The following is a 57,671-nucleotide window of genomic DNA, read 5'->3' as shown; positions in this document are numbered from 1 at the left end:
CGTAGCCTTGACACTCGAACACGGATGCAAAAGCATCGCCTACACTTACAACGAACCGGTGGTCTTTTTCGAATATACCTACGACACTGCTAAGCTCGCCCATGAAGTGGGATTGAAAAATATCTACGTTACCAGCGGTTATGAGACCCACAAAGCGATTGATACGATAGCACCTTATTTGGACGGGATGAATATCGATATAAAAGGGCACACACAATCGTTTTACAAAGATATCTGCGGCGCATCCCTCAAACCCGTTTTAGACACCATCGAATATGCCCATAAAAAAGGGATATGGATTGAGACGACGACCCTCCTTATTCCGGGATTGAACGATTCGGACGACGAAATACGTGCCATTGCCAAATTTCAAGCTGATTTTGATCCCTCGATGCCGTGGCATATCAGCGGATTTCATCCGATGTATAAGATGTTGGATACTCCCCGAACCCCTGCTTCAACTCTAGCGCGTGCCTATGAGATCGGTAAAGAAGCGGGGTTAAAATACGTTTATGTCGGAAACATTGACGATGCGTCGCGCGAATCGACCTATTGTCCGAGCTGTCAAAAAATAGTTATTGAGCGTCACGGTAATATCGGACAATACGTTACCAACCATTTGGTAGAGGCAAATCACTGTCCCACCTGTGGGACGGAAATCGAAGGGGTGTGGCAGTAATATATGAAAACGATGACACTTTCTGAGCTATTTGTAACATTCGATTCTTCTGCAGAGGGGTTAAGTGATGCGGACGTTAAACAGCGACATCTTCAACACGGTTTCAATCTCCTCTCACAAATTCCTACTAGACCGTGGTATCTTAAATTAACGGCTCAATTTACCCATTTTTTCGCCCTTTTGCTGTGGCTTGCCGCGGGTATCAGCTTTACTATTGCGTGGATTGACCCACCATCTCATATGCTCTCCATCGGTTGGGCGATCGTTATCGTGATTGTTTTGAACGGAGTATTCGGCTTTTATCAGGAGTATCGCACCGAAAAAAGTTTGCAAGCCTTGCGAAATATGCTCCCGCTAAAAGTGAGAGTACGACGTCAAGGCTCTGAGGGTGAGGTATTGGCAAGCGACCTTGTCCCCGGTGATATCGTACTCCTGAGCGAGGGGGATAAAGTTCCTGCCGATCTGTATCTGATTGTGGCATCGGATGTGTGGGTGAATGAGAGTACCCTCAGCGGAGAGAGTGAACTCGTCTCCGCCGACGCTGTAGGGAGCGATCATAGTAAAAATATCCTCTATTCGGGAACGTATGTCGTCAAAGGGGAGGCGCAGGGGCTGGTATATGCGACCGGAAAGGAGAGCCGCTACGGAACGATTGCCGTATTGACCCAGAGTGTCGATTCGGGTGTTAGCCATCTGCAAAAAGAGATAGCCCATATCTCGAAACTCATTGCATTGACATCGGTGGTGATTGCCGGGAGTTTGATCCTCCTCTCAGGATTCGGAGACAACGAGCTATGGAAAACGTTTTTGTTTTCGCTCGGTGTTTTGGTTGCGCTGATTCCTGAGGGGTTGCTGCCGACGGTGACACTGGCATTGGCATTTGGCGCACAGCGGATGGCATCCAAGGGATTTTTAGTCAACGGTCTCTCGGTGATCGAGAATCTGGGAGCCGTAACGGTGATTGCGACAGATAAAACGGGGACGATAACCCAAAACAAGATGGAAGTGGCGGCATGGGATGAGGATGAGAAACACCCACCCTCACAAGAGCTTTTGAATGCCGCTCTTTTGTGCAACCGCTCGGATGGCTCAAACGGCGATCCGGTGGAGCAGGCTCTCTATACTTTTGCCCTCACTTATACCGATGTTGCACAGCGACGGAGTGAATACCCGATTGTCTCTGAATATCCGTTTGATTATCATCTAAAGCGGATGTCTACCGTCCACTCTTTCAACGGAGGATTTTCGATTTTTTCCAAAGGGGCACCCGAAGTTATATTGGGGTTATGCGATGAGGTGATTACCGCAGAGGGTAAAAAGCCGATCAATGAGAGTGAACACCAAAAACTGATCGATAAACATGACGCTCTAGCGGCATTGGGCTATCGGGTTATCGGTTTTGCTTCGCGTGAATGCACCACGCTCCCGACATCACGAGAAGAGGCTGAAGAGGGATTGAGCTTTATCGGATTTATCGCGATGGTGGATCCGTTGCGGGATGATATTTTAGAATCGGTCGGGTTATGTCATAAAGCCGGTATACGGGTTGTGATGATTACGGGGGATCACCCTTTGACCGCCGGAGCAATCGGGATGAGTGCGGGGATCATTACTCTGATCACGGAGGTAACGACGGGCGAACAGCTCGATGCACTCCCCCCTGCCGCCATCAAGCGGCTGTTGCATAAAAACCATGTATTTGCCCGTGTATCACCCGAACAGAAGCTCACGCTTATTACGTTGCTCAAAGAGATGGGAGAGACGGTAGCGGTAACAGGGGATGGTGTCAACGATGCACCTGCGCTGAAACGTGCCGATGTCGGTATCGCTATGGGTTCGGGTACCGATGTGGCGAAACAATCGGCAGATGCCGTGCTGATGGATGATCATTTTGCCACCATCGTCAAAGGGATCGAAGAGGGGAGAGCCGTTTATGAAAACATACGCCGCTTTATCACCTATATGCTCGCCAGTAATCTCCCTGAGGCGGTACCGTATGTTCTCTTTTTTGCGTTTGGGCTCCCTTTGGCACTTCCCGTTCCTCTGGTGCTGGCGATCGATTTGGGGACGGACATCATACCGGGGATGGCTCTGGGGGCGGAATTGCCTAATAAGGGGCTGATGAATCTGCCTCCCCGAAATCGTAAAGATCATATTTTGACGTTGGGAGTTTATGGGAGAGCTTTCGGTTTTTTAGGACTTTTAAGTGCCGCGATGTCTATGGGGCTTTTTTGGTTCTATCTCACCGCCCACGGCTGGAGAGGAGAAAGCCTCTCCTTGGATAATCCTCTTTATCTTGAAGCGGTCACGTTGACCTTTGCCGCCATTGTCTTTGCTCAGATCGGCAACGGCCTCTCATGCCGCTCTCAAAGAGACTCTTTGTTTACCATCGGATTTTGGAGCAACCGATACTACTGGGGCGGGGTTGTTTTTGAGATTGGATTGTTAGTAGTTCTTATTTTTGTGACTCCGCTCAGTAGTGTTTTCGGTACCCATCCGTTTGACCCCATCTATTGGTGGGCCGTTGTCGCGGTGATGGTTATCATATTGGCTGCGGAAGAGATTCGTAAAGGGATTATCCGTTTTATCAGACGATAAGGGACAATGGGTATTATACGTTTACGACGGTTCGTGCCGAGGGATATACCCTCAAACGTTCCACAGGAATGGGCTTTCCGGTCTTTTCACAAATACCGTACGTTCCCAGAGCAATCCGATTTAGCGCGGCATTGATCTCTTCGACTTCTGCTTCCAGTTTTTCGAGTAGGGTATGGTCGGTAGAATTTTCGATTTCAATTTCGGCCATATCTATTATTTCATCAAGTTCACCATCTATTCCGATACTGTTGAGTTCCACTTTGATAAGCTCGATATTTTTATCGATTTTTGTTTTTTCTGATAGGAGGATTGCTTCGAATGATGTGAGATTCAGATCGTTTCGTGCGTTCATAATAAGCCCCTTTTTACAAAAAATTAATCCTTATTAATGATAACTCAAAAATGGTAACAAGGTATGAAATAAACTCACGCTCACTTTTGACTTCTGTTAGCCGTTTTGGATACACTAAAGAACTTTAACAAGACGGAACACAACGAATGAAACAAATGATGCAGATATACCGTGAAAACCGTGAATCGGTAGAGGGTTTTTTACTGAGTACGATCAGCGATAATCCTCATCACGATTTCGATGATGAGCAAGTGAAACAATTTTTTAAACGGCTCCCCTGTCTCACCGATATGTATCTGATGGATGAAAAAGGGGAACAGATCACCCCGACATGGCGCAGAAGCGGCCATGATATGAGTTTAAAAGGTACCGATAGAGCCTATTTCATCAACCGTATCCAGTTTGATGATAAAGGCAACTACATCTCAAACCCCTACATCTGTGCCAATAGCGGTCAGCCGAAAGTCTCGGTCGCTCGCAAATACTCCGATGGCAAAATCGCCGTATTTGATCTTGATCTTGTTGCGGTATTGGGGAAAATGCACCTTATCGAGAGTACTCGTCTCATCTCTAAACTCTCCGTATGGGTTTACGGCTTGCTAGGGGGAGGGTTGGTATTGCTTTCACTGTTTTTGGGCGGGTATGGGTTGCTTGGATTTGTCAAAGCACTTATGAGTTCCGGTGATGAAACGCTCCAGTATGTCTTTAAATCGATCATCGGTATTACCCTCGCAATAGCAATTTACGATTTGGCAAAAACGATCTTGGAGCAGGAGGTATTCTACCGCTCCCTAACCCTCGAAGAAGGTAACGAATACAAAACCCTGACGAAGTTTTTGACCTCTATCATTATCGCCCTCTCGATCGAATCGCTGATGGTCGTCTTTAAAGTCGCTATCAACGATATCACTAATATGCATTTTGCCTTTTATCTGATTAGCGGAGTCGGTATTTTGATCATCTCTATGGCAGTATTAAATTATGTCAGCCATAAAAATAAATCCCTTATTTAGAAGTGGGAAAGCAATTCTTCTACGGGACATTTGACGAGATCGGCATCTATGTTTTTTGCCAAAGCTTTTTGTCCTCGAGTAGAGAGGGCTGATATCAACTCTTTGTGATGCTTAGCAGGAAACGCAAGGTAGCAAGAATTCGGCTGTGCGTTTGAGAGAAGTGTCGAGATATCATCTGCGATTTGGTGAACTAAACGCTGTTCGCTTTCATGTTCACTACCGTGATCATCTCCTGATTTGTGCCCGAATCTACCCCGATCATCACTAAGTGTTTCACCCATGTTCTGACGACCCTCTATATAATCAATATCGCTTTGTAATTCCAGATGGTAGCGGTTTGTTTCAGTAATCATTCGTACTTTATAACTTTTCAGTTCACCCATATCTGCCACAATAATTAGTTTGCCGTTATGTTCCATCGGAGTCTCCTTTTGTTGCGAAGAGTTTTAAATAATTCAAATTTATGATACTACTGTTATCTTAAATAAAAGATTATGGCATTGATATAAAATTGCTCTATAATAACGGCAATAAAGAACACCCCTAATCAGGAGCCGTTTATGGACCAAGAATTAGCCTATTTGAATCAGTTTTATCTCAAAGTGATCGATTTTTTAGCCAACTACAGTTTTCAGATTATCGGTGCTTTGATCATCGTCATAATCGGCTGGTTCTTTTCGAAATACGTTTTTAACGTGATGATGAAATTTTTAGAGCAGCACGATTTTGATCCGACCCTTAGCAAATTTGTCGCTAACGGTGTTCGTGTATTGATTTTCGGGGCGATGCTGGTGGTTGCTATCGGTAAACTGGGGATATCGATCGCCCCCTTTATCGCCGCTGTGGGTGCAATTTTTTTAACGGCCGGATTGGCGATTCAGGGGAGTGTTGCCAACTATGCCGCCGGAATCTCATTAATCATTACCCGCCCTTTTAAAATCGGGGATACGATCTTGATCAATAAAGTATACGGGGAAGTCGAAGAGATACGCCTCGCCTATACGACGCTCCGCACGGAGGATGAAGAGCTGATTACCGTTCCGAATAAACATATGATCGGCGAAGTGATTGTTAACTCGTTTAATTACCGTGTTGTCGAATCGAGTGTGGGCATTTCGTATGATGCCGATGCCGAAAAAGCGATTGCCCTTATTCGAGAAGCCATTGAAGGATTTGAAAGTGTCTCTACCGAGACAAAAGCGATTGTCGGAATCGAAAAATTCGGTGAGAGTGCCGTAGAGATCGGTATTCGCTATTGGGTGCCGACCCGCAACTATTTCAAGACACAGTTTGAGGTCAATATGACGATTTATAAAGCGTTGAAAACAGCGAATATTACGATTCCCTACCCGCAACGAGAGATTCGAATACACCATACCAATGAGGGGTGAGAATGAGTGAGCGTTTTAATCAAGCCGCACAGGAGTGGGACAAAGGGGATATGCGCCAAAACATCGCCCACGCTGTTTTTCAAATGATAGCGAGCCGTATTTCGTTATTAAATCATATGAATATTATGGATTTCGGCGCGGGGACGGGGCTACTCAGTTTTAAAATAGCCCCTTTGGTAAAAAGTGTCGTCGGTGTCGATCTCTCCGAAAAGATGCTCGAACAGCTGGCATCAAAAAATAGCTCCACGCTTGAGGTAACCCCCCTCTATCATGATATTTTGAATGAGCCTCTGAATCAACAGTTTCACGGAATCGTCAGTTCGATGGCAATGCACCACGTCGAAGATACGGCAGAGCTTTTTAAAGCTTTTCATGACCATTTAAAACGGGATGGATTTATTGCCATCGCCGATCTCGAAGCAGAAGACGGAACATTCCATTCGCATGGTAACGAAGGGGTACACCATTTCGGATTTGAGAGGGAGGCACTGCGAACAACAATCGAAAACGGAGGGTTTAAGCATGTCCGTTTTCATAACGCCTACACTGTTGAAAAAGAGAACGGAACGTATCCTATTTTCCTTGTAACCGCCACTAAAAAGGGCTAAAACTCTCATCTCGCACGCTTCTTGCATTATCATAGATACTTCACCTTTAGGAGTATCCTATGGTCAGCCGCGCAAAAATCAAAGAACTCATGAACGAGAGCGCATGTTCTCACAGCAAAGACAAAAAACCGGGAGAGGGATGCGATAAGCCCAAACCGGGACTTGCGGCGGGGGGATGTGCCTTTGACGGTGCCCAAATCTCCCTTTTCCCCTACGCCGATGCCGTACATCTCGTTCACGGCCCTCAAACGTGTTTGGGGGCGTCATGGGAGACCCGTGAGACAAAAACGTCCTACACGGGACGTGATCATACTCAGATGGGGTTTACGACGGGGATAAATACTAATGATGTCATCTTCGGCGGGGATAAACGGCTGGACGCGTCGATTGACTACATTATGGAGAACTACCGTCCCGAAGCAATTTTCGTCTATTCGACCTGCGTGACGGCGTTGGTGGGGGATGATATCGATATGACCTGTAAGAAAGCGTCTGAAAAACACGCCATTCCGATCGTCCCCGTCCATGCCGCAGGATTTGTGGGGAGTAAAAACCTCGGTTCACGTCTCGCGGGAGAAGCGGTGTTAGAGCATCTCATCGGCACCAAAGAGCCTGAATTCACTACACCCTATGATATCAACCTGATCGGCGATTACAACGTCACGGGGGATATGTGGCAGTATCTTCCTATCTTCGAGAAGATCGGACTTCGAGTACTGAGTTCGATGAGCGGTGATGGTCGGGTTGGGGATATCCGCACCGCCCACCGTGCCAAACTCAACGTCATCGTGTGTGCTAAATCGCTCATCACCTTGACCCGCAAGATGCAAGAGCAGTACGGTATTCCGTGGATTTCGGTCTCGTTTTACGGTAAGCGCGATACGACGTTCGCGATCCGCGAAATTGTGAGCGCGTTGGGAGATCCTGCACTGATAGAGCGTGCCGAGGTGGTGATTGCGGAGGAAGAGGCGGCGTTGGAAGAAAAAATCGCCCCGTATAAAGCTCTTTTCGCGGGTAAAAAAGCGGTGCTCAACACGGGAGGAAATAAAGCGTGGTCGATTGCTTCAGGATTACAGGATTTAGGGATTGAAGTGGTCGCCACGAGTATCGCCAAATCGACCCAAGACGACATCGACAAAGCGCGAGAATATTTAGGTGAAAACGGCGTTTTAATGACGAAGCCCGCTGCCGAGCAGGGAAAAATTATCGACTCTACAGGTGCGCATATCCTCCTCGCGGGGGGGCGAAGTCTCTACACCGCGATCAAGAAAAAAATCTCTTTTATCGATGTCAATCAAGAGAAAAAAACGAGCTACGGCGGATACGGCGGACTCCTAAATCTCGCCGAAGATTTGAAATACGCACTTCGTAATCCCGTATTTGCCAATGTCGGAAAACCCGCACCGTGGGAAGTGAATTAGGCGAAATTTTTTGCTAACGTTTGGTTCAGTTCTTTGAGGGAATCCTCGAGGTTGAAATCCGATTTGTAGACGTCATGGACGGAGTAGCTTTGTAGTGGCTGTGCACCGCAAAACTGGAAAAGTTTGTGCAGAGCGATGTTCGCCTGATCGACACTCATCCCCTCGAAAAACCCCTCCGGATTATTAAATTCGCTTGTCGGGCAGTTGTAAGTAAAACTGAGCATATATTTTTTATCCTGCATCAATCCGCCGCTACCGTATTTTTTGGACTCATCCTCACGGCTCCGCCCGTCGCTGACATAGGTGACGGTGTTGTTTCCGCCCGTGAATACTTCATCGACATATTTTTTTGCCAGCCACGGAAGTCCCATCCAGTAAACAGGAGACTGTACGAAGAAAATATCGGCCCATTTGAACTTTTCAAGCTCTTCGGCAACATCGTATCCTTCTTCAATCGATGTTTCACGTACGTCATAGCCGTTTGCGGTAAAAAACTTTTTTGCCTCATTGAGGAGATCGTGGGTTAGATTGCCGTTGGCGAATCCTTCGTATTTTTGGTGGAGGTTGAGGAGCAGAACGTGTTTCATAGTATTTTTCCTGAGATGAATATAGAGGAGGATTGTACTCCGATAGGGTTAATGGGATAAGAGGTGATCTCGCACGCTTCTTGCAATACGATTGTTTTAAACGCCATCGGAGCTAAGCCCCGATTGGCTACGCTGGCCGCTATGGCACTAAAGCTTGCCTCATTATGAGGCAGAAAGAGTTGTTATGGAATTCTCCCTCACTCATAAAGAGCACAAACCGCTTCAAGTCAACCCGATCAAACACTCCCAACCGATGGGAGCAACCCTCGCATTTCTAGGGGTCAAGGATTGTATCCCTCTTATGCACGGGGCGCAAGGGTGTGCCTCGTTTACGAAGGTCTTTTTTACCCGCCATTTCAATGAACCTATCGCGATCAACAACACCTCCGTGAGTGACATCACCGCCGTGCTTGATGGTGGGGATTACTCGATTTTGATGGCGATAGAGAATATCCAGAACAAAGAGAAAAATCTCAAACCCTCCATGATCGGTTTGCATACGACGGGACTCACCGAGACCAAAGGGGATGATGTTCGGGGTGTGGGGATGCACATCGAAATACCCTATGTATTTGTCAATACCCCCGATTACGAGGGGGGGATGGAGAGCGGATGGGCGTTGACCGTAACGGCGATGATTGAACAGCTCACCGAGGCCGCGACCGAGACAAAACCGAATAAACTTGTTTTTCTCCCCCATTTGAGTATGCAGCCTATCGAGGTGGAAAAGATCAAAGCTCTCTGTGAGGATTTCGGATTTGAGACTTATGCGCTCCCCGATCTCTCCACGTCACTGGACGGGTACTGGGAAGAGGGGCAGGGGAAACTCGCCAACGGTGGAATCACAGTGGATCAAATCCGAGATTTAGCAACGTCCAGTGTCGTGGTTTCCATCGGCGCTTCTATGAAAAAATCGGCACTCGCTCTGCAAAAAAAGAACCCCTCTATGGAGCATCTCCATTTCGATCATCTGATGGGATTGGAGGGGTGTGACAATTTTGTTAGTGCACTGATGAAAATACGACACTCTGAGCCAAAACCGATGATTAAACGGTGGCGTTCACGGCTGCAAGATGCGATGCTGGACAGCCATTTTCTTATCGGAACGTCCCATTTCGTCGTAACGGGAGAGCCGGATATGCTTGTCGGAATGTGCGCACTCTTGCGAAGTGTCGGGGGAACTGTCATTGCGGCGGTATCGACGACGTTTAGCGACGTTCTCCACACCATTGAAGCGGAAAATGTTTTCGTCGGGGATTTGGAAGACGCACGCCGTTTCTTTGATCGTGCGGATATGGTTATCAGTAATTTCCATGCAGAACGAATCTTGCATACGGTAGAGAATACTGCGCTCGTACTCCGAGGATTCCCGAACTATGAAGAGTTAGGGAACCAGCTCAAAAACGATCAGCTGTATGAAGGTAGTACGTACTTTTTGTTTGAGATAGCCAACACATTGAGAAAGGTCAAACATGAACACTAAAATCATAGTCGAAGGGGATAAAACAATGGAAAACGCGATCAAAGTTGCTTTTGCGACCAAAGATATGGAAGAGATCAATGCCCACTTCGGGGGTGCGAAAGAGTTCGTCGTTTACAACGTTTCCAAAGAGGGGTTTGAACTCTCCGAGGTGATTAAAACCGACAGCATCGCTCCCGAAGATGACGACAAGACCGATTATCGTGTCCGTGCCCTCAAGGGTGTCAATATCATGTACAGTGAGAGTATCGGGGGAACGGCAGCGGCAAAAGTGATCCGAGCGGGAATCCATCCGATGAAGGCCAATGAGTCTACACGGATCGAAGATGTCCTCAAAAGTTTAGTGCAAATGATCAACTCTAATCCTCCGCCATGGATTAAAAATATCATGCATATGCAGACCGAGCACGATGTGCGACAAGACCGATGGGCAGAGGGAGAATAAATGGAAGCGGAAAAGAAAATGAATGCGTTCGGAGTGGAGTTGATACGTCAAATCCGTGCACTCGATCAGTTCGGTAACTGGGCAAAAACGAGTGATGAAGAGTTGTTGATGAAAAAATATGTCAAAACCAAAGAGGATCTTAAATCTATCCCTTTGATCGCTGACATTGATGAGATGCTCACCAACGATATCAAAATGATCTATAAAGCGATCGCTTTGGCGTTTGAGCGACAAACGGGTGTCGTGTGCAATGTCATCATGGAGATGAGTCATGAGGGGTTCGGACGATGTGCCATCATCGCTGATCGTATCTGTATCGTCGATAAGTATTTTAAAGATGCACACCGCTTCGGTTTTAGAACATACGAAGCACTGTTTGAAGACGGTGATAAACATCTTTCTAATGCGATTGCGATTTACGAACAATACAAACCATGCAATAAACAAGGATAAGGAGTCTTAAGATGGCAAAAGTAGGAATTTTTTTCGGTAGCAGCAGCGGTGTCACACGAGGTGCGGCAGAACTATTGGCAGATGAGATCAAAGGTGCTGAACTCATCGATATGGAAGAAGATTTTGACGGGATCGATCAGTTTGAGGAGTACGATGTATTGATCCTCGGTTCTTCTACGTGGGGGCAGGGTGATCCACAGCGTGACTGGGTTGATCCTCTCTATGAACTGGATAACGAACGTCCCGATTTGAGCGGTAAAAAAGTGGCATTTTTCGGTGCGGGCGATCAAAAGACGCACGGCGAACACTTTTTGAGCGCATTGGGAAAAATGCACGATCTGTTTGTCTCTCTCGGATCTGAAGCACACGGGTTTATCCCGACCAGTGGATACGACTATGAATTTTCACTGGCGGAACGTGAGGGAAAATTCTGCGGCCTCGGGATCGATGATGTGAACCAAAAAGATTTGACCGAAGAACGTGTCCAAACATGGGCAAGCCAACTCAAAAGTGAGATGGGATTATAAGGAGATTATTATGGGAACGTTAGCTGAATTTCAACAAATAAGCGATACGGAAGATTTCTTTGATTTTTTTGATCTTGAATATGATGAACGTTTGGTTCAAGTCAAACGGTTCCATATGATGAAAAAATTCGGTGAATTGGTAGAGAAAGCCAAGGGGCATGATTTCGGAAATGACGAGAAACTGCTCGAGTATTACCGATTTGCCCTTATCACCGTCTATAAAAATTTTGAAAACGGCTACAGCCCCTCAGCCGCGGATGTCTGGGAGATGTTTGATAAACCCAGCGCTTGCGGTACCTGTTCCACATCGAGCAGCTGTAGCACTATAGAGGAGGTGAGTAATGGAGTCCACGCCTGTACCACAAACCATAGTATCAGTTTCTGAAGAAGAGATGCCGATTAATGATGAGGCACGTCGAACCAATCTTTATAAAATGTCGACCAAAGACGAAATCCTCTCTTTGTATCGGGTCGGTCAGCGGGTTCGTCTCACAAAAGCGATCCGCAATGACGGAACCTATCCTCATGCAGGGGTCGGTGAGACTCTCGTCGAAGCGGGAGCTGAGGGGTATGTGAGAGCCATCGGCGATTTTTTACAGACGATACGGGTGTACGAAGTGAACTTTATTGAAGAGGGGCTGGTCTTCGGATGCCGCGAAGCGGAACTGGAGAGTGCCCTCGAAGATGACGGATACGACGAAGTCGCCGAAGAGCTTCGATGGATCAAAGAACACCGTGCTGAGCGAGCCGCTGAAAAAGCGGCGCAATCTCAAGAAGAGGGGGAGTAATATCAACATCTTCTGAGATTTTTGCATACCGTATCAAGCGGAATTGGTGCCCTCGCGGCTAAATAATCGTAATCAACAAAGGAGTTGGGATGACAACACGTGTAGAAATTATGAATGACTTTTTGGCGATCAACGTCATACCGGGCAAAACGATTCAAGATATCGTTGAAGCTTCAGGAAGTGCGTTGCCGTTCGGATGCCGTGACGGTGAGTGCGGTACTTGTGTCGTAATGATTGAATCCGGTATGGAGTATATGAGCCCTACAACGGATAAAGAGAAAGCGGTACTTAAAACGCTTAACGAAAGTAATCCAAAAGCCCGTCTTGCTTGTCAAATGAAAGTCATTGCACCAAACGGATTGGTTCGCATCAAATACTAAGTTTAAACTTCCGTTCATGGTTCGACTCGCTCACCACGAACGGAAACTGCCTATTTTTTAATCATATAACTGCTTAAAAAAAGCCTATACTTTTCATAAGAACAAAATATGCATTTTATTGCGTAAATGTGTATTTTTTTAGGCGGATTATTATGCAAACATCACTCTCATACAAACAAAAACAATTACCTAGACTCTCGATGCAGACGTGGTTGCCGCTCTTGCAATGTTCCCTAAACGATCTCGAAAAACATTTGCAGGTTATTACGAATGAAAACCCATGTTTAGAGGTTAAATCAGGGTTCGAAGAGTCCAATAGCCAATCTGGAGGCACTGCGGCCTACGGCGCATTTCAGAATTATGTTTCAAACTCTTCGAGCGAGCAAATCGAATGGCTCAGTATCTCATCAACGTCATTGTATGAAAAACTCGATGAGCAGATCGTAGCCCCGCTGTTTCCGACACCGATTTCCCAAAAAATTGCACGCCAGATCGTCTATTACATCAATGATGAGGGGTATTTCGACGGCTCTATCGAAGAGGTGGCACGACAGTGTGATACCGATACGTATACAGTCGAGCGGGTACGTCAGCGATTTGCCCATTTGGAGCCTTCGGGTGTCGGAGCGGTCGATTATAAAGAGTCTTTTTTATTTCAGCTTAGCGATTATGATTTGGATGATGAACTCTCTATCTTGCTCGGAGCGATGATTTTACAGTTTGACAAGATGGAAAAATTTATCAAACACCCGAGACTGCATGATGCCAAAGCGGTATTGCAGCATCTTCGCAATCCTCCCGCATTGGAGTATATGGAGCCGGAAGCGCAGATCACTCCCGATCTTTTTGTCGAGTTTTCGGGTTCGGAACTGAACATTCGGATCAATCATGCCTTTTATCCCGATTTACAGGTCAATATGATCGATAAATACGATAATTTTGCGAAACAAAAATTCAAAGAGGCACGGGAACTCGTTAAGCTCCTCGATCTTCGTAAAGCGACTCTCTATAATGTCGCACTGGTACTGCTTGAAAAGCAATACGCCTTTTTTATGGGGGGAGAGCTGAAGCCTTTGCGTCTTCAAGATGTCGCCGATGAGCTGGGATTCAACGAATCGACGATCTCCCGTGCGATTGCCGATAAATACATCCAAACGGAGCGGGGATTGTACGCGTTCAAAGATTTTTTCTCCAACTCAATCGGAGAGGTATCGACTTCTGAGATCAAGCACTTTCTCAAACGGCTTGTCTCCAGCGAGAACAAAGATGATCCGTTCAGCGACAAAACCCTTCACGAGATGATCGAAGAGCGTTTCGGGGTGAAAATGGTACGCCGTGTCATCGCCAAATACCGTCAGGAACTCGATATCCCCTCGTATAAAGAGCGATTGTTTTTGTATAAACTCGAATTGCTCTAATTCTATGTCAATCTGACAGGTAATAGAGGTTTTTTCTAAAATCACTCTATTATCTCTCTTATGATTATCCATTTAGATTTAGATTGTTTTTTTGCTTCGTGCGAACGGGTTCGCAACCCCTCCTTAAACGGTAAATGTGTTGCCGTCGGGGGGCGGGGAGATCCGTTTATCTTTGATAAAAAGCCTTCCCGCGATAAAAAACTGATGACCCTAAATTCGGGAGCTTTTGTCCCCTCCTTATTTCATGCCGACCATGACAGCCGTAACTATTTTAAAGACGGAGATACGATACGGGGGATAATTACGACGGCAAGCTATGAAGCACGGGCTTACGGGATCAAAACGGCTATGAGCGTCCATGAAGCCCTCCGCCTTTGTCCCCATTTGATTGTCCTCCCTCCTAACCACCTTCTTTATCATACGATGAGTTATGAACTGATGGAGTACCTCTCTACCGTAGTCCCCGTAATGGAGCAGTACAGCATCGATGAGATGTTCGGCGATCTGGGCGGATGGATTGATGATGCTGATACGTATGATTTTATTCGAGACCTTCGAAACCGGATTACCATGGAGTTCAACCTTCCCGTTTCTATCGGTGCAAGCAGTTCCAAGTGGATCGCCAAACTAGCCACCTCTGCGGCCAAACCCTACGGTGTTCGGGTCGTTCGGCGTTCTGAGATCGAATTGTTTGTCAAAAATATCCCCATAGGCGATTTCCCCGGTGTCGGCAAAGCGTTCTCCCTCAAGATGGAGCGCTATGGCATCAAAACCATCGGGGATGCATGGAAATCGGATACGTTGATACAATCGTGGGGAAATCAGGGGAGGGATCTTTACGCACGTCTCAGAGGTGAGGACAACGAGCAGATTCAGCCCAGCCGTTCCCGCAAAGGGATTGGGATATCGCGCTCGATGGATCACCCTATCCAAGAGCGAAGTGAACTCTATCGGCGTATCCATATTTTGGTGCGTCATTGGAGCCATACGATTATGAAGCTGGGGGTGAACCCCACCACCTACTCTTTTTCCTTGGGGTATGAGAATTGGGGAAGTTCCAAAAAACAATACACCCTCTACCGTCTGTTCAACGAAACGTTTTTACACGCTTTTGCCACGGAGAAGTTTAAAGAGTTGGATATCCATCCCCATATCCGTGTTCGCTATATCGCGATGAGTGCGACCAAGTTTACCCATCATGATCCGAAAAGTTTTGATTTGCTTGAAATCCAAAACGATACCAAAATGCGCAGCCTTACCGATGCGGTGACGAAGATGAGGGATAAATACGGGATGGATATCGTGCGCGGCGGAGGAGAACTGTAAATGTATCGGTTATGTACCGTAGATAAAGTAATGTTCGCTTGTTTGATGCTTCGCATGATACATCGCTTGGTCGGCACATTTGAGGAGTGTTGATCCATCTGTGCCGTGTCCCGGGTAAAAAGCAATGCCGATACTGATGGAGGGGATGATAGTGCACTCATCAACGATAAGAGGTCGTTTTGCTTTCTCTATAAGGATTTTCGCAACGGTGATTGCTTCCGCAGGGTGTTGGATGGATTCAAAAATAACGGTAAATTCATCCCCCCCTAAGCGGGCTACAAAGTCATCAATCCGTATATTTTCCTTCAATCTCTCCGCTACGGCTTCTAACAGCTTATCGCCGCATTCATGCCCGTAGGTATCGTTGACCTCTTTGAATTGATTGAGATCGATAAAAAAGAGGGCGAATGTCTTATTTCCCCGTTCCGATCTGGCCAGTGTCTGACTTAGCATTTGATTGAAAAAGAGGCGGTTCGGTAATCCTGTCAAACTATCATGATGGGAATCGATGAGCAGTTGCTCCTCATACGCTTTTTGGAGGCTAATGTCACTCATTACCGCCACATAGCGTATGAGATGTCCATTTTCATCATGAATAGCCGAGATACTTTGCAATGAGGGATAAATCTCTCCATTTTTTCGTTTATTCCATATTTCGCCGTGCCATTTACCTGTTGCGTTGACCTCAAGGAATATCTCTTCATAAAATTGAGAGTCGTGTTTTCCCGATTTGAAAATTCTGGGATTTTTTCCCGCGACCTCGTCGAACGTAAATCCTGTTACAGTGATAAAGGCTTCATTGACTTTGATAATATTTTTAGACGCATCCGTTATAAAAATTACTTCGGAAGTATTGTGGAATACCGCATCGGACAATAGAAGTTCCGCTTCTCTGATTTTATACTCTTGAATATTGTCGACACTCAGCCAGATATAGGATAATCCTTTCATCGAAATAAGCTTGCCCGCAACTTTTACAGAAATACGCTCGTGATACACATTGATAAAGATACTTTCATACGGGGTGATAGAGCCGGTTTTTTTAAGGGTATTGAGATATTTTTTTTCTTGATCGCGGAGTTCGTCTGCGATCAGATCAAAATAATTGAGATGGTTCGCTTCGTCGTCATTCAAACCAATAATGTCCAAAAAGCTGGTATTGGCATCGATAATTTCCCCATTGAAGGTGCACAAAGCCAATCCGGTAGAAGAATTTTCAATCAAAATGCGGTTAAAGCGGCGTGAATCTTCGATATTTTGTACTAAAGGATGGAGAAAATACCAAAATATGACACTACCGGTCAAGGCTAACAAAATCGTCAATCCTAGTGCGTATTGCGCCGCTTCGATATAGGGAGCACGTATTTCAGCGAGATCGATTTTTGCGACTAACCCCCAGTTCATATCTTCTATCGGCACATAGGCCGCCAGAACGACGGCTCCTCGATAATCGTAGGTGACATCGACCCCTTTAACCCCTTGTAAAGCCCGCCGCATAGGCTCACCCAGATGAGAGTTCCAGAGTACGGGAGTCGGTTTCTCCATTTTATAATGACGCTGTTTGATCAAAAACTGAATTTTGTCGCCGTCACGTTTTCCGAGGGTAAACTCTCCTGTCTTTCCAAATCCCGCATATCCGTAATGGGCTTGTGATACTTTTCGAATAATATCCTCGGCGACTCTTTTTTTCATTTCGCTAGAGAGATTTTTGTGGAGAAGAAACTCTTGTTGCGCCACGACATGAATCATAACGGCTTGGGTAGAGACAAGTTCTTGCAAGCGGTCTTTTTGACGGTTAAAGCCGAGGTTATACAAGAGAATGATTGTGAACATGACGACAACAAACATATTAAATGAAAGGAGCGCAATAAGGTAATAAGGGGTTTGTTGTATTCGCTTATTGGCAAAGTATTCACTAAGGAAATCTTTTAACGCTTTCATACTACTAGCCCTTTGACTTCTAAACTGAATGGTTATTCAAAATTTCATAAATTATATCAGAAAATAGTCAGATAAAAATCTCACTCTCTTGCTTATTTGTTTTGGCGGGATAAGTGGTTATAAATTCCGGTTCCGACAATAAGCAACGTTACTCCGATGATCAGATAAAAAGCATTGATCAGTTTGCCGTAATCATCCAGTACAATTTTGAATACCGCCATTAATGACTCAATAGAGAGGGCAATAATGATAGAGGTCAAAAATTTACTCAGCGTTTTATTCTGAAGATCATTTCCGTAATTAAAAGTTTTGAAAAGTACCTCATTTTCAATAAGGGTCTTGGCCAAATCATAGATGGCAAGACCGATAGTAATGGAAATAATGGAGGTAAAGATCTCATGCATAACCACTTCCCCAGAATAGGGAGAGATGAGCATATGATAAAAAATATAGGCACCGTAAAAGATTAAAAAGATAGAGACAAGCCCCAGTAATAATCCGCCGATACCCATGACCAATCGGTTGATTTGCTCATACGCACTGTTGTGTTCGATCAGACGAAGCTCTTCGAGAAGCTTTAGCATATCGAAATCGGCAATAAGATAGTGATTATTCTCCCGTTTGACGGCTGTAAGGGTAGGGAGTCCCGTTACATGATGGAGGTAGGGGTTGCTGATATGGATAGATTCTTCTGCAAAGCTGACCCATTTGAAATAAAAAGATTTATCGGTTCCGTTACGTTCTTCATCAATGTAATTTCTCCCAAAACTGGGTGTGTATTGTGTAAATGCCTCATTGACGCTGTAGATAACTTCGGCTGCCTTTTCAGACTCGAAAAAACGACGCATATCTTTGGGATCGTTTGAGAGGGGATGAAAATTTTCCATCGTATTGCGGAGATAATATTGAATACTATTTTTGTGTTCGGTGTAGATACTGATGATCCGTTTCATGAAAACTCTCCTTATCTGAATTTTCAATTTAAGTTTTAGCACTCAATGGTTTAAGAGCGAGAGAGAATTTGAAGGTAGGGCATATTTTTAAGGATAGGATATTTATCCTTTTCGCCAAAAATAATTACTATACAAAGGTAGAATTAAATATTTTTTGATACTATTTCAATTACTACTTATTGGTAGAATAATAGACGGGGGTTGAAATGAGTGAGCGTATTACCAAAAATATGGCCAGAAATATTTACTTTGGCGGTGGTCTTTTCGCGATATTAGTATTTGCCGGACTTACCGTTGATACGGTTCAAAAAATTCCGGAATTAAGCCATGATGACAAAATTACTGAATCCGTGGCTCTTGGTAAACAAGTATGGGAGAATAACAACTGTGTCGGTTGTCATACTATCATGGGCGAAGGTGCTTATTACGCTCCGGAATTAGGAAATGCTTTCCAACGTTTAGGCGCAAGTGATGAGCAGGCCTTTAAAACCTATTTAGCAGGATGGATGGCAGCGCAACCTTTAGACACTCCTGATAGAAGAAAAATGCCGCAGTTTCACCTAACACAAGAACAAGTCAATAATCTTGCAGATTTCTTGATTTGGACATCTCGTGTTAATAACCAAGAGTGGCCACCAAATATTAAAGGATAAGGAGTATCTATGAAATATTCATCTCAAATGGTCGCAAAACCATATTTTATTTTTGCACTCATTCTCCTTGCCGGAGAGATTGTTTTCGGTCTTGCTATGGGGGCACAATACCTCTATGGCGACTTTTTGTTCCCGGCCATCCCTTTCAATGTACTCCGCATGGTTCATACGAACTTGCTGATCGTTCTCTTGTTGTTCGGATTTATGGGAGCTACGTATTATCTCATTCCCGAAGAGAGTGAGCGAGAGTTGTGGAGTCCTCTTCTGGCCAAAATCACGTTTTGGGTTTTCGCAGCGGCAGGGGTAGCTACCATTTTAGGGTATTTGCTGGTTCCTTACGCCACATTGGCGGAGCTGACATACAATAATATATTGCCGACAATGGGTCGTGAGTTTTTAGAACAGCCTACCATTACCAAAATAGGAATTGTTTTTGTCGTTCTCTCGTATATTCTGAATGTCACTATGACCGTCGTAAAAGGTCGCCGAACAACGATTTCCGTCATATTATTGACCGGTCTTTTCGGGTTGGCATTTTTCTTTTTATTCGCCTTTTACGTCCCTGAGAATCTTGTCATGGATAAGTTTTTCTGGTGGTTCGTTGTCCATTTGTGGGTTGAAGCGACATGGGAACTCATCTTGGGAGCACTTTTAGCGTTTGTATTGATTAAAACGACGGGTGTTGACCGCGAACATATTGATAAATGGCTCTATTTGATTATTGCTATGACTCTTATTTCAGGGCTTGCAGGAACGGGACATCACTTCTTCTATATCGGTACTCCGGGATATTGGTTATGGATCGGATCGATTGCATCTGCGGCTGAGCCGATTCCTTTTTTCTTGATGATTTTGTTTGCATTCAATATGGCTAAAAACCGTCGCATCCAACACAATAATAAGATTGCGCTGACATGGGCGAAAGGTACCGCTATCGTGGGCTTTTTAGGAGCGGGAGTATGGGGCTTTATCCACACGCTCGCACCGATCAACTATTATACGCACGGTACGCAGTTGACTGCCGCACACGGCCATCTCGCTTTCTTCGGTGCGTATGTGATGATCTGTTTTACGGTGATCTCGTATGCTATGCCGATTCTTCGCGGCAGAGCTCACGGCAACGGAGTAAAAGCGCAAAAAGTGGAATTAATAAGCTTTTGGATGATGGTGATCGGTATGATCGGCATTACCTTGGCGCTAACCGCTGCAGGAATTATCCAAATTGAGATGCAGCGACTTCCCGATTCTGCACATGCGATCGGTTTTATGGAAACGCAAGCCGCTATTTCTAGCGTATATGCGATTCGTTTAGCCTTTGGTCTCATGGTTCTTGGCGGACTGTTGACCTATTTTTACAGTTTCTTTGTCAAAGAAGCGGAGTAGGGACTCAAATGGATGAAAAGGTCGGTAAATTCTGGGACAAGTATTTAACAAAAAAAGTCTCTCGAATACATAAAAAAGAAGAAATCCTCTTTAGTGATATAAACAAAACACTCAAACTATTTTATCACCTCTTAGGGGGTGACAAAGGGAAAGAACTTCATATTACCGACAAAAGATCCATAAAAACCTCAAGAACACTGCTCGAAAAGATTTCAGGAAACGGGGAAACTTTTTTTCTTCCTTGGCAAGATGAAAAAGGGCTTTACCTTCCTGCCTCTTTAGGCTATTTTCCCCTTAAAACACATAATGAGATGCACTACTATTGGCTCGTTGCCTTATTGACACAGGTAAACATCAAAGGTTCAAATAGAGAAGCTGAAAATCAAAAAGGTGTGAGAGTGCTTATCAAAAAATACGCCGGTTTTAGAGAATTTTATACCTATGCGCACCAGTATCTACTCAATCATTATCCGGAATTATCCACGATTGAATCTTCCCTCGAAGGCTCATCAGCGGGTAATTATCCCAACCCTTTATGGATATATCCCTCTCTCTCTAGTGCTAATAAACTCCTTGATAGCGATGATGAAGAGGAAGTTCAAAGACAAAATGATGAACAGCGCAAGAGTGAAACCTTGCAGATGAAGAAGAAATCCGAACAGATTGATGATAAAAAAGAGACGGACGGTCTTTTAATGTTTTTACCCGAGTCCATTATGAGCCTGATGGAACAGGTGAAGGTAGACCGACAGGAAAATGACAGTTATGACGAGGATGCTCTCTACAATGCCGAAGATTTAGATGAGATTACGCTGGGACAAAAGGATGCCAACCTCTCTGCACGACTTAAAATGGACTTGGATATATCTGCGAACAGTATTGAAGAATACCCGCTAGGAAAAGGGCATTTTATCGATGAGTGGGACTATAAAAAAGAGGTCTATCTCAAGAATTATGTGTGCATTAAACCCTTTATTTCGATACATACGGAACCGATTGCTTTACCGAAACGGCTGGAAAAAATGATGCGCCGTATTCAAAGCGAACTCGACCTGATGGAGCTTGATAGGATCAAACGGGACAATCTCCCCTATGGCGATGAGATCAACATCGATACGTGGATCGATTATAAAGGCCATCAAAATCGTTCAAACCATCCCCAACGATTTTTTGAAACGTATGAGCGAAAAATGAGGGATATGTCGACACTGATTTTGGCCGATGTCTCACTCTCGACCGAAGCGGGGATCACGCAAGAGATACGTGTCATTGATATGATAAAAGATTCGCTTATGGTATTTTCCGAATCACTCTACAGACTGCAAGACCGATTTGCTATCTATACCTTTTCTTCGATCAAAAATACAAAGGTGAACTTCCATATTATTAAAAATTTCAAAGAAAAATACAATGACGACATTCGCGGCCGCATTGATGCCATTAAGCCGGGATATTACACACGGCTCGGTGCGGGGATACGAGAGAGTGCCAAGATATTGGAGAAACAGCAGAGTGCGAATAAGCTTCTTCTGATCCTTAGTGACGGAAAACCGAATGATGTCGATCGATATGATGGCCGTTACGGGATCGAAGACACGAAAAAGGCGATTGAAGAGGTGAAGAAAAAAGGGATCACCCCTTTTTGCATAACGATTGATATCGAGGCAAAAGAGTATCTTCCCTATCTTTTTGGGAGAAATTCGTATGCCCTCATACGCGATGCCAAGAAATTACCCAAAGTTTTACCCGAAATCTATATGAATTTAACCAAATAAAGGAACATGATGTCTAAAACATACTACTTGCCTCAATCCAATGAGGTTGAGCTTTTTAAGGCTGCTGAGGGGATGAACCTCCCGATTTTGATTAAAGGGCCGACAGGGTGCGGAAAAACTCGCTTTATCGAAGCGATGGGGGAGATGTTGGGACGGGAAATTTATACCGTAGTGTGCCATGATGATTTAAGTGCCGCGGATTTGGTAGGGCGACACTTAATTGATGAAAACGGGACGTATTGGCAAGACGGGCCGCTGACCAAAGCGGTACGAAACGGCGGGATCTGCTATCTGGATGAAATCATTGAAGCCCGAAAAGATACGACGGTCGTGTTGCACTCCCTTGCCGATTATCGCAGAGTTTTACCGATTGACCGAACGGGTGAAGTGATCGAAGCTCATCCTGATTTTATGCTGGTTGTCTCCTACAATCCCGGTTATCAGAATGTTTTAAAAGGGATGAAACCCAGTACCAAGCAGCGATTTATCTCCTTGAGCTTTGATTATCCGAAGGCAGATGTTGAAAAGAAAGTACTGATGCAAGAGAGCGGAATTGATGAAAAAATAGCTCAGAAATTGGTCGATATCGCGGGTGAAATCCGCCGATTAGGGGATTGTGATATTCAAGAAGCGGTATCAACACGACTCCTCATTTATGCGGGAAAATTAATTACAAAAGGGTTTGATCCCTATCAGGCGTGTATCCATTCGATTGTAGAATCGCTTAGTGATGAAGAGGATGTTTTAGAGGTGCTTGAAAAACTGATATCGTTGCATTTTACAAAAAGTCTAAATGTCTAGTCCTATAATTTTGTCTCTTTGTTTAGAATAAGAGAGGCTAAGGTGGTGTTGGTGAGCATCTCTTCGATCATCGCTTTTGGCGGTGCCCATTGATCATGCAGGGCACAGGGGTTCGAAGCGTCACATTTTTCAAATCCTAATATGCAATGATCGGGTTCGAGCGATTCTCCGATAGCTTCGAGAATGTCGCACAAACGTATGGCATCCGCGCTTTTAGCGAGACTTAGCCCCCCCTCACGTCCGCGGGAAGCGGAAACCAGTCCTTTTTTGACCAGTTCCGTCATCAGTTTGGTCAGATATTTGTATGGAAGACCAAGTTCTTTATGGAGTACATTGACAGAATGGGACGTCTCATTGTATCGGTGCAGATAGCTCAATACACGGATAGCGTATTCGGCAGTTTTGGAAAAATGCATGGCTTGCTCTCCGATTTAAATAAGGTATTTTAACCTAATTTACTTTCGATATCGCATTAGTCTACTTTATGGTAGTATTTTAAAAAAAAATGAGTTACAGCGAGCTAGAGATGCATAAAACAAAAAAACTAAATCTTCATTATACAGAAAGTGTTTTAGCCGGAGTAGGGGCATTTTTAGGTCTTTCCTTGATCGGGTTACTTGCAGAAAAAGCAAATATGCTGATGATTATTGCCCCTTTCGGAGCCACAGCGGTACTTTTGTTTAGCGCACCGCATAGCCCTTTTTCAAGACCCTTAAACATATTCGGCGGATATTTTATTTCGACTGTGATTGGGCTGTGTGTTCTAGAATATACGACAGGCGGATGGCTTCCTATAGGTATAGGGTTGGGGATAACCATTATGATGATGCATTTGCTAAAAGTGGTTCATCCTCCCGCAGGAGCAAATTTTTTGATTGTTACTCAGGGTCACTTATCCCTTCATTTGATTTGGCCTCTTTTTATCGGTCTTATAGCGCTTATACTGGTTGGTATCAGTATCGATAAACTACAAAAAAAGATTAATGTGTCCGAGTAGGTTTCCCGAAAATCAAGGTTTTTCCGTACCGTCCGCCCCATACAACGAACAAGACAATCCACGCAAACGCCGTAGCATCAAAAATCCATCCGTGAGAACTTCCCAGAGCCGTGTCGACAGAGAGGGCGAAGCGGCTGATGACAAGGAGTTGTGTCCACCAAAAGAGGGCTATCGAAAGGTTGTCTGCATGAGGTGACTGCCCTGAATGCCCGAGCGTTACCCGAGTCCCAAATCCGATCAGTACCGTTGTCAAAAAACCGAGTACAAGAAGGTGGGTACCTGCAAATAAGAAAGATATGCCGTATAGCATTTCAGCGATTTGGGTCAGTGATCCGATGAAAAGCCCTATAGGAAGCCAAAACAGTGCCAGATGAAGTATCCATACAATAGCCGGAGAATGAAAGGGGTGGAGTTTCCAACGCAAAAATTCACGAAACAGATAGAGGGCGAGGAGGGTGCTGATAAGGGCTTCTCCTAAGGTAAAAGCAACCATCGCGAAGAGGGTTTTTACGATTAAAGCGCTAAAAACGATTTTTACGAAATGGTCACTTTTAGGTTCTTGCGAATGGCTGAAAAAAGGGATCATACGCTGAGCCACCGAGAAGGTGAGAAAAATGAAAAAGAAATTGACGATAATCGGTGTAATCAGCGAAAACCAATCGTGAATCCCCCCTATCAGATTGACCCCGTACGCGATTATCCAAAAAAGGTGGGCTGCGATCGTGATGGCATGGGCAATCAATATCCAATACGGGTCTTGTTTCAATGGAGACTGACCGATTTTATAGACCCAATGGAGGGTAAAAATGGCCATAGAGTGGGCAAATAAAACACTGAACATTGCGAATAAAACCATCCACTCCGAAAGAAATGCCCCTGCGATAAAGAGAACGCCTCCGATCTGATAGAGCCAAACGATTCGGACATAGACCTCTTTCGGGATGGCCATAGCGGTACAAAAACGGGGAAATGTCGTAAATAAAAAGCCGTGAAAAAATTGAGCAAATACTAAAAATGAAAGGGTATAAAGGTGAAACTCGTTTTCGCTCAGACTTAGGGTAATAATCCCTTTATGGGAAAGGGTAAAAAGAACCATCGAAACGATCGCCCACAATAGACCGAAGACGAAAAATGGCTGGTGGGGTTGAGAGAGAAAATAGTTTTGTTTTTTACTCAAGAGAGAATCAGAGAATGTGTGCATACAGATTCCTTATAAAATATGTGGGAGTATAGCGTGCTAGAGGGTGCGGGAAATTGATGAAAGTCAAGAAGAAAGGGTAAAAGGCTCTGTTTCGTTTCTGTAACCATAGAGTTTTACACTTCTGCACTTTATATGAAGGCACATTCATGTTCTCCATTCGACTCATCTCCCGTCTCTCTATACGTCAAAAAATTACTTTTATTGTGGCGACGACACAACTCTTTGCCATCATCGCCATCTCCATCGGTATCCTAGGTATGTTTTTTTCAAACGCCTCTTTAACGCGGATAAATGACCAAAGTCTCCATCCTCTCGATCAGCTTAGAGTGTGTAAACATGCTATGGTCAATGTGATTCAAGCGAAAGCACAATTGATATCCGAAGGGCAGGGGGATTACGAAAATGATCTAAAAGCGATCAAAGAGGCACATAAACAGTTTAAAGAACAATGGAGTGCGTATCTAAAATCCCCGAAAACAGAGAAAGAACAGCTTCACCTCGAAGACGCACAAATGCAAGTAGCACGGGCTGATCGCTCTATGAGCGCGCTTGAAACGGCAATCACAAATCGCGACATAATGGAGATTCATGATTTGGTTCAAAGCGATTTTCCTTTTAGTTTTGCACCTCTAGGGGATCTTTTTGATTCTCTCATCACGCTTCAGCTCGAAAATACACAGATTCTCTACAATCAGGCACAAACACAGTTCAATCAAACCCTTCTTTTGATAGCGGTTATTTTTCCGATCGGTATGATCGTGATCTTTATTACCCTTCGACTCATTACCCGTGAGCTGATTCAAAAAATCACCCTTCTCTCCCACATCATCCACCATCTGCGCTCGGGAAATCTACACGAGCGGATCCAAGTCGATGGAAAAGATGAACTCTCAACCGCAGCCCATGAAATGAACGGCTCGATGGAAGAACTCCAAAAAATCCTTGCCAATATCAAATCGACATCGTTTGAAAGTATCGCTACCGCTCAAGAGCTCAACACGGTTGCCAATACCATTCGTCAACGCCTCGAAACCAGTACGACCGATATGGCACAGACCCATGAACAACTTGTCCAATTGCAATCGATTGTCAATGCATCAACCTCTTCAGCGCAGGACACTACCTGCAAAATCGATGAAGCCAACACCAATCTGCGCGAAGCCAACACCCAGATTTCAAAAATGAACAACGATATACAAACGGTCGCCCAAATTCAACAAAGCCTCTCTTCTGAACTGCAAGCGTTATCCTCTCAAGCACAGCAAGTCAAAGGTATCTTAAATATTATCGGAGATATTGCCGACCAAACAAATCTTCTCGCACTGAATGCCGCAATCGAAGCGGCACGGGCAGGTGAACACGGTCGAGGCTTTGCCGTTGTAGCGGATGAAGTGCGTAAATTGGCGGAGCGAACGCAAGAGAGTCTGGCACAGATCAACAGCACGATCAGTACCATCGTTGATGCCATCATCACCACCAGCGATAAAATGGATAAATCAACCGGTTCGGTACTGCGTGTTTCGAATGATTCGAACTCCGTTCAACGGATTATCAACCACTCATCGTCACTCATTTCGATCGCCGCCGATAGCGTCCATACATCAAATGACAATTTGGAAAATCTAACGGGAGGGATGCGTTTGATATCAGGGAAAATCGATACCCTCAATACGATAGCATCTTCCAACACCGACAGTATTCAGGAGATTACGGATGTTGCATTCCGTCTTGATCAAAGTACGGCGGAGATTAATCAAAAATTAGAAAAGTTTCGTACGTAGGTAATTTTTAAATGTCGCTTGACACGGATAGCGGACCAAGCGATGTATGAAGTAAAAAAACATGGTAAAAATCATTATAAGTTTTCTGATGATGTACAGTCGAATCTTACTATTTAGGGGATTGTTTTAGTAATTGACTGATATATTATTCTAAAGATAATACCACCTGTAATGATTACTACCTAAGGCATCGGAATGGCGAGCATACTGGAAAACAATGTTGATTTAAGTACAGAAGAGGTGCAAGAACCATTTCATCAGAGTGAGCAGCGGTATCGTATCTTCTTTGAACATTCTATGATAGGCATGGCAGCCACCTCTCCTGATAAAGAGTGTATCCAAGTGAATGACCAATTGTGTGAAATGCTTGGTTACTCAAGGGAAGAACTTACAAAAAAGACATGGGAACAAATCACCCATAAAGATGATCTTGTTGAGCAAATCGCCTTGTATAACAGCGTCCTAAATGGTGAACATGACGAATATGAATTAGATAAACGGTTTATTCATCGTGATGGTCACACGGTGTATACCCACTTAGCTTCACGCTGTATTCGAAAACAAGATGGTTCTATTAACTACTTTATTACGATGGTGGAAGATATCTCGGAACGAAAACAAGTCGAAGAAAAGCTCCGTGAAAGTTCTCAAATTCTTCAAAATATATTGGAAACCACTCTCGATGGATTTTGGAGTGTGGATTACCATGGCAATTTGATTGATGTCAACCAGACCTATGCTGAACAATCGGGCTATACACGTGAAGAGCTTCTTTTAATGCAAATATCTCAACTCGATGCAATCCAGAGTATCTCAACCATCGATGAACGTATTAACACGATTATTGAACAGAGACACACTCAATTTGAGACTAAGCACAGACGCAAGGACGGATCGATTTGGGATGTAGAAATCAGTACGTCGCATTACACGATTTCAGGAGGACGTATATTTGTATTCCTGCGTGATATCACTGAGCGTAAATCCTCTGATGAGCGATTGCTTAAAAGCGAAAAACGGTTTCGGAATTTCTTTGAAAAAAATTCTTCAATCATGTTACTTATTAATCCCGAATCAGGCAAGATTGAAGAAGCAAACAACGCTGCTGTAAGCTATTACGGTTATCCAAAACAGCAACTTATCGATATGCCTATTAACGTGATTAATATTCTTCAACCAGACAAACTCACTATGAATATACAATTAGCGTTACATGAAAATTCAAATTATTTTTTATTTTCTCATCGCTTATCATCTGGTGAAATACGTGATGTTGAAGTACATTCAACCCCAATCGAAATTGATAATAAAACACTGTTGTTCTCAATTATACATGATATTACAGAAAGAAAACAGGCTGAAGAAAAGCTCCTTCTTGCCGCAAATGTATTCACCCATGCTAGTGAAGGAATTGTTATCACTTCACCTGATGGAGCCATCATTGACATCAATGATGCGTTTAGTCGTACGACTGGTTACAGTAGGGATGAAATTATCGGAAAAAATCCGCGTGTACTAAGCTCAAAACTGCAAGAAAAAGAATTTTATTCTGCCATGTGGCATGATTTGATCGAAAAAGGTCATTGGTACGGCGAGCTTTGGAATCGACGTAAGAATGGAGAATCGTATGCCGAGATGCTCAATATCAGTTCCATACTCGATTCTCAAGGAAAGGTACAAAATTACGTAGGAATTTTTTCTGATATAACAGCGAATAAAGAACACGAACATCAACTAGAATATATTGCCCACTATGATCCCCTTACAGGTTTGCCTAATCGTGTTTTAAATTCAGACAGGCTGCGACAAGCGATGACTCATGCTGATCACAGAAATGAGAAGATAGCTGTTATTTATCTTGATTTGGATGGCTTCAAACAAGTAAATGACCGATATAGCCATAGTGTGGGTGATAATCTTCTTATAGCACTTTCAACACGTATGCAACAGGCACTGCGTGAGGGTGATACCTTGTCACGATTAGGTGGGGACGAATTTGTTGCAATTCTTTTAAATACGGATGATCTTTCTATAGCATCACCGATTATTCAAAAACTTTTGGATGCTGCAAGTCAAGTAATAGTGCTGGATGATGTTTTATTACAAGTTTCAGCCAGCATAGGAGTTACTTTTTATCCACAATCTGGGGATGTAGATGCTGATCAGCTGATACGTCAAGCGGATCAAGCTATGTATGAAGCTAAGCAAGCAGGCAAAAATCGCTACGATGTTTTTGATCCAGAGCACGATCTTACAATACGCACTAGACATAAAAAATTAGAACGTATCCGCCAAGCTCTAGAAAGTGATGAGTTTGTTCTTTACTATCAACCTAAAATCAATATGCGTACAGGTGAGCTTATTGGTGTTGAAGCCCTAATACGCTGGCTACACCCTGAAAAAGGTCTTATCCCTCCGCTTGATTTTCTCCCGATTATCGAAAACCATCCTCTATCTGTCAAAATTGGTGAATGGGTAATCAATGAAGCTATTTCTCAAATCAAACAATGGCAAGTACAGGGACTCAATTTAGCCGTCAGTGTGAATGTAGGAGCTTTGCAGTTATTGCAAGGGAACTTTATGGAACGGTTACGACTCATTCTTGCTAAACATGAAAATTTTGATTTCTCATTGCTGGAAATTGAAGTACTCGAAACGAGTGCATTGGAAGATGTCAATCTGGCATCTACTATTATTGAAGAGTGTAAAACAATGGGGATCCATTTCTCATTGGATGATTTTGGAACAGGGTATTCGTCTCTTAGTTACCTTAAACGACTTCCCGTTAGAACTTTGAAGATCGATCAAAGCTTTGTTCGTGATATGTTTGATAATCATGATGATTTGGCAATATTGGAAGGTATTGTTGGCTTGGCTTCAGCTTTCAGTCGCGAAGTGATTGCAGAAGGAGTTGAAACCCATGAACATGGAAAACAATTACTTTTGCTAGGATGCGAATTAGCACAGGGATATGGAATCGCACGACCGATGCCTTCAGAAAAAATGATTGAATGGGCTCGACAATGGGGTCTATATCATAAATGGATTGGTTAAATATTTTCATATGAATTAAAAATGTACGTAAGTATCACTTGACAAGATGTAGGATAGGGGTGTTTTGTGTAATAGTAGCGAGAAATATATTTTTGAAGATGGCGGAAAATAGCCGGAAAATGATAAATAAGCGTCAAACTGAAACTGTAAAAAGTGAGTAAAAAGGTTGGTTGCGGAAGCAGGATTTGAACCTACGACCTTCGGGTTATGAGCCCGACGAGCTACCGGACTGCTCTATTCCGCGGTATGAAAATTTTTAGTTTCTATTGTCTATGTTTTATAGGGTAGAAGTTTTAAGTCTAGATTGGTTGCGGAAGCAGGATTTGAACCTACGACCTTCGGGTTATGAGCCCGACGAGCTACCGGACTGCTCTATTCCGCGGTATGTAAATGGTGGATGGGGAGGAGGGATTCGAACCCCCGAATGACTGGACCAAAACCAGTTGCCTTACCGCTTGGCGACACCCCAATGTTCTCGTTAAGAGGCCGAAATTATAGACACTTTTCGAGAATTTGTCAAGTGTTTCGCAAACAACGTGCTTAAAAAATATCATTTTTTTGATTGTGATAGTTTTTTAACCCTTTTACCCTATAATTGCCTTACTATATTAATAACAAAAGAGTTTTGAATGTCAGCAGTGCAACGGGTATTGGATGCTATCGAAGAGTTTAAAAAAGGGCGAATGGTCATCATGGTGGATGATGAGGATCGCGAAAACGAGGGTGATCTTGTTTATGCGTCGGTTTTTTCGACACCGGATCATGTGAATTTTATGGCAACTCATGCCAAAGGGCTGATTTGTGTCGCTATCAATCCTAGCATCGCTAAACGTCTCAGCCTTGAGCCGATGGTAAAATCGAATACTTCTATGCACGAGACGGCGTTTACGATCTCAGTGGACGCTACGGCGGCAACAACGGGTATTTCAACGCACGAGCGTGACATGACGATCAAAATTTTGGCTAATCCGCTCTCACATCCAACCGAATTGGTGGCTCCAGGGCATATTTTCCCACTGATTGCGAAAGAGGGGGGAACACTGGTTCGTATCGGACATACGGAGGGATCAGTAGACCTATGCCGTTTGTCGGGGTTGGCAGAATCGGCCGTCATCTGTGAGATTATGAAAGAAGACGGGACAATGGCACGCCGTGATGATTTGGATCTGTTTGCCGCTAAGCATGATCTCAAAACGGTCTATATCTCCGATATCGTCGAGTTTCGTTTGGCGAATGAAACATTGGTAAAGGCGGTCTCCGAAGAGGAGATCGAGTTTTTCGGTGTCCACGTCAAAAAATATGAGTTTGTCGATCATCAGGAGAACCGTCATACGGCAGTCGTTTTCTACAAAGCGGGAGAGACGGCGAACGTCAAAGTCCACAATGTCGTCCCTGACATCGATTTGCTTTTAAACCAAAGCAAATATACCCATTTGGTCGATTCGATTCAATATCTTAAACACAACAGCGGTGTATTGCTTTTCATCAACAAACCGCACCATCAGCAGGTCAATATGAAAGAGTACGGGATCGGTGCTCAAATATTGAAATCGTTGGGTGTAAAACATATGCGTCTGATTGCGGAGACAAAAGTTTCTGATTTCGCGGGACTCGGCGGATTCGGACTCGATGTTGTGGAGACGATAAACCCCACTGAGGGGATTTAAGAGCCTCTTACCATCCCACGGATGATTTAGAGGTTACTTTGCGGATCTCTTTTTCATCGGCCCATACGACTTCTCCGCTTTGCGGATCGACTAACTCCATCGAAATATTGTAATAGACGTCTTGAACATCCCCTGAAGCTTTTTTAATGGATCGGACATTTCCGGTGATAATGTAATCGGCATCGGTCATAGCAGAGAGTTTGGTTTTGGTTGTTGCGGTCGTCGTGAGAGTGCGCTCATCGTTTACCTCTTCTAAATTCGCTTTGTCAGCCAAGAAACGAACCAGTCCTGATTTGAGAAGCTTAATACGGATTTTATCGGTAATCGCTTTGGTATCGATATGTTCGTAGGTGAGATTATTGATAGTGCGAAGACGCACTTTCGGTGTTTGATGCGTTTTCGAAATATAACGGCTCTCAAGCAATGATTGAGTCATCGTTTCTGCCGTGGATTGCAAATCGGTTGAACCGAAATCGGCAGTCAGAGTTTCAACCGCTTTGGCATCTCCGTATTTGACGTTGGAATCGTATCCGGTCATACCAGCACCCCCTTTAGCGCTACATCCGCTAAGGGTAAGAAGTGCCGCAGCCGCGATTGAGAGAGAGGTTAACGTAATAGATTTCATGAGTATAGTCCTTATTTATTGGGTACGGATACGATAATTTTATAAGTAGAAACATTCGGAATTCCCGATGTTTCTACGATTTGAACTTTTTGATTTTTATGGATTGTGATCGGTTTCCAAGCGGTAGATTCGATAAGAATACCGTTCATGTCGTACCATTCGATTTGGTAGACGAACCCTTCAACTTCATCAAAATCATCGTTTTCAAGTTCAGCAACGACTTTGAGCAAAGAACCCTCTTGGAAACTTTTATGCATAACGATATCGACCCGTTTTTCGCCGATAATCGTAACGTTTTTAGAAGCACATCCGCTAAACGCTAGGGCTAGTGAGAGGGAAAGAAGGGCAGTTTTAGTAGGTGACATGATGAATCCTTATGTTGTCCGAAGTTAAATAATTGACCAGTATAACGGCCCCTTTTTTATCATTCGGGAATTGAATTGACTCTTTATATTCATTAAGTATGATATCCAGAGTATCTCCTTTTTTGACTTTAAATTTTGAAATATATCCCGAATTGGGGAGGAGTTCCCAGTTGCGGTAATCTTTATCGGCATAGGAGCTTCCTAAATCCATGGTAATGGAAGCGATTAATCCGCCGAGATCGCCGAATTTGTCACTAATTTGTTTGGCCGCCACCGCTTTAGTCGTTGCCCGAACGACCCCTTTTGCCAGATCGGAGGGAAGTTCGTCTTTGAGTGTTTTATAGGCCATGAGATTTGATTTTAATAGTCTCGGCGGATTAAGGCGAAGGGTAGCGGTTGATAGGACTACGGAGGAGAGATCATTTATCGGTAAAGTGTAGGAAGGCAAATCAAGACTGGTATACTCTGCCGCATGAAAAATAGGAAAACGGATCTTTTCGATCTTTAATGAGGGGGCTTCTCCGGATAAAATAATGACGGTAACATCCATGGAGGGTGTTTTCGGATTGATTTTAGAGGAGGAAAATGCTTTAGAGACATCCGGATTGAGGGCTAATGCCCGTTTTAGGCTGATGGCGGACGCATCGCCTGAAGCGGCGGAGTGACCCGCGATATCCACGATAATACTGCTAAGAGCATAGGAGAAAGGGTCTTGGTAGTTGTTTGCCATCGTACGAACATCAGGGTCTTCGAGCATTCTTCCCATCGAGTATCCTGTAGGGATCGAAGTGACGTCACTCCCCTGACGCTGGGCTTTTGCCTTTTCATCAGCCGCATCTTTTATTTTTTCTTCACTCTCTCTGAGCCAAAACTCTTGCCGCATCTCCATGCGGCGCATCTCTACCGCTGCCCCTTCGAAATCTCCGAGCATCGCATAATTGAGTGCATTGAGCGTATGCATGAGGGAACGCTCATATCCTTTGGCGTAATAGGTCTCAGACCCTTTTGAGAGGAGCGAGGAGCCCATAAACGAGCCGATATTACGGATACTTATTTTAGCTCGATTTTCATATTCGTCTAAAATAGCATAGGCTTTTTCAAATGAGGCTATAGAGTCTTTAAAATCACCGTTTGCTTGCTGAAGGCGTGCAAGATTGAGCCAATGCCACATTTCATCGTCGTTGGAGGTATCGGCACACAGGGATGAAAGGGTGTGTGGGAAAAGAGCGGGGGACAATCCATCGCGCAGTTGATCTGAGTTTAATGAGGCGGCGAAAGTAGAGAGAGAGGATAAAAAGAGTAACGGTAAAAATCTTTTTAGTATCGGCATCAGTTTAATTTTTCATGGCCTTGATAAATGATTCGTAGATATTTTCAAGCTGTAGGTCTTGTTCTAAAATCTCCGTGTTGTCTTGAACCATATAGTGCTCCAAAACGGCGACACGACGGAGCAGGTACTCAAACATCTCTTTATTGATATCGGGAAGTTTGTTGTGGCTGAAGGGATCTTTATCTCTCCCTTTTTGGATCACATGCGCCGGAATACCGATAGCGGTACTGTTATCGGGAACTTCACGCACGACAACGGAATTGGCTCCGATTTTGGAGTTGATTCCGACCGTGATATTTCCCAAAATCTTTGCCCCTGCGCCGATGACCACACCGCTCTTAATCGTCGGATGACGTTTTCCGGGGGTGAGACTGACCCCTCCGAGGGTAACCCCTTGATAGATAAGTACATCATCTTCGATAACGGTCGTTTGACCGATGACGACACCGAACCCGTGATCGATAAAAACACGCCGTCCGATCGTAGCCCCCGGATGGATATCGATGTTGGTCATGATTTGATTGATCCCCATCAGACAACGGGCAAGGGCGCGAAAGCCGTTACGGTAGAGACGGTTGGAGATGCGGTACCAGAAGATAGACCATACTCCGGGATAGTTGAAGAGAAGTTCGATTCGAGAACTTATAGCGGGATCATTTTTATAAACGTTCGAAAAATCTTCGGCAATTTCAGAAAAAAGTCCCAATTTCAATCCTTATCGTGTCGTACGGAGGTACCCGTTTTGGTAGAGGTACATTTCGAGTTTTTGAAGTGTATCACTTTTTTCTTCTTCTGTCCTAAAATCACTGGATGCAAGTTTATTTTTAAGGTTTGTGAGAAGTTTTGAAGCGTCATACCCTATGTCTTCGAGAATATTAAGAACATTATCCGATTCGGTGAAATTTTCGATTTCGTATCCGGTCTCGTTGATAAGGATCGTACATTCGCTCGGGTGGGTGAAAAGGTTATGATTCATCCCCAAGGTCTCTTGATAGGCACCGACGTTGAAGAAAGCAAGGAAATACTCCTCTTCATCGAGATCGATATCATGAAGGTACAACGGAGTTTCGGGTTTAAAGCGAATCTCTCCGTCACTGTCACAGGTGATATCCCATAGACTCGCCGCACGGATGGCGGGGATATCGAGACGATCGAGCGGCATGATTGGAAATTGCTGCTGCAATCCCCAATAATCGGGGATGCTCTGAAAAATAGAGGTATTGATCAAATAGCGCTCTTGAAGCTTCACCTGTAAGCGCTCGATTTCAGGCATCGGATTATCCTGAGAGAGGTAGAGTGATTTCTTGATGATCTGGTGCACCAAAATCTCTGCATTTGAGCGGTCTTGGAGGTCAATATGTCCAAGATTAAACAAGGTGAGCAAAGATTCCATGTGATCGAGCGCATCATGCATATACTCGATACAGGTACGCGGGGAGAGGAGGGAATTAAGCTCGCGCAACTCTTCGATCAGCGGCGGATTATTCTCTTTGAGCTTAAGCGATTTGGCTTGATAATCGTGGCTGAAAAGCTCCAAAACGGGGGCAATCAAAACGGAGTGAGATGCTACGATAAAACGTCCCGATTCGGTGAAGATATCGGGATGGGTTACCCCTTTGGCATTCATAATTTCACGAAGCAAAAAGACGACACTGTTGGAGAACTCTTCGAGGGTATAGTTACGCATCCGAGTCGAGGTGTGCTGGGAATACTCTACCGCCAAACCTCCCCCGATATTGATCGCTTGGAGGTTGTCGGCACCCATTTTTTTGAGTTCGGCATAGATATTTCCCGCTTCGCGCAAGACACGCTTCAACGGGGCGATATCTTGCATCTGGCTCCCGATGTGAAAATGGATCATACTGAAATGCTCGAGCATATTATTATCTTGGAGCATCAGCATCGCTTCGATAAGCTCCGTGGAGGTAAGACCGAATTTGGCACTCATACCGCTGCTTTTTGCCCAAATACCGCTCCCCTCAGACTGCAAGCGCACACGGATACCGATGTTAGGGACTTTCAAACCGCACGATTGGGCGACGTCAATGATCCATTCGAGTTCCCCTAACCCTTCGATGGTAATCGTGATGTTATGACCCATCTGAGCCGCCATAAAGCCCAGCGTGACCATCTCTTCGTCTTTGAATCCGTTAACGGTGATAGGAGAACCTAACGCAGTTTTGGCCATAGCAAGGGCGAGTTCCGCTTTGGAACCCGCTTCTAACCCGTAGCTGTATTTTTCGCCGAGTTCGACGATAGCATCGACCGCTTCGGGGAACTGATTTACTTTAAGAGGGAAAACGGCGTGAAATTTTCCGGTGTAATCGTTCTCGAAAATGGCGCGGCGGAAGTTAGAGTACAAAGCATCGATCTGTTTGCTGATCAAGTGAGGAAAACGTAAGATAAGCGGCCCGCGCAGATTAGTTTTACGTACCTTTTGGGTGATTTCAAGCAATGAGGGGGAACTTTTGTAGTTGACTTTGATCTTCCCTTGGTCGATCATAAAGTTGTTTTCGCCCCAAATATCTATTCCGTATGTTTTCACATCATCTCCCTTATACAAAAAAATCATTTAGCGGGATGAGAGATTCGGTCTTTTCGACTAGATCTTTCACCCAGATAGTGTTTTGAGCCAGCTCATTTTCACCGATCACGGCGCAATAGCGGGCATTGATACGATCAGCTCCCTTAAGGTGCGCTTTTAGTGAGCGTGCCTCGTATTCGACGACCGCTTTATCGCTTCGACGTATTTTTTCGGCGCATAAAAGTATCGGTGCGATGGCTTCAGAATCCATGGCTCCTAAATAATACCCCTCACGTACGGATTCGGGCATAACGATAAGCTCCATCAACCGCTCGATTCCCAGTGCAAATCCTACCGCAGGGGTCGGTTTACCGTCTAGAAATTCGATAAGGCGATCATAACGCCCGCCGCCGGCGATGGCACTTTGAGACCCGATATTATCGCTGACAAACTCAAACGCTGTTTTAGAGTAGTAATCCAATCCCCGTACAAGGTTGGTATCGATCTCATACGCGATAGCGTGCTGATCCAAAATCGTTTTTAACGTATCAAAATCGCTCTGGCACCCGTCACAGAGGTTGTTGATCAATTTCGGTGCATTGACATAGTGACTTTGGCATGCTTCGTTTTTACAATCCAAAACTCGTATAGGGTTAGTGAGCTTGCGGCGTTCACAGTCGCCGCAGATCGCATCACCGCAGCTCTCGACAAAGCTGACGAGCTTTTCACGATATGCAGGCATACAATTTTGATCCCCGAGAGAGTTTAATTTGAGGCGATACCCGATACCGAGAGCTTTGAGGATATCGGCCACCATCATAATCATTAATGCGTCTTCGTAGACGGAGTCAACCCCGAAACTCTCTACGCCGAATTGGTGAAATTCACGTAAACGCCCTTTTTGGGGACGCTCGTAGCGAAACATAGCTCCGTGGTAATAAAAGCGGTGGATTCCACCCTTTTTGTCGAGCTTATGCTGTACAAATGCTCGGACGACTCCCGCTGTTCCCTCTGGGCGCAGACAGACGTCGTTTTCACCTTTATCGATAAACTGATACATCTCTTTGCCGACGATATCGCTGGATTCTCCGACCGAGCGTTTGAACAATGCCGTCTCTTCGAGCAGGGGAGTTTCAATGTAGTGAAACCCGTAACGCTTGGCGATAGTAGAAGCAGTGGTTATAAAGTATTCAAAACGTTCATAGTCCTCGGAGAGGATGTCGTTCATTCCGCGCAAAGATTGGATCATAAGGCTCCTTTGATAAAGGTGGTAATTTCTTCTGTAATAGTATCGATAGATTGTGTCGCATCGATTACGACGGTTTGGATTCCGAGGGCATAGGCCGAAGCGATGAGGGCATCTTGGATGTTGAGAAGATAATCAACTCCTCGTGATTCGATAACATCGTGTTCTTTTTGGCTCAATCTATAGCTGAGTTCTTCGGGTGTCAATTTTAGGATAAACACCACCTCGGGAAGCGTTCCGTTGGTGGCAAGACGGTTTAGAGATACCAATGTTGATTCATCGCAGAGGTTTTGGACACTGGCATACGCCATCCCCGATACGGCGGATCGGTCACTGATAATGAGTTTGTTCAAATTAGGTAATATTATTTCTTCCGTATGTTCGGCACGATCGGCCAAAAAGAGCAAAATCTCAGCCATTTTACTTTTTAAATTACCGAATAAAACCATGTTTCGGATTTCGACACCTGCGGGAGTACCGCCCGGTTCTTTGGTAATCAGTGCTTCGGGAAAAAGGGAACGAAGCGCTTCGATCTGGGTGCTTTTTCCGGCGGTATCGATCCCCTCTATCGCAACGTACATGATTTCATACTCCCGATAACATTTTGAACCGGCTCAGGAAGCAAATGCACCGTTTTACCGTTGAATTTCAACAGGTTGCGTACAATGGAAGAGCTGATAAACGCGTGTTTGAGTTTTGGCATCAGATAGACCGTTTCGATATTCGGATCAAGGGAGTTGTTAAGATATCCCAGCTGAAGCTCGAATTCAAAATCACTCACCGCACGAAGTCCGCGAATAAGTACGGTAGCTCCGAGGGTGTTAGCAAGTTCAACGGTGAGATTATCAAATCCGACAACTTGTACCCGCTCAAGGTCTCTGACCGCCAACTTAACCATATCAACACGTTCTTGCAACGTAAACATCGGCTTTTTTTCTTGAGAATCGGCAACGGCGATGATCACTTCGTCGAAGAGTTTGATTCCACGCTCGATAATATCAAAATGGCCGTTGGTAATCGGGTCGAAGGTTCCCGGATAAAGGGCTATTTTATGCATCAGGATTCCATCGTTTATAAAGATTATTCTCGATTCCGAGAAGATCGAACCATTTGCCGATCATAAAGTTTTCCATCGATTCTAAATCTTCCTGATCCCCGTAATAGGCAAGAACAGGTGGCGCGATTATGACCCCTATCATGGAAAGTTTATGCATATTTTCCAGCGCGATGGGTGAAAATGGGATCTCACGCGGTGCGAGGACTAATGTACGGCGCTCTTTGATCATAACCGCAGCGGCGCGGGTGATCAGGTTGTCGGCGATACCGCATGCGATTTTAGCGAGAGTATTCATGCTGCATGGGGTAATAATCATAGCATCCGCACCGTAGGAACCCGAGGCGACGGAAGCCCATATCTCGTTATTTTGGTGAAGGGTCAGGTTCTCTTCTTTTTCCAATACGATTTTAGCGTGTTCGGAAAGGATGAGATGCTTTTGAACGTCATCAGGGAGGGCATGTACTAATTTTAACCCTAAATTGGCACCACTGGCACCGCTGATACCGACGACGATTTTCATTGCAATTCCACCCGTTTCTCTCCGATCACTTTGGCTTTGGCTCGTTTGCCGTCGCTTTTTTGGATTGTAATAATATCATAGAGTAACCCCTCTTGCGTCGCAAGTGCCCCAAACTCCACGATAACTCCATCACTTTTAACTTCGACAATCACTTTTTCATTTTTCAAAACGAAAGGGATTGTTTCGATATTACGGAGGGTTATGGGACTGGATGGTTTAAGATTGGATCGAAAACGAGACGGTTGATCGGGAAGTGCGGTAAGCGGTTTGTCTTTAAAGGATGTGAACGGTATGGGCTTTAAGAGGGTATTAAAACCACTGATCCGCTCTTTTCTGGAGACTTTTTGGGTTGTATGAAGAACTCCGATCATGGCTTGAATGGAATAATCGAGGTAATGTCGAATACCTTGTTCATCGAAATAATAAAAGGTTCCGCTGCTATTTTGATAAAATCGATCATCAAAAATACCTTTCACGTTTTTTCGTATAGAGGAGAGGTGCCCTCGTGAGCTGATAGTAATACTCTTGATTTCAATGGTGGGATACTGCTCTTTGAACATCTCCCAAAGCTGATATTTTAGAGGGGTAAAATCGACCGTAGTACGCTTTGTAAAATTGACATAGCGCGTTTTGGTAATGTCGATGGTAATCCCGTTGAGTTCAAAAGTTTTGGCGATAATTTGGGCATCAAGACGGTAATGGTTTTTATCGGACGGAATTTGGAGAATTTCAAACTTTTTGGGAAGGGTGGGAAAGAGATCGTTTGAATAAATAATAGCAGTATCGTACTCATAGGTTTCGGCTAGTTCATAGGCGTGTAGGTTAAATAAAAGCAAAAGGGCTAAAAAGAGGATATTCATTAGAGAATTGTAACATAACGAGATTTGTTTTTCATTAGTTTTACGTTATCCTAACCCATCTCATCCAATTAATAATGCGGGTACAATGGTTTTTAATAAAAAAGATTTTTTTAGAGATGTGGACACGGCGGATAAAGAGCGAATACACGCTGAACAAGTTGCCATTGCATTCAAACAAGCCTTTGCCTCACTCTTCCCCCTCTTTTTCGGCGCTTCTGTCCTTTTATTTTTATTTATTAAAACACCTTTATTCTCTCAAGTTGCACTCTGGTTTAGTATTGTTATTGCAACACTGTTGTGGCGTTTTTGGCTTTTGCGTGCGTATCGTCGTTATTCTCATGATTATAATACTAAAACATGGGAAAGACGTTTCATGTACGTTATGTATACCTCCGCAGCGGTCTGGGGGAGTTCGGCATTCTTTCTTTTTCAAACATCGGATCAGCTACACCAGTTTTTTCTAATTTTCTTGCTGACAGGGATTGCCTCTGTTGCCTCGGGTACATTGGCCTCATTGCTTAGTATGGCGATTGTTTTTTTACTCCTTCTTTTAGTCCCGATGCTTATGGTGATGTTTTTGCAAGGTGAATTTGAATTTCAGATGATGGGGATATTGGTTGTCGCATACTTTTTCTTATTGGCAAGTGCTTCCAAGAGGATTCACGCGAATATTATGAGTGCGTTAAAGTCAAAAATTCTTCACCAAAAAGCGATGGAAGCATTAGACCTCTCTGAAGAGCATTTTGAAACGATTTTCAAAGAAGCGCCAACCGGTATTTTTTATTACGATATTAATTTGATTGTTATCAATTCAAATATTGAGATGATGAAAAAACTTCAAATTGATAAGGAACAAATGATCGGATTGGATCTGAAAAAACTTCCTGATACGTGTTTGTATGAAGCCATGATATCCGCTACCAAAGGGGAAAAAGGGTATTACGAAGGGCCGTATGTATCGATGATCAAGAAAGTAAATTTGTGGATTACGTTCCAAACATCACCGATGTACAATGCCCAGAGGGAGATTATCGGCGGCGTTGCCATCGTGACCGATATTACGGAACGTATCAAAGCTGAAGAGAAGATAAAACATCAGGCCTATTTCGATGCACTGACCGATATTCCCAATCGTGTGTTGATGAAAGATCGGTTAGAACAATCCCTCTCTCATTACCGACGACATGGAAGTTTGGTTGCCGTTATGTTTTTGGATTTGGATCATTTTAAAAGTGTCAACGATTCACTAGGGCATTATGTCGGCGATTTGTTGTTAATCGAAACGGCTGCACGGTTGAGCCGTATTTGTCGAGAGGGAGATACGGTTGCCCGTTTGGGCGGTGATGAATTTGTTATTTTACTTAATGATCTGGGAAGCGATCCTCTTGTTGCTGTAACGCGGGCTGAAACGGTAGCCGAAAAAATACATGAGGTTTTTTCTACCCCTTTTGATGTAGGAGCGGCGGAGACGATTACTACCAGCTCCAGTATCGGAATAGCTTTGGTCTCTTCTGAGGTGCAAAGTGCCGACGATTTGCTCAAATTCGCTGATACCGCCATGTACCAAGCAAAAAAAGAGGGGAGAAACACAACCCGATTTTATCAAGATCAGATGGATCAATGGATCAAAAAGCGGCTCTTTTTGGAAAATGCACTCCGTTCAGCCATCAAAAACGGGGAATTGGAACTCTATTATCAGCCCGTTATCGAAATTTCGACGAAAAAGATTGTCGGTGCAGAGGCGCTGTTGCGTTGGAATCATCCGGAATTAGGGCTTGTAATGCCCGATGAGATAATCGATATTGCCGAAGAGAGCGGTTTGATCGTCTCTATCGGCGAATGGGTATTGCGTGAAGCGTGCACTCAGTTTGTTCACTGGCGCTCTGAAAATTTGAGTCAGTCCCATATTGACCGTATCGCCATCAATGTGAGTGCCGTGCAGTTTCGTCAAAGCGACTTTGTGGATAAAGTGATACGGATTGTGGCTGAGAGCGGGATTGTCCCCTCAATGCTCGAATTGGAACTGACAGAATCGACCGTTATTGATAAAATCGATACGGTTATCGATAAAATGAACCGTTTACGGCATGCAGGTATTAATATTTCGATGGACGATTTCGGCACGGGATATTCCTCATTAGCCTATCTGAAACGTCTGCCGTTTTCGACACTAAAAATCGATCGGAGCTTTGTACGGGATATTATGAGTGATGCCGATGATGCCGCATTGGTGGAAACGATTCTTTCTATGGCATCCATTTTTAAATTTGATGTGATTGCGGAGGGTGTCGAGACGATCGAGCAGTTCAGATTTCTCGAAAATCACGGGTGCCAGTATTTTCAAGGGTATTTGTGCAGTAAACCCGTTCAGGTTTCACAATTTGAAGAGTTGCTTACCCATGATGTTCAGAACTGTTCGGTACAAGGGTAACCTCTTCAATTTTCTTCTTCCATTATTTCATTGGCTCTTAGTATGGCTTTATCGATATGATCGACGATATTCTGATGACCAATTTTTTCATCGATATGTGAGGATGTAATAAAGCGACGAACTTGAGGATTTACCCCTGATAGAATAAGGTGTGTATGATATTCAGAGAGTCTCTCTTGAAGTATTTCCAGTGCGTGCAACCCCGCTGCATCGATGAGAGGGACATAGCGCATACGCAAGATAAAGATGCGCGGAGGCTTTTCAAAGAGCATAAGGGTATCGACAAGTTTCTCTGCGACTCCAAAAAAGAGGGGCCCTTGTATCTCATACACTTCGACACCGCTCGGTATGATTTTATTGGAGGTCGAATCGGGATCATTCTCTTCTGACTCTATGGCACGGATTTGGGTCGTTTTCATCATTTGATCGATAAAGAGGATTGAGGCGAGGGCAATTCCCGCTTGGATCGCAAAATTCAGATCGACCAATACCGTCAGCAAAAAGGTCAAAACGAGGACAATACGGTCGGTTCTTGGTGCTCTCATAATCTCTCGGACGTGTTTTATCTCGGACATATTCCATGCAACGACCATCAGTATGGCTGCTAAAGCGGCAAGAGGGACTTTGATAATCAGCGGTGAGAGGAGGAGCATAAAAAGAAACAGCCATGCGGCGTGCATCATCCCCGCAACGGGGGTTCTGGCTCCTGCTTTGATGTTGGTAGCGGTTCGGGCGATTGCACCTGTGGCGGGGAGCCCTCCGAATATTCCGGAGGCGATATTGGCAACCCCCTGACCTAAGAGCTCGGCATTTGATTTATGACGCGTTCCTGTCATCCCATCGGCAACAACAGCCGAGAGGAGTGATTCGATTGCGGCGAGTGTAGCAATGGTAATCGCATCGGGGAGAAGGAGACGGAGCTTTTCGAAGGTGATCTCAGGCCATACGGGACTTGGGAGCATGGAGGGGATAGCACCGAAACGGCTCTCTATCGTCTCTATGGGGAGATTAAATGCCCATACGGCAAGGGCGCTGATGGTAACGACAATAATGGGACCCGGTATACGCGGTATATAGCGTTTGGCTACCACTATAATCCCTATGGAAGTTAATGCTACGAGTACAGCGGAAAAATTGGTCTCATGCAAGTGGAGAACATAGACGCTGAGTTTATCGATAAAATCGGGGGGGACGGTGGTGATGGAGAGGCCGAAAAAGTCTCGTATTTGTGAAAAAGCGATGAGCAGTGCGATCCCAGAGGTAAATCCGACGATGACGGGGTAGGGGATAAATTTGATCAGTTCACCCGTTCGTAAAAATGCCATGATCATTAAAATGACACCCGCCATAATGGTGGCCAGAACCAGCCCCTCGTAGCCGTGTTTCATTGCAACCATCGCAACCGTGACGATGAATGCCGCTGTGGGTCCTCCGATCTGGTAACGGCTTCCTCCGTGTGCCGAAATCAAAAATCCGGCAACAATAGCGGTAAAGAGGCCACGTTCGGGCGGAAGATTCGAAGCGATAGCGATTGCCATAGCCAGCGGAAGAGCGACGATGGCGACCGCAAGTCCCGCAATGGCATCAGCGATAAAATCGGAACGGCTGTAGCCTTGACGTCGGAAAAGGGTAATAAGTTTCGGCTCTAGAGAGTCTTGAATCGAGCGCAACATACGAGAACTGTCCTTGGGAAAAATAATGTGCATAGTGTAGCACTTTTTTTTTCACTAGAGGGGAAGAGATTATCACTTCTTAGCGTATTCCACCCATTTATACCCCTCATCCAAAATAAAAATAGTGATCAGTGCAATAGCGACATAGCCGAGAATTTCTCCACTAGGTGGTACGACATGGAACCATTCCGGTAAAAGATAGAGGGCGATGGTTTGCAGAAGTATCCCGAGCGATATTCCGACCCAGAGCCAAGGGTTGATAGTAAGGCTGCGGCGGATATTCTTCAAAAATGGCTCAGACTCTTTTTGGGCTAAAACGGCAGTGAGCCATTGGGCAGCTACAACGGTGGTAAAAGTAGCACTGAGGATAGACTCATAAGGGTAGTTATGGGTGTGAAGGTAGATGAATAATCCCATGGTGACGGTGGCCGTGACGAGGGCAAACCATCCCAGCCGAAAAAGCATCGGTGTATCAAAAAACTGCATTCTTGTAGGTCTGAGAGGACGTTTCATCACATCTTCCTCTTCGTCGCACATCGCAAAGGTTTTATCACACATTCCATCGGTGACGATATTGACCCACAGTATTTGGGTCGGGTGTAGGGGGAGTGGCAATGCCATCAAAATGGCCATGCTGATGAGGATGATCTCTCCTAAAGAGGTGGAGAGGAGATAAAAGAGGACCTTTCGGAGATTATCAGTGATAACACGTCCTTGGCGGATCGCATCGACGATGACCCCTAGATTGTTATCGACGAGTACCATTTTTGACGAGGCTTTCGCCGCTTCACTTCCGTTACCCATAGCGATTCCCAAATCGGCCGCTTTGAGGGCAGGGACATCGTTTACCCCATCTCCTGTGACGGCAACAATATCGCCTTGTTTTTGGAGTAGTTGGACGATTCTGTATTTGTGCTCCGGCATAGCGCGGGCTATCACCCCCGTCTGTTTCAAACGCTTCGTTAGATCCTCATCACTGAGGGTATCGATTTCCGCTCCTGTGAGAATCTTTTGTCCGGCATGGTTCAATCCCACTTCAGAGGCGATCACTTCGGCGGTGATGGGGTTGTCTCCGGTGATCATGATGAGGCGTATCCCGGCACGTTTGGCTAATTTTATCGCCTCTGCGGCATCCGCTTTGGGACGATCGGCAAATGCGATAAGTCCTACAATACGTGTCGGTGCATGAATGGGATCTTCCCAGTGTTGATCGCTCACACCGAAGGCTAAAACGCGTAGCCCTTTGGAGGCCATACTATCGTGGGAATCCTTGAGTTGTTGGAGTTCGGCAGGGGAATTTTGGGCAAGGGGGAGGAGGGCTTCGTAGGCTCCTTTGAGATAGAGTTTTTCAGCTGAATCGATACGGTTGATCGTCCCCATCATTCTCGTTATGGGATCAAAGGGGTGATAGTAGAGCCGTTCAAACTGCTTCTGATAAATCTGAAAATTCTCTCCGAGCCACTTTGCGAGGGCGACATCGATACCGTCCCCTTTTTCATCGTAGGAATCGTTGCAGAGTGCCGCACAACGTAAAAGTTCTTCTTCATCGAGTATCATCGTCTTTTTAACGGAGAGAATTCCCTCGGTAATGGTTCCGGTTTTATCGGTGGCGATAACGGTGGTACTTCCGAGCGATTCGACGGAGGGGAGATGACGTACCAGAATTTTATGCTGGCTGAGACGATACGCGCCTATCGCTAAAATGAGGGTGATAACGATCGGAAGTCCTTCTGGGACTGCGGAGACGAGTTGAGCGAGGAGAAAGGAGATCATCTCATCGATACTGCGTCCTTGGGCAATTGCAAAGGCACCGAGAATGAACAAAATAAGGACAATAGCGATAAGCAGCTGTTTTGAAAAATGGCGCATTGAACGGGTCAATGGAGATTCTGGGGAGATCTTTTGTGCCGCTTCCGCAATTTTTGCCATTTCGGTCGAAGAGGCCGTTGCACACACGAGTGCGGTTGTTTTCCCGCGTAAAATGGAGGTTCCCGAATAGAGTGAGTTATGGCGTTCATACATAGGGGCTTCGGGGTTGACATCCGAGTCGGCTGATTTATCGGATGGGAGTGATTCACCGGTGAGTACCGCTTCATCCACTTGCAGAGCGTGCGATTCTATCAATCGTGCATCGGCAGGGACAAGATCTCCTTCGCCGAGTAAGATGATATCGCCGGGGACGAGTTGATGAGAGGGGAGGAGCGTCTCAATCCCGCTGCGCAATACCCGCACATGATTTTCGGTTAGTCGCTGGAGTGCACGAATAGAGGTTTCGGCTTTAAGCTCCTGATAAAATCCCAGCAGTGCATTGATGATGAGGATAGCTAGGATGATAATGGCGTCTTTGGTATGATCCATTACAAAACTGATTATCCCCGCAACGATAAGAATGATAACAATGGGGCTGGCAAATTGAGATATCAACATGGTGAGCTTGGAGCGCTCTTCTACCATAAGGGAATTGGAGCCGAATTGTGTATAGCGATTTTCCGCTTCGTTGGCGTCAAGCCCCTCACGTGAGCTTTCTAATTCCTCTAAAAGTGAATCAATGGGTTTTGACCATGGTGAATCAGGAATCTGCATATACGCACCCTCTCTCTCGCTATATATTAAACCAACCTTTGTATATAATAGCATACTTTAAATACTGCAAGTCTCTTCTTTCTTGTATCCCTTGTATCAGCATTGTAGTTAGCTTTTTTTTAAAAAAAATCGTAACACAATGTATCCGATTAGACCGGATATCATCGATCCCATCAAGATTCCTAAACGCTCATCAGTTAACACTATATCGCTTGCTCTGGCTTCTTCAAATGCTAGTGATCCGATAAATAATGACATCGTAAATCCGATTCCGCTGAGAATTGAAACTCCGTAAAGAAGCTTCCAATTTACCCCTTGCGGTAATGTGCCAAATCCCATCCACACCGCCAAAATACTGAAGAGAAATACTCCCACCTGTTTTCCGAAGAAAAGCCCTAATGCGATACCAAGAGTGACATTGTCATAAAAATCTTTTGCCGATATATTGGAAAATCCAATCCCTGTATTAACAAACGCAAATAGAGGGAGGATTACATAGTTGACGGGAACATGCAGTGAATGTTCGAGTGCGTGAAAAGAGGCTTGGTTGTTTTTCAGGGGAATTAGCAGTCCGAGGACAACCCCTGCCAAGGTAGCGTGAACCCCTGATTTTAACACCGCTGTCCACAAGACGATGCCAACTAGGATATAAGCAGTATGATTAATGACTCCTCGAAGGTTCATCAGAGCTAAAAGTGCGATCATCGAAGCTGCGATAGTGAGTGATGTTGTCGAAAGATCAGCCGTATAAAACAGTGCAATGATTATGATGGCACCTAGATCATCAATGATGGCGAGTGCCAGTAAAAAAAGTTTCAGCCCTTTGGGGACACGATCCCCTAAAAGGGTGAGGATTCCTAATGCAAACGCGATATCGGTAGCTGATGGTATTGCCCATCCTTGAATGGCAACAGGATCATTCCAGTTGAACCATGCATATATCATTGCGGGGACAAGCATCCCACCTAACGCGGCAAAAGCCGGAACGGTAATCGCTTTGGGGTCACGGAGTGAACCTTCGATCAGTTCTCGTTTGATTTCAAGTCCGATCATAAAGAAAAAAATGGCCATTAGCCCATCATTAATCCAAAGCAGGAGGGGTTTAGCTATAACAAGCGACCCGAAGCTGACGACAACAGGAATTGCGGTAAGAGAAGCGTAATACGATTGAAGAGAGGTATTTGCCATTATCATTGCAAATACGGTAGCTATAACCAATAATATACCGGTAGCCGATTCGAGTTTAAAAAAATTCAATAGTGAGGTTCTGATCATATTTTCCCTTGGAAGTAAAAAAGATTCGTTTTTGAGTGAATGTTAAGAAGTCAGAATAATTCTTCTCTTTAGCTGCTGAATAAGAGAAGAACTTCTTTTAAGGAGTTTTACCAATGAAGTCTAAGTATAAAATTGTTTAGTAAACAGTTGGATAACGTCTCGTTCAAACGAAAGCTAATGCGGGTGTAAGTCACTTTTAAGTAAAATTCTCTCACTTACTGTGAAAATCTTCATGTTTTTGTTGCACTTTCCGAAATCCTATTTTCGTATTAAAAGCACTTTGCTTCGTGTCGCTTAGAGCGGTAATTGAAGGGTACACATAAAATATTTTTAGGAGCTACTATGCTGATTTTATCATCAAAACAAGAGTGGTTCGGCAACATGCGCGGCGATATTCTCGCCGGAATCGTGGTTGCTCTCGCTCTTATCCCCGAAGCGATTGCGTTTTCGATTATCGCTGGGGTTGATCCGAAAGTGGGGCTGTACGCTTCGTTTTGTATCGCTACGGTCATCGCGTTTGTCGGTGGTCGTGCGGGGATGATTTCCGCCGCGACGGGGGCTATGGCATTGCTCATGGTAACGCTCGTAAAAGAGCACGGATTGCAGTATTTGATGGCGGCAACATTATTGACGGGGGTATTGCAGATATTTGCTGGGTATATCAAACTCGGCGTATTGATGAGTTTCGTTTCCCGTACCGTCGTGATTGGATTTGTAAACGCATTGGCGATTTTGATTTTTATGGCGCAACTCCCTGAACTCACCAATGTTACATGGCACGTCTATGCTCTAACGGTGGCGGGGCTGGGGATCATTTATTTGTTTCCCTATATCCCTACAATCGGAAAGCTTGTTCCCTCACCGCTCGTGACGATTGTCGTTCTCACCCTTGTCGTTGTGGCAATGGGGATTGATGTTCGCACGGTCGGCGACATGGGGCAACTTCCTGATACGCTTCCTCTTTTTCTCTGGCCGGATGTTCCTTTGAATTTTGATACGTTGGCAATTATTTTTCCGTACTCTGTGGCATTGGCGGCGGTAGGGCTGTTGGAATCGTTTATGACGGCAACGATTATCGATGATATGACCGATACCGACAGCGATAAAAACCGAGAAGCCAAAGGGCAGGGGATTGCGAATATCGCCAGCGGATGTATGGGGGGGATGGCAGGATGTGCGATGATCGGACAGTCGGTTATCAATATAAAATCAGGAGGGCGAGGGCGACTCTCGACGTTGATTGCAGGAGTTCTGTTGCTTATTATGGTTGTATTTATGTCGGATTTGATCAAAATTATTCCGATGGCGGCACTTGTTGCGGTGATGATTATGGTCTCCATCGGCACGTTTAACTGGGATTCGATCAAAGGGTTGAAAACCTTGCCTCTTTCGACCAATATTGTGATGCTCTCCACCGTATTTGTCGTTGTCGGAACCCATAATCTTGCCCTCGGTGTCTTTACGGGGGTACTTCTCGCATCGTTATTTTTTGCCAATAAAATCAGCCATTTTATGTATTGGGATAAATCATTCGAAGAGACAAGCAGTACCCGTGTCTATAAATTCATCGGGCAGATTTTCTTTAACTCAGCGGATCGTTTTGCCGATGCGTTCGATTACAAAGAGGATGTCAAAAATGTCATTATTGATGTTACCCGTGCCCACTTTTGGGATATTACGGCTGTCTACGCCCTCGATAAAGCGGTGATAAAACTGCGTAATATGGGCAAAGAAGTCGAGGTAATCGGACAAAACGAAGCAACCCGCACCATCATTGACCGCTTCGGTATTCACGATAAGCCCTCTGAAATTGAAAAAGTGATGGGTGGACATTAATAACATTCTTATATTTGCGTTACAATAAGCTAAAAAAATTAAGGGCAGAGATAGAATGTTAACGATTATTGTAACCACATTGCTATTGTCGCTCCTTATCAATATTTTTGTCCGAAAAATTCATCTCCCTACGATCATCGGGTATATTTTTACCGGTACGGCTATAGCCTATATCTTTGATCTTCATCATGCCGTCAGTAATCACGATCTCAAAGAGATTGCCGAGTTTGGGGTTGTCTTTTTGATGTTCACCATCGGACTTGAGTTCTCTCTGGCGCACTTGAAACGGATGAAACATGAGGTATTTGTAACGGGGACATTGCAGATTCTTCTCACTTCCACGATCGTGTATCTTGTTGCCCATTACGGCTTGAAACTCGATCAAAACTCATCCTTTATTATCTCTCTTGTCATTGCCCTCTCCTCGACCGCTATTGTTCTCAAACTTTTAAACGAAAGCGGTGAGATAAACCGCCGACATGGACAGCGATCACTGGGAATTTTAATTATGCAGGATATCGCCGTTATTCCGATTTTGCTTATCATCGGATTTATGAGCAGCAGCGCTCATGATATATCCTCCGCATTGCAGGATATGGCTATCAGTGCCGTGATTTTGTTGGCATTTTTATGGGTATTCGGAAAGCATATATTGGAGCCTTTTTTAACCCAAATCCTAAAAACAAACTCGGATGAGCTTTTTGTCGGAAGCGTTCTGTTTTTGGCTATCGGGGCATCGTATTTAGCCCATATCCTAGGGTTTTCGTACTCTCTGGGTGCTTTTATCGCAGGTATGCTCATCGCCGAAACCAAATACAAACATCAAGCAGAAGCCGATCTGATCCCTTTTCGGGATTTACTGCTCGGGATCTTTTTTATCACGGTAGGGATGCAGATAGATTTTTTCCTCCTTATCGCTCAATGGCATATCATCGTATGGCTTTTGATCGGCGTTATGGTGTTAAAATTCATCATCATTTTCGCTCTTGTACGACTCAACGAAAGTAAAAGAGTCAGCCTTAAAACAGCCCTCAGCCTTATACAGATAGGAGAATTTTCACTGGCGATTTTGGAGCTGGCGCGATCAAACGATCTGATTGCACAGCCCTACAGCCAAGTGTTGATTGCGACCATTGTCTTATCCATGATCATTACCCCTCTTATTTTGAAACATTTAACGCCATTAACGGATATGTTCATAAAAAAAGAGGATGAAAACATTTCCAATGAATTCTTTTCGGATGAGTTAAAAGACCACACGATTATTTTAGGCTTTGGAGAGTTTGGACGCAACGTTGCCGTAGCCCTCAAAGAAAAAGGTGAATTCTATCTTGCGATCGAAAATAATATCAACACGTTTCACGAGATTCAGAAGATGGGGGAACCCGCTATTTTCGGTAATGCACTCAAAAAAGAGGTGTTAAAAAAAGCCAATATCAAGTTCGCAAAATACGTTATCGTCGCTATCGACAATCCCGCAAAACTCTATCACGTATGCCAGACCATAGAGCAGTTTGTCGACAACTCTAAAATTATTGTCAAAGTACATACGCAACACGAAAAAAACATTATTGCCGAACTCGGTATCACCAACATCATCATCGAAAATCAGGTGATGAGCCAGCAGGTATCTCAGCTTATTATTGAGTAATGATCCTTTAGTGTGCTTTGATTAAATCGACGATTTCGGCGACACTGATGAGTTTTCCGGTACTCACGACTTTACCGTCGATAACGAGTCCTGGGGTGCTTATGACATTGTATTCCATGATCTTCATAATGTCTTCGACTTTTTCGATTTGAGCGAATTTACCGCTAAGTGCCACCGCTTGTTTTGTCGCCTCTTCGAGGGCTTTGCATTTCGCACATCCCGTCCCTAAAATTTCGATTTTCATTCTTTTCCTCCTATAAGACACTCTTGCATCATTGGTGCCAAGGTTTCAGCATTGACATCACCCGTAATCGTAATGGTAGAGCCGCCTTCGACTGTTGAGAGTTCAATTCCCTCGATTTTTTGCATGATCGCGGGATCACATGCACACTCACATTGACCGCTCTGGCACGCTTCGATTTTCGCACTTAGCTCTTCGGTACTAAATCCACCGAGAAAGGCTTTGACTCCACCTGTGTGGTTCATCATTTCGATTTTCATATTATCTCCTATAAAATGGCATTAAACAGATATCCGACGCCCATAATCCCCAGCGTTACGGTACCGAAAAAGATGGCGATGAGTTTGAGGCTCATAATCCGCTTAAGTATCATCGCTTCGGGGAGGGAGAGGGCGGTGATGGCCATCATAAACGACAATGCCGTCCCCATTAGCATCCCTTTGGAAGTGAGCACTTCGATAAGCGGCATAACCCCTGCGGCGTTGGAATACATCGGAACCCCTAAGAGTGTCGCGAGAGGAACGGCAAATGGATTATCCGCCCCTGCGATAGAGGTGATAAACTCGGTCGGGACATAGCCGTGGATAAAGGCACCCGCACCGACACCGATCAATATATAGAGCCAAATTTTACGGAGGATATCGAAGGTGTAATCCCAAGCATCACTCAAACGTGTTTTAAACGCTATCACCTGATTTTCGGCGTGAATCTCCCCCTCAATCGGCTTAACTTCTATGAGAATCTCTTTCTCCAACCCCATTCTGCCGATAACGATCCCGCCGATAATAGCGACGAGAAGACCGAATCCGATATACAACGCCGCCACTTTCCATCCGAACATAGTGAGCAGCATCGCAATGGCGATTTCGTTGTTCAACGGTGCGGATATCAGATAGCTAAATGTCACTCCAAGCGGTATCCGTGCTTGTAAAAAACCTAAAAAGAGGGGAATCGCCGAACACGAGCAAAACGGGGTGATAATCCCAAACAGCGCGGCGAGGACATTCCCCGTATATTCATGTTTTTTACTGAGATACTCCCGTACTTTTTCAGTAGAGAAGTACGAGCGTAGAAGGGTTACCGCGTAAATAATCGTGGTGAGGAGAAAGAGGATTTTTACCGTATCGTAGATAAAAAAGTTGAGAGCATCGGAGAGTTTCTCCCCTTGCGGCATTTTCAGCCATTCATAGACGAGGACGTTGACGCTCTCCTGCCACATAATCAGTCACACAACTCGGATTGGATGATCGGCAAGAGGGTCTCTTCGATAAGTGCTAATGTTTTAGCATACTCTTCCACTTCTTTGCCGCTTGGATCTTCAAATGCTACATGGATCGTTTTAACGGCCTTTGGAAACATCGGGCAGGTCTCATGCGCATGATCGCAAACGGTGACAACGAGATCGAACGGAGTATCGATAACGGTATCGATAACTTTGGAGTGGTACTCTTCTCTCCAGTATCCTTTCTCTTCGAGAAGGGCTTGTGCATTCGGGTTTACTTTACCGCTGGCTTTCACCCCTGAGCTTTGCGCAAATACGCAATCTCCCATTTTCGCATTGATAAGGGCTTCACCCATAATGGATCGGCAGCTGTTGCCGGTACAGAGGATAAGAACATTTTTCATAATTTACACTCTCCAGTTTCTGATAATTTTTGTAATGGGGGAAGTTCAATTTCCAAACAACGGATTTCAGCCAGCGCTTCACCACGGAAACGATCCAGCGGAGAACGCAAAGAATAATAAGCCCACGTACCACACCGATCCACCCGTAAAAACCCTCCCTCTTTGAGGATTTTCAAATGACGCGAAAGACGTGATTGGATCATCCCAAAGCTCTCTTGGAGATCACAGACGCACAGCGGACCGTGCTTATCCAAAAAAGCGAGGAGTTTGATACGGGTTTCATCGTTAAGTGCCGATACGGTTTCTAAAAAAATATCCATGCGTACCCTCCGATTTATGAAAGTGTAACAAAATAAAAATAATATATCAAGATATATTGATATTATGATACAATTTCTCTATCTGTTTTTGGAGAACACTATGATTTTAGCGGTTTCGCTCTTTTTAGTTACCCTTCTTTTTATTATTTGGCAACCGCGCGGATTGCAGATCGGAACGACAGCAGTAGTCGGTGCAGTGGTAGCGGTGATTCTCGGTGTGGTAAGCCCTCAGGATGTGTGGACAGTAACATCGATCGTATGGGATGCAACACTTGCGTTTATTGGCATTATCATTCTATCGATGGTGCTTGATGAGATCGGATTTTTCGAATGGGCGGCATTGAAGATGGTTCGGTTGTCCAAAGGAAACGGGAATTTGATGTTTATCTATATGATGATCCTCGGTGCACTGGTAGCGGCTTTTTTCGCAAACGACGGGGCGGCGCTGATCCTCACCCCGATCATTTTGGCCAAGATGAAATATCTGAAACTCAATCCCGTCGCGATGTTTGCTTTTTTGATGGCGGGGGGATTTATCGGTGACAGTGCGTCCAATCCTCTCGTCATCTCTAACCTCACCAACATTGTGACGGCAGGATACTTCCAAATAGGTTTTTGGGAATACGCACGGACGATGTTTCTCCCGAATCTCCTCAGTATCATCGCCTCGATCGTCGTGTTGTGGTTGTTTTTCCGCAAAGACATTCCGAGTCATATCGATGTCGACCACCTCGCCACTCCTGAATCGGCGATCAAGAATATGACGATGTTCCGCCTCAGCTGGTGGTTTTTGGGATTACTGATGGTCGGCTATTTCATCGGGGATGCGTATCATCTCCCTATCTCGGTATTTGCCCTCGGCGGTGCTTTGGTATTTTTAGCGATTGCGACGTATTTCAAAGCGACGAAACCGCTTCTCACGATCAAAGCGGCACCGTGGCAGGTGGTGTGGTTTAGTATCGGTCTTTACGTCGTCGTCTACGGTCTTAAAAACGGCGGCCTGACGACCTATCTCGCAGGGGTGATTATGGAGCTTCAGAGTATGGGGAACGTCTATGCCGTCATCGGTACAGGCTTTCTCTCCGCCATCCTCAGCTCAGTCATGAACAACATGCCGACCGTTATGATTATGGACATCGCGATTGCCGAAGCGGGGAACAGCGCGCTCGCTTATGCCAATATCATCGGATGTAACCTCGGGCCAAAAATGACCCCGATCGGATCACTCGCCACGTTGCTTTGGCTCCATGTTTTGGCGCAAAAAGGGGTTAAGATCGGATGGGGCGAGTATATGAAAGTGGGGCTCGCGATTACGCCACCGGTGTTGTTGGTGGCGTTAATAGGGCTATTATAAAAAGTAATTATTCAGTAAAATAGCAAACTTTTTTACCGTTAGGATCACAATGGCTTCATCTCAATGCGCACTACAAGGGATCATCACACTTTACAGCGATCTTGCTCAAAACCCCGATAAAGATTTCGGATGGGACAAAGGGGTGAAAAATGCCCGAAACCACGGCTATAAAGAGGAGTGGATCGAGAAACTCCCCACGGCTATGTGGGATTATTGTGCCGCGGTCGGCAATCCGTTCGAGCTTGGAGAATTCCCTGAGGGGGCGAGCATCCTTGATTTAGGGAGCGGTGCGGGTGTCGATTTGTGTGTCGCGGCATTGCTGGTGGGTGAGGGTGGAAAGGCTATCGGTGTCGATATTACGCCGTTGATGGTCGAAACCGCAAGTCGTCACGCTAAAGAGGCAGGTTTAAACAATGTCGAAGTCGTAGAAGGGAATCTCGAAAATCTCCCCATTGAAAATGAAAGCGTCGATATCGTCATCTCTAACGGTGCGATCAATCTCGCATCCTCCAAGCCAAAAGTATTCGAAGAGATTTATCGTGTCCTAAAGCCTGAGGGGAAACTCTATTTCGCCGATATGATCGATATTTCAGAAGGTAGCTGCGTAACGTCATGTTGTTCCTCTTCGCAAGGCGACTGGGCTAACTGCGTGGAGGGGACGCTCACCAAGGAGGCTTTAATAGAATTGATGGGTGAAGCGGGATTTATGAATATCGAGTGGACGGGAACCAACCACTATACGACAGCTCCGACCACTGCGGGCTCAACCTTTAGAGCGACCAAGGGCTATGGGAACGTTAAAGAGCGCCACTGGGAAAATGTTTATACGACCAAGGATATGAGCAAAGTCGGCTGGTATCAAAAAGAGCCTTCGATTTCACTCTTATTATTGCAGAAAATAGGCTCAACTTCCAAAGACGCTTTTATCGATGTCGGATGCGGAGTCTCTACTTTGGCGGATACTTTGATCGATTTAGGATATAGGGATATTATGCTTCTCGATATCTCCCAAAGTGCACTGGAAATTGTCAAAAAACGACTTGGGGCATCTGCGGATCTTCCCCTCTACCGTGTCAGTGATGTATGTGCTTTTTCATCGGATAAGCTCTTTGATGTATGGCATGACCGTGCGGTATTTCATTTTCTTCAAAAAGAGGAGGAACAACTTGCCTATATAGAGACTCTCTCCCGTTCACTCTCTCCTGAAGGGCACGCTATTATCGGTACGTTTGCGATAGATGGTCCTGATAGTTGCAGTGCATTACCGGTTCGACAATACGATGAAGATCGGATGAAAAATCTCGTCCGAGACCGTTTTGATCTTATCAATGTTATCGAAGATACACATAGTACACCGAGTGGAAGTGAGCATAAATATTGCTTTTTCGTGTTGAGACCGAAGTACTAACAGTGTCAAAACTGCATTAAAAATAATATTTCACTCCGAGCGAGAGGGTCTGATTTTTGGTTTCACTGTCGGGTTCATAATAGGTGTTTATGACGTTAGAAGCTCCGATGTTCCAGTACTCATAGCTGTAACGTCCAAAAGCACTCCATTCGTGATCCAGTTTTATCTCGATAGGTACCGAGACGGTGTATCCATAGACATTTTTGAGATCGAACGTATAGCCGTGCAAATTTTCATACATTTGGGCGTTAAAGGCTTTGCGATAATCGGCATCGATTCCGATAAAAACATCGGGTGAAAATTGGGTGTGCAATCCTAATCCTACACTCATATAACCCCACTCATACAGCTCCTCGTATCCTGATACACTTTGAGTGCTTCGGATATCTCTCAGCCATCCGCGATATCCTATACCCGCGCGAAACGGCATTTTCGTGTATTGGTCGAGAATGGAGGTGACTTGGTAACCGAGTGTGTAATCGACAACGGTATTTTGGGTGGTGGTACGATGAGAGCCGTATGTAGGATTTATAGTTGTCCCGCCGATGTAGTCGGTATCTCCCTCACTGTAATTAGCACCGATGTAAAAGCCGTTCATACGAGGTTCTAAACGGATCCCGAATCCTGCGATATCTCCGAAATCATTGGTTTCGGTATCGAGAAGATTGCCGCTTCTACTTGTTTCGGCATAATCAAAACGGGTGGTATCAACGCTTATAGAGAGGCTATATTCTGATGCTGATAGAGATAACGCACCAAAAAGTGTAAGGTGCAAAAAAGTTCGATGTAACATTTAAAACCTTTTTTTTAATTGTATCCGAAAACAGTTAACCCCCGACGTGTACTGATATTCGAGCTTGTATCCGTGCTTTTCGAGGATCGAGTGGGTGATATACAGCCCCAGCCCCAGCCCCGTCATAGAACTTTCATAGGTGCGGTTAAACGGTTTGCTAAAGTGACGGTTTTCTTCACTAAGGGGGTCTCCGACACTGCATATTTCGATAGATTGGGACAATATAATCAGCGTCGGTTTGGCAGTGGAATATTTAAGGGCATTATCGAGAAGATTTTTCA

General features: G+C 44.7%; 55 protein-coding genes and 3 tRNA genes (2 of these 58 cut by a window edge). 28 read left to right on the top strand and 30 right to left on the bottom strand.

What is annotated here, in order from left to right; all coding sequences use genetic code 11:
- Both amrS and Q8O20_RS06945 read left to right on the top strand, forming a co-directional pair.
- Positions 1–679 carry the 3' portion of an AmmeMemoRadiSam system radical SAM enzyme gene (gene amrS / locus Q8O20_RS06950; RefSeq protein WP_305530569.1) on the top strand. It extends 347 nt beyond the left edge of the window, so 679 of the gene's 1,026 nt are visible here — the last part of the coding sequence; its start codon lies off the left edge, out of view; its stop codon occupies positions 677–679.
- 3 nt (positions 680–682) lie between these two features.
- Positions 683–3,277: a cation-transporting P-type ATPase gene (locus Q8O20_RS06945; protein WP_305530568.1), complete on the top strand. Its 2,595-nt coding sequence runs from the start codon at positions 683–685 to the stop codon at positions 3,275–3,277.
- A gap of 13 nt (positions 3,278–3,290) precedes the next feature.
- Here the strand turns inward: Q8O20_RS06945 and Q8O20_RS06940 are convergent, their stop codons facing one another.
- Entirely contained in the window at positions 3,291–3,629 is a 339-nt protein-coding gene (locus Q8O20_RS06940) for a TraR/DksA C4-type zinc finger protein (protein ID WP_305530567.1), read from the bottom strand.
- A gap of 146 nt (positions 3,630–3,775) precedes the next feature.
- On the opposite strand from Q8O20_RS06940, the gene Q8O20_RS06935 reads away from it, so the two are divergent.
- Positions 3,776–4,642 carry a PDC sensor domain-containing protein gene (locus tag Q8O20_RS06935; RefSeq protein WP_305530566.1) on the top strand — a complete coding sequence of 289 codons (867 nt, stop codon included), beginning with the start codon at positions 3,776–3,778 and terminating at the stop codon, positions 4,640–4,642.
- On the opposite strand, the gene Q8O20_RS06930 is transcribed toward Q8O20_RS06935, so the two are convergent.
- A complete protein-coding gene (locus Q8O20_RS06930) occupies positions 4,639–5,061 on the bottom strand; it encodes a host attachment protein (RefSeq protein ID WP_305530565.1) in 423 nt (140 codons plus the stop codon). The two genes, Q8O20_RS06935 and Q8O20_RS06930, sit on opposite strands and share 4 nt — an antisense overlap.
- 141 nt (positions 5,062–5,202) lie before the next feature.
- Here Q8O20_RS06930 and Q8O20_RS06925 point away from each other — a divergent pair, with 141 nt between their 5' ends.
- Genes Q8O20_RS06925 through nifE form a run of 3 tightly spaced genes read left to right on the top strand, consistent with a single transcriptional unit; the run spans position 5,203 to position 8,062 of the window.
- Positions 5,203–6,033 (top strand): mechanosensitive ion channel family protein, encoded by an 831-nt coding sequence (locus Q8O20_RS06925; RefSeq protein WP_305530564.1) that lies wholly within the window; start codon positions 5,203–5,205, stop codon positions 6,031–6,033.
- Between the two features lie 2 nt (positions 6,034–6,035).
- Positions 6,036–6,641: a class I SAM-dependent methyltransferase gene (locus tag Q8O20_RS06920; protein WP_305530563.1), complete on the top strand. Its 606-nt coding sequence runs from the start codon at positions 6,036–6,038 to the stop codon at positions 6,639–6,641.
- A 59-nt stretch (positions 6,642–6,700) separates the two neighbouring features.
- Entirely contained in the window at positions 6,701–8,062 is a 1,362-nt protein-coding gene (gene nifE, locus Q8O20_RS06915; RefSeq protein WP_305530562.1) for a nitrogenase iron-molybdenum cofactor biosynthesis protein NifE, read from the top strand.
- Here the strand turns inward: nifE and Q8O20_RS06910 are convergent.
- Positions 8,059–8,649, bottom strand: a complete 591-nt coding sequence (locus tag Q8O20_RS06910; protein ID WP_305530561.1) for an NAD(P)H-dependent oxidoreductase — start codon at positions 8,647–8,649, stop codon at positions 8,059–8,061. The two genes, nifE and Q8O20_RS06910, sit on opposite strands and share 4 nt — an antisense overlap.
- Positions 8,650–8,833: 184 nt before the next feature.
- On the opposite strand from Q8O20_RS06910, the gene nifN reads away from it, so the two are divergent.
- The 9 genes from nifN (at position 8,834) to Q8O20_RS06865 (ending at position 15,466) form a co-directional block, all read left to right on the top strand.
- Positions 8,834–10,132, top strand: a complete 1,299-nt coding sequence (nifN, locus tag Q8O20_RS06905) for a nitrogenase iron-molybdenum cofactor biosynthesis protein NifN (protein WP_305530560.1) — start codon at positions 8,834–8,836, stop codon at positions 10,130–10,132.
- Positions 10,122–10,574, top strand: a complete 453-nt coding sequence (gene nifX, locus Q8O20_RS06900) for a nitrogen fixation protein NifX (protein WP_304742168.1) — start codon at positions 10,122–10,124, stop codon at positions 10,572–10,574. Before nifN ends, nifX begins: the two co-directional genes overlap by 11 nt.
- Positions 10,575–11,027, top strand: a complete 453-nt coding sequence (locus Q8O20_RS06895) for a NifX-associated nitrogen fixation protein (RefSeq protein WP_294894625.1) — start codon at positions 10,575–10,577, stop codon at positions 11,025–11,027.
- 11 nt (positions 11,028–11,038) lie between these two features.
- A complete protein-coding gene (locus Q8O20_RS06890) occupies positions 11,039–11,554 on the top strand; it encodes a flavodoxin (protein WP_305530559.1) in 516 nt (171 codons plus the stop codon).
- Positions 11,555–11,564: 10 nt separating this feature from the next.
- A complete protein-coding gene (locus Q8O20_RS06885; RefSeq protein WP_305530558.1) occupies positions 11,565–11,939 on the top strand; it encodes a nitrogenase-stabilizing/protective protein NifW in 375 nt (124 codons plus the stop codon).
- Positions 11,896–12,342, top strand: coding sequence for a nitrogen fixation protein NifZ (locus Q8O20_RS06880; protein ID WP_305530557.1), 447 nt, complete (start codon positions 11,896–11,898; stop codon positions 12,340–12,342). The genes Q8O20_RS06885 and Q8O20_RS06880 overlap by 44 nt, the downstream gene beginning before the upstream one ends.
- A gap of 89 nt (positions 12,343–12,431) precedes the next feature.
- Positions 12,432–12,722: a 2Fe-2S iron-sulfur cluster binding domain-containing protein gene (locus Q8O20_RS06875; RefSeq protein WP_304742160.1), complete on the top strand. Its 291-nt coding sequence runs from the start codon at positions 12,432–12,434 to the stop codon at positions 12,720–12,722.
- 152 nt (positions 12,723–12,874) lie between these two features.
- Positions 12,875–14,140 (top strand): RNA polymerase factor sigma-54, encoded by a 1,266-nt coding sequence (rpoN, locus tag Q8O20_RS06870; protein ID WP_305530556.1) that lies wholly within the window; start codon positions 12,875–12,877, stop codon positions 14,138–14,140.
- A 60-nt stretch (positions 14,141–14,200) separates the two neighbouring features.
- Positions 14,201–15,466 (top strand): DNA polymerase IV, encoded by a 1,266-nt coding sequence (locus Q8O20_RS06865; protein WP_305530555.1) that lies wholly within the window; start codon positions 14,201–14,203, stop codon positions 15,464–15,466.
- A 9-nt stretch (positions 15,467–15,475) separates the two neighbouring features.
- On the opposite strand, the gene Q8O20_RS06860 is transcribed toward Q8O20_RS06865, so the two are convergent.
- On the bottom strand, positions 15,476–17,407 hold the full coding sequence (locus Q8O20_RS06860; protein ID WP_305530554.1) for a diguanylate cyclase domain-containing protein: 1,932 nt from the start codon (positions 17,405–17,407) through the stop codon (positions 15,476–15,478).
- Positions 17,408–17,499: 92 nt separating this feature from the next.
- On the bottom strand, positions 17,500–18,360 hold the full coding sequence (locus Q8O20_RS06855; RefSeq protein WP_305530553.1) for a hypothetical protein: 861 nt from the start codon (positions 18,358–18,360) through the stop codon (positions 17,500–17,502).
- A 206-nt stretch (positions 18,361–18,566) separates the two neighbouring features.
- Between Q8O20_RS06855 and Q8O20_RS06850 the strand changes: the two genes are divergently transcribed.
- The 4 genes from Q8O20_RS06850 to Q8O20_RS06835 are packed head-to-tail and all read left to right on the top strand — an operon-like array spanning position 18,567 to position 22,972.
- Entirely contained in the window at positions 18,567–19,013 is a 447-nt protein-coding gene (locus Q8O20_RS06850; protein WP_304738408.1) for a cytochrome c, read from the top strand.
- Between the two features lie 9 nt (positions 19,014–19,022).
- Positions 19,023–20,396 carry a cbb3-type cytochrome c oxidase subunit I gene (locus Q8O20_RS06845; RefSeq protein WP_305530552.1) on the top strand — a complete coding sequence of 458 codons (1,374 nt, stop codon included), beginning with the start codon at positions 19,023–19,025 and terminating at the stop codon, positions 20,394–20,396.
- Between the two features lie 8 nt (positions 20,397–20,404).
- A complete protein-coding gene (locus Q8O20_RS06840) occupies positions 20,405–22,171 on the top strand; it encodes a nitric oxide reductase activation protein NorD (protein WP_305530551.1) in 1,767 nt (588 codons plus the stop codon).
- 9 nt (positions 22,172–22,180) lie between these two features.
- On the top strand, positions 22,181–22,972 hold the full coding sequence (locus tag Q8O20_RS06835) for a CbbQ/NirQ/NorQ/GpvN family protein (protein WP_305530550.1): 792 nt from the start codon (positions 22,181–22,183) through the stop codon (positions 22,970–22,972).
- 2 nt (positions 22,973–22,974) lie between these two features.
- Here Q8O20_RS06835 and Q8O20_RS06830 read toward each other — a convergent pair whose 3' ends face one another.
- The gene (locus Q8O20_RS06830; protein WP_304738395.1) at positions 22,975–23,388 is read right to left on the bottom strand and encodes an Rrf2 family transcriptional regulator; all 414 of its coding nucleotides are present in this window, start codon (positions 23,386–23,388) and stop codon (positions 22,975–22,977) included.
- 89 nt (positions 23,389–23,477) lie between these two features.
- Between Q8O20_RS06830 and Q8O20_RS06825 the strand changes: the two genes are divergently transcribed.
- Positions 23,478–23,969 carry an HPP family protein gene (locus Q8O20_RS06825; RefSeq protein ID WP_305530549.1) on the top strand — a complete coding sequence of 164 codons (492 nt, stop codon included), beginning with the start codon at positions 23,478–23,480 and terminating at the stop codon, positions 23,967–23,969.
- On the opposite strand, the gene Q8O20_RS06820 is transcribed toward Q8O20_RS06825, so the two are convergent.
- Positions 23,953–25,170 carry an NnrS family protein gene (locus Q8O20_RS06820; protein ID WP_305530548.1) on the bottom strand — a complete coding sequence of 406 codons (1,218 nt, stop codon included), beginning with the start codon at positions 25,168–25,170 and terminating at the stop codon, positions 23,953–23,955. The two genes, Q8O20_RS06825 and Q8O20_RS06820, sit on opposite strands and share 17 nt — an antisense overlap.
- 146 nt (positions 25,171–25,316) lie before the next feature.
- On the opposite strand from Q8O20_RS06820, the gene Q8O20_RS06815 reads away from it, so the two are divergent.
- Entirely contained in the window at positions 25,317–26,951 is a 1,635-nt protein-coding gene (locus Q8O20_RS06815) for a methyl-accepting chemotaxis protein (protein ID WP_305530547.1), read from the top strand.
- Between the two features lie 195 nt (positions 26,952–27,146).
- The gene (locus Q8O20_RS06810; RefSeq protein ID WP_305530546.1) at positions 27,147–30,005 is read left to right on the top strand and encodes a PAS domain S-box protein; all 2,859 of its coding nucleotides are present in this window, start codon (positions 27,147–27,149) and stop codon (positions 30,003–30,005) included.
- Between the two features lie 167 nt (positions 30,006–30,172).
- Here Q8O20_RS06810 and Q8O20_RS06805 read toward each other — a convergent pair.
- The 3 genes from Q8O20_RS06805 to Q8O20_RS06795 form a co-directional block, all read right to left on the bottom strand.
- Positions 30,173–30,249: transfer RNA gene (locus Q8O20_RS06805), tRNA-Met, on the bottom strand.
- Positions 30,250–30,310: 61 nt separating this feature from the next.
- Positions 30,311–30,387 (bottom strand) — tRNA-Met (locus Q8O20_RS06800).
- Between the two features lie 12 nt (positions 30,388–30,399).
- Positions 30,400–30,474 (bottom strand) — tRNA-Gln (locus Q8O20_RS06795).
- Positions 30,475–30,634: 160 nt separating this feature from the next.
- Between Q8O20_RS06795 and Q8O20_RS06790 the strand changes: the two genes are divergently transcribed.
- Positions 30,635–31,672, top strand: coding sequence for a bifunctional 3,4-dihydroxy-2-butanone 4-phosphate synthase/GTP cyclohydrolase II (locus Q8O20_RS06790; RefSeq protein WP_304740377.1), 1,038 nt, complete (start codon positions 30,635–30,637; stop codon positions 31,670–31,672).
- A 7-nt stretch (positions 31,673–31,679) separates the two neighbouring features.
- Here the strand turns inward: Q8O20_RS06790 and lpoB are convergent, their stop codons facing one another.
- Genes lpoB through Q8O20_RS06740 form a run of 10 tightly spaced genes read right to left on the bottom strand, consistent with a single transcriptional unit; the run spans position 31,680 to position 40,199 of the window.
- Positions 31,680–32,297, bottom strand: coding sequence for a penicillin-binding protein activator LpoB (gene lpoB, locus Q8O20_RS06785; protein ID WP_305530545.1), 618 nt, complete (start codon positions 32,295–32,297; stop codon positions 31,680–31,682).
- A gap of 11 nt (positions 32,298–32,308) precedes the next feature.
- Positions 32,309–32,662, bottom strand: a complete 354-nt coding sequence (locus Q8O20_RS06780; RefSeq protein WP_305530544.1) for a DUF1425 domain-containing protein — start codon at positions 32,660–32,662, stop codon at positions 32,309–32,311.
- Positions 32,649–33,992 (bottom strand): COG3014 family protein, encoded by a 1,344-nt coding sequence (locus tag Q8O20_RS06775; RefSeq protein WP_305530543.1) that lies wholly within the window; start codon positions 33,990–33,992, stop codon positions 32,649–32,651. The genes Q8O20_RS06780 and Q8O20_RS06775 overlap by 14 nt, the downstream gene beginning before the upstream one ends.
- Before the next feature lie 4 nt (positions 33,993–33,996).
- On the bottom strand, positions 33,997–34,698 hold the full coding sequence (gene cysE / locus Q8O20_RS06770; protein WP_304740385.1) for a serine O-acetyltransferase: 702 nt from the start codon (positions 34,696–34,698) through the stop codon (positions 33,997–33,999).
- 9 nt (positions 34,699–34,707) lie between these two features.
- Positions 34,708–36,537 carry a biosynthetic arginine decarboxylase gene (gene speA, locus Q8O20_RS06765; RefSeq protein WP_305530542.1) on the bottom strand — a complete coding sequence of 610 codons (1,830 nt, stop codon included), beginning with the start codon at positions 36,535–36,537 and terminating at the stop codon, positions 34,708–34,710.
- A 10-nt stretch (positions 36,538–36,547) separates the two neighbouring features.
- Entirely contained in the window at positions 36,548–37,765 is a 1,218-nt protein-coding gene (gene hisS / locus Q8O20_RS06760) for a histidine--tRNA ligase (RefSeq protein ID WP_305530541.1), read from the bottom strand.
- A complete protein-coding gene (gene tmk / locus Q8O20_RS06755; protein ID WP_305530540.1) occupies positions 37,762–38,343 on the bottom strand; it encodes a dTMP kinase in 582 nt (193 codons plus the stop codon). The genes hisS and tmk overlap by 4 nt, the downstream gene beginning before the upstream one ends.
- Complete coding sequence (gene coaD / locus Q8O20_RS06750; protein ID WP_015653712.1) at positions 38,328–38,819, bottom strand: pantetheine-phosphate adenylyltransferase; 492 nt, start codon at positions 38,817–38,819, stop codon at positions 38,328–38,330. Before coaD ends, tmk begins: the two co-directional genes overlap by 16 nt.
- Positions 38,812–39,339, bottom strand: a complete 528-nt coding sequence (locus Q8O20_RS06745; RefSeq protein ID WP_304740396.1) for a UbiX family flavin prenyltransferase — start codon at positions 39,337–39,339, stop codon at positions 38,812–38,814. The genes coaD and Q8O20_RS06745 overlap by 8 nt, the downstream gene beginning before the upstream one ends.
- Positions 39,336–40,199, bottom strand: coding sequence for a flagella basal body P-ring formation protein FlgA (locus Q8O20_RS06740; protein WP_305530539.1), 864 nt, complete (start codon positions 40,197–40,199; stop codon positions 39,336–39,338). The genes Q8O20_RS06745 and Q8O20_RS06740 overlap by 4 nt, the downstream gene beginning before the upstream one ends.
- A gap of 85 nt (positions 40,200–40,284) precedes the next feature.
- Between Q8O20_RS06740 and Q8O20_RS06735 the strand changes: the two genes are divergently transcribed.
- Entirely contained in the window at positions 40,285–42,630 is a 2,346-nt protein-coding gene (locus tag Q8O20_RS06735) for an EAL domain-containing protein (protein ID WP_305530538.1), read from the top strand.
- Between the two features lie 5 nt (positions 42,631–42,635).
- Here Q8O20_RS06735 and Q8O20_RS06730 read toward each other — a convergent pair whose 3' ends face one another.
- The 3 genes from Q8O20_RS06730 to nhaA all read right to left on the bottom strand — a co-directional run bounded on the left by Q8O20_RS06730 (position 42,636) and on the right by nhaA (position 48,161).
- Positions 42,636–44,303: a SulP family inorganic anion transporter gene (locus Q8O20_RS06730; protein WP_305530537.1), complete on the bottom strand. Its 1,668-nt coding sequence runs from the start codon at positions 44,301–44,303 to the stop codon at positions 42,636–42,638.
- Between the two features lie 72 nt (positions 44,304–44,375).
- Positions 44,376–46,886, bottom strand: coding sequence for a cation-transporting P-type ATPase (locus tag Q8O20_RS06725; protein WP_305530536.1), 2,511 nt, complete (start codon positions 46,884–46,886; stop codon positions 44,376–44,378).
- A gap of 108 nt (positions 46,887–46,994) precedes the next feature.
- The gene (gene nhaA / locus Q8O20_RS06720) at positions 46,995–48,161 is read right to left on the bottom strand and encodes a Na+/H+ antiporter NhaA (RefSeq protein ID WP_305530535.1); all 1,167 of its coding nucleotides are present in this window, start codon (positions 48,159–48,161) and stop codon (positions 46,995–46,997) included.
- A 342-nt stretch (positions 48,162–48,503) separates the two neighbouring features.
- Between nhaA and Q8O20_RS06715 the strand changes: the two genes are divergently transcribed.
- Both Q8O20_RS06715 and Q8O20_RS06710 read left to right on the top strand, forming a co-directional pair.
- Positions 48,504–49,997, top strand: a complete 1,494-nt coding sequence (locus tag Q8O20_RS06715) for a SulP family inorganic anion transporter (protein ID WP_305530534.1) — start codon at positions 48,504–48,506, stop codon at positions 49,995–49,997.
- A gap of 55 nt (positions 49,998–50,052) precedes the next feature.
- Positions 50,053–51,648 (top strand): cation:proton antiporter, encoded by a 1,596-nt coding sequence (locus tag Q8O20_RS06710; RefSeq protein ID WP_305530533.1) that lies wholly within the window; start codon positions 50,053–50,055, stop codon positions 51,646–51,648.
- A 7-nt stretch (positions 51,649–51,655) separates the two neighbouring features.
- Here the strand turns inward: Q8O20_RS06710 and Q8O20_RS06705 are convergent, their stop codons facing one another.
- Genes Q8O20_RS06705 through Q8O20_RS06685 form a run of 5 tightly spaced genes read right to left on the bottom strand, consistent with a single transcriptional unit; the run spans position 51,656 to position 53,835 of the window.
- Positions 51,656–51,892, bottom strand: coding sequence for a thioredoxin family protein (locus Q8O20_RS06705; protein WP_305530532.1), 237 nt, complete (start codon positions 51,890–51,892; stop codon positions 51,656–51,658).
- Positions 51,889–52,149 carry a hypothetical protein gene (locus tag Q8O20_RS06700; RefSeq protein WP_305530531.1) on the bottom strand — a complete coding sequence of 87 codons (261 nt, stop codon included), beginning with the start codon at positions 52,147–52,149 and terminating at the stop codon, positions 51,889–51,891. The genes Q8O20_RS06705 and Q8O20_RS06700 overlap by 4 nt, the downstream gene beginning before the upstream one ends.
- Positions 52,150–52,157: 8 nt before the next feature.
- Entirely contained in the window at positions 52,158–53,108 is a 951-nt protein-coding gene (locus tag Q8O20_RS06695; protein WP_305530530.1) for a permease, read from the bottom strand.
- A 2-nt stretch (positions 53,109–53,110) separates the two neighbouring features.
- Complete coding sequence (locus Q8O20_RS06690) at positions 53,111–53,515, bottom strand: arsenate reductase ArsC (RefSeq protein WP_304740415.1); 405 nt, start codon at positions 53,513–53,515, stop codon at positions 53,111–53,113.
- Positions 53,512–53,835 carry a metalloregulator ArsR/SmtB family transcription factor gene (locus Q8O20_RS06685; RefSeq protein ID WP_305530529.1) on the bottom strand — a complete coding sequence of 108 codons (324 nt, stop codon included), beginning with the start codon at positions 53,833–53,835 and terminating at the stop codon, positions 53,512–53,514. The genes Q8O20_RS06690 and Q8O20_RS06685 overlap by 4 nt, the downstream gene beginning before the upstream one ends.
- Positions 53,836–53,935: 100 nt before the next feature.
- Between Q8O20_RS06685 and Q8O20_RS06680 the strand changes: the two genes are divergently transcribed.
- Positions 53,936–55,189 (top strand): arsenic transporter, encoded by a 1,254-nt coding sequence (locus Q8O20_RS06680; RefSeq protein WP_305530633.1) that lies wholly within the window; start codon positions 53,936–53,938, stop codon positions 55,187–55,189.
- A 49-nt stretch (positions 55,190–55,238) separates the two neighbouring features.
- Positions 55,239–56,597, top strand: a complete 1,359-nt coding sequence (locus Q8O20_RS06675) for a class I SAM-dependent methyltransferase (RefSeq protein ID WP_305530528.1) — start codon at positions 55,239–55,241, stop codon at positions 56,595–56,597.
- A 16-nt stretch (positions 56,598–56,613) separates the two neighbouring features.
- On the opposite strand, the gene Q8O20_RS06670 is transcribed toward Q8O20_RS06675, so the two are convergent.
- Positions 56,614–57,390: a hypothetical protein gene (locus Q8O20_RS06670; protein ID WP_305530527.1), complete on the bottom strand. Its 777-nt coding sequence runs from the start codon at positions 57,388–57,390 to the stop codon at positions 56,614–56,616.
- Positions 57,391–57,671, bottom strand: the 3' end of a protein-coding gene (locus Q8O20_RS06665; protein ID WP_305530526.1) for an ArsS family sensor histidine kinase. Its footprint extends 979 nt past the window's final position; the window shows 281 of its 1,260 coding nt (coding positions 980–1,260); its start codon lies beyond the right edge, outside the window; the stop codon is at positions 57,391–57,393.

The sequence above is a fragment of the Sulfuricurvum sp. genome (assembly GCF_030691015.1).
Classification (GTDB): Bacteria; Campylobacterota; Campylobacteria; order Campylobacterales; family Sulfurimonadaceae; genus Sulfuricurvum.
Note: the sequence above shows the minus strand (reverse complement) of the source record. Positions and strands in the feature narration are given on the sequence as shown.

Bases quoted from the DNA above. Each gene is read 5' to 3' on its own strand.
- Q8O20_RS06880 (WP_305530557.1), top strand. From the start codon at position 11,896: ATGGAGTCCACGCCTGTACCACAAACCATAGTATCAGTTTCTGAAGAA.
- Q8O20_RS06835 (WP_305530550.1), top strand. From the start codon at position 22,181: ATGTCTAAAACATACTACTTGCCTCAATCCAATGAGGTTGAGCTTTTT.
- Q8O20_RS06875 (WP_304742160.1), top strand. From the start codon at position 12,432: ATGACAACACGTGTAGAAATTATGAATGACTTTTTGGCGATCAACGTC.
- Q8O20_RS06725 (WP_305530536.1), bottom strand. From the start codon at position 46,886: ATGCAGATTCCTGATTCACCATGGTCAAAACCCATTGATTCACTTTTA.
- hisS (WP_305530541.1), bottom strand. From the start codon at position 37,765: ATGATCCAATCTTTGCGCGGAATGAACGACATCCTCTCCGAGGACTAT.
- Q8O20_RS06775 (WP_305530543.1), bottom strand. From the start codon at position 33,992: ATGCCGATACTAAAAAGATTTTTACCGTTACTCTTTTTATCCTCTCTC.
- Q8O20_RS06845 (WP_305530552.1), top strand. From the start codon at position 19,023: ATGAAATATTCATCTCAAATGGTCGCAAAACCATATTTTATTTTTGCA.
- Q8O20_RS06860 (WP_305530554.1), bottom strand. From the start codon at position 17,407: ATGAAAGCGTTAAAAGATTTCCTTAGTGAATACTTTGCCAATAAGCGA.
- Q8O20_RS06710 (WP_305530533.1), top strand. From the start codon at position 50,053: ATGTTAACGATTATTGTAACCACATTGCTATTGTCGCTCCTTATCAAT.
- Q8O20_RS06855 (WP_305530553.1), bottom strand. From the start codon at position 18,360: ATGAAACGGATCATCAGTATCTACACCGAACACAAAAATAGTATTCAA.
- Q8O20_RS06690 (WP_304740415.1), bottom strand. From the start codon at position 53,515: ATGAAAAATGTTCTTATCCTCTGTACCGGCAACAGCTGCCGATCCATT.
- Q8O20_RS06865 (WP_305530555.1), top strand. From the start codon at position 14,201: ATGATTATCCATTTAGATTTAGATTGTTTTTTTGCTTCGTGCGAACGG.
- Q8O20_RS06700 (WP_305530531.1), bottom strand. From the start codon at position 52,149: ATGAAAATCGAAATGATGAACCACACAGGTGGAGTCAAAGCCTTTCTC.
- Q8O20_RS06840 (WP_305530551.1), top strand. From the start codon at position 20,405: ATGGATGAAAAGGTCGGTAAATTCTGGGACAAGTATTTAACAAAAAAA.
- Q8O20_RS06815 (WP_305530547.1), top strand. From the start codon at position 25,317: ATGTTCTCCATTCGACTCATCTCCCGTCTCTCTATACGTCAAAAAATT.
- Q8O20_RS06735 (WP_305530538.1), top strand. From the start codon at position 40,285: ATGGTTTTTAATAAAAAAGATTTTTTTAGAGATGTGGACACGGCGGAT.
- nhaA (WP_305530535.1), bottom strand. From the start codon at position 48,161: ATGATCAGAACCTCACTATTGAATTTTTTTAAACTCGAATCGGCTACC.
- tmk (WP_305530540.1), bottom strand. From the start codon at position 38,343: ATGTACGTTGCGATAGAGGGGATCGATACCGCCGGAAAAAGCACCCAG.
- Q8O20_RS06740 (WP_305530539.1), bottom strand. From the start codon at position 40,199: ATGAATATCCTCTTTTTAGCCCTTTTGCTTTTATTTAACCTACACGCC.
- nifX (WP_304742168.1), top strand. From the start codon at position 10,122: ATGAACACTAAAATCATAGTCGAAGGGGATAAAACAATGGAAAACGCG.
- Q8O20_RS06820 (WP_305530548.1), bottom strand. From the start codon at position 25,170: ATGCACACATTCTCTGATTCTCTCTTGAGTAAAAAACAAAACTATTTT.
- Q8O20_RS06780 (WP_305530544.1), bottom strand. From the start codon at position 32,662: ATGTCACCTACTAAAACTGCCCTTCTTTCCCTCTCACTAGCCCTAGCG.
- Q8O20_RS06895 (WP_294894625.1), top strand. From the start codon at position 10,575: ATGGAAGCGGAAAAGAAAATGAATGCGTTCGGAGTGGAGTTGATACGT.
- Q8O20_RS06715 (WP_305530534.1), top strand. From the start codon at position 48,504: ATGCTGATTTTATCATCAAAACAAGAGTGGTTCGGCAACATGCGCGGC.
- Q8O20_RS06670 (WP_305530527.1), bottom strand. From the start codon at position 57,390: ATGTTACATCGAACTTTTTTGCACCTTACACTTTTTGGTGCGTTATCT.
- Q8O20_RS06890 (WP_305530559.1), top strand. From the start codon at position 11,039: ATGGCAAAAGTAGGAATTTTTTTCGGTAGCAGCAGCGGTGTCACACGA.
- Q8O20_RS06810 (WP_305530546.1), top strand. From the start codon at position 27,147: ATGGCGAGCATACTGGAAAACAATGTTGATTTAAGTACAGAAGAGGTG.
- Q8O20_RS06945 (WP_305530568.1), top strand. From the start codon at position 683: ATGAAAACGATGACACTTTCTGAGCTATTTGTAACATTCGATTCTTCT.
- Q8O20_RS06745 (WP_304740396.1), bottom strand. From the start codon at position 39,339: ATGAAAATCGTCGTCGGTATCAGCGGTGCCAGTGGTGCCAATTTAGGG.
- Q8O20_RS06790 (WP_304740377.1), top strand. From the start codon at position 30,635: ATGTCAGCAGTGCAACGGGTATTGGATGCTATCGAAGAGTTTAAAAAA.
- coaD (WP_015653712.1), bottom strand. From the start codon at position 38,819: ATGCATAAAATAGCCCTTTATCCGGGAACCTTCGACCCGATTACCAAC.
- Q8O20_RS06930 (WP_305530565.1), bottom strand. From the start codon at position 5,061: ATGGAACATAACGGCAAACTAATTATTGTGGCAGATATGGGTGAACTG.
- Q8O20_RS06920 (WP_305530563.1), top strand. From the start codon at position 6,036: ATGAGTGAGCGTTTTAATCAAGCCGCACAGGAGTGGGACAAAGGGGAT.
- Q8O20_RS06730 (WP_305530537.1), bottom strand. From the start codon at position 44,303: ATGTTGCGCTCGATTCAAGACTCTCTAGAGCCGAAACTTATTACCCTT.
- Q8O20_RS06940 (WP_305530567.1), bottom strand. From the start codon at position 3,629: ATGAACGCACGAAACGATCTGAATCTCACATCATTCGAAGCAATCCTC.
- Q8O20_RS06925 (WP_305530564.1), top strand. From the start codon at position 5,203: ATGGACCAAGAATTAGCCTATTTGAATCAGTTTTATCTCAAAGTGATC.
- rpoN (WP_305530556.1), top strand. From the start codon at position 12,875: ATGCAAACATCACTCTCATACAAACAAAAACAATTACCTAGACTCTCG.
- Q8O20_RS06705 (WP_305530532.1), bottom strand. From the start codon at position 51,892: ATGAAAATCGAAATTTTAGGGACGGGATGTGCGAAATGCAAAGCCCTC.
- Q8O20_RS06680 (WP_305530633.1), top strand. From the start codon at position 53,936: ATGATTTTAGCGGTTTCGCTCTTTTTAGTTACCCTTCTTTTTATTATT.
- Q8O20_RS06695 (WP_305530530.1), bottom strand. From the start codon at position 53,108: ATGTGGCAGGAGAGCGTCAACGTCCTCGTCTATGAATGGCTGAAAATG.
- Q8O20_RS06885 (WP_305530558.1), top strand. From the start codon at position 11,565: ATGGGAACGTTAGCTGAATTTCAACAAATAAGCGATACGGAAGATTTC.
- Q8O20_RS06825 (WP_305530549.1), top strand. From the start codon at position 23,478: ATGAGTTACAGCGAGCTAGAGATGCATAAAACAAAAAAACTAAATCTT.
- Q8O20_RS06685 (WP_305530529.1), bottom strand. From the start codon at position 53,835: ATGGATATTTTTTTAGAAACCGTATCGGCACTTAACGATGAAACCCGT.
- nifE (WP_305530562.1), top strand. From the start codon at position 6,701: ATGGTCAGCCGCGCAAAAATCAAAGAACTCATGAACGAGAGCGCATGT.
- Q8O20_RS06830 (WP_304738395.1), bottom strand. From the start codon at position 23,388: ATGCATTTTTCCAAAACTGCCGAATACGCTATCCGTGTATTGAGCTAT.
- nifN (WP_305530560.1), top strand. From the start codon at position 8,834: ATGGAATTCTCCCTCACTCATAAAGAGCACAAACCGCTTCAAGTCAAC.
- Q8O20_RS06910 (WP_305530561.1), bottom strand. From the start codon at position 8,649: ATGAAACACGTTCTGCTCCTCAACCTCCACCAAAAATACGAAGGATTC.
- Q8O20_RS06935 (WP_305530566.1), top strand. From the start codon at position 3,776: ATGAAACAAATGATGCAGATATACCGTGAAAACCGTGAATCGGTAGAG.
- Q8O20_RS06850 (WP_304738408.1), top strand. From the start codon at position 18,567: ATGAGTGAGCGTATTACCAAAAATATGGCCAGAAATATTTACTTTGGC.
- lpoB (WP_305530545.1), bottom strand. From the start codon at position 32,297: ATGAAATCTATTACGTTAACCTCTCTCTCAATCGCGGCTGCGGCACTT.
- Q8O20_RS06675 (WP_305530528.1), top strand. From the start codon at position 55,239: ATGGCTTCATCTCAATGCGCACTACAAGGGATCATCACACTTTACAGC.